Raw genomic sequence first — 55,806 nt, 5'->3', positions numbered from 1 at the left:
CTCCCTCCCCCGACCGCCGCCCCCGTAGCGCCCCGCCGGTGCTCATGACATCCCGCTGAGAATCGTCGCGGTGGGAGCCGGATCCCCCTCCGTCCCGGCTCCCACTCCCGCCTTCGGATGATGCCACGCGCCACTGACAACGCCCGAGGGAATTTCAGTCGCCGGACCCGGACGGGAGGCCCAACTCGGGGTAGGCGTCCAGGAGTCGGGGCGGGGCCGCCTGGCGCCAGGAGTCGGCGAGGATGTCACGGAGTTCGTCCTCGCTGTCCAGTGCGGAGAGGCGGGCCCGGACCCAGGCGAAGCCGGCCTCGTGGTCGGCGACCCAGAACTTCTCCGGCTCCGCCAGGACCAGTTCGTCGCGCTCCTCCTTGGGGCAGCGCACGGCGATGGAGGTCTCCTCCTCGGGCACGGTGACGAACATCTTTCCGGCGACCCGGAAGGTGGGCATGTTCCAGGCGATCTTCTCCGTCGTGTCCGGGAGGGAGAGGGCGATACGTCGTACGTCTTCGGCATCCGGCATGACTCGCAAGATAGCGGCTGCCACTGACAATCACCTGGTGGGAGTACCTGCCCCCAAGTCCGCCCCCGCGTCCACCCTTGTGTCCACCCCTGCGTCCGCCCCGGCTCCCGTTCCCGCTGCCCCTCCCCCGCCCACCCGCTTGTAGTAGAGCGTCGTCGGCCGCAGCACCCCGGCCGGGCTGGCCGCGTAGTCCGGGATCACGCCGGCCCGGGTCCAGCCGGCCGAGCGGTACAGGTGCTCGGCGGGGCTGTCGGTCTCCGTGTCGAGGTGGAGGAGGGTGATGCCGGCGGCGACGGCCGCGTCCTCGGCGACGGTCAGGAGCCGACGGCCGAGGCCCTCTCCCTTCGCCTCCCTGTGCACCATCAGCTTGACCAACTCGGCGCGATGGCGGCTGTTGGGCTTGCCGGGGAAGGCCAGGCTCACCGTGCCGACGACCCGGTCGCCGCGCAGCGCCACCCACACGGCGAGTTGCCCGGCGGCGACACCGTCGGCACGCTCCCGCCACCAGTCGACGGCGGCCGCCCGGCCGAGCGGCGCGAGGAACCCGATCGAGGCGCCGTCGTCCACGGTGTCGGCCAGCAGGTCGGCCAACTCATCGACGGCAGAGAGCAGTTGGGGCGCGTCCAGGCCCCGCACAATCACCTTCGCATCCACCTTCACGGCAACACCACCGCCAATACGTAACGCACGTCGTCAGGCCCTGCGCACCGGAACCGCGTCGGCCCCCACACCCGCAACCGCAGACAGTCCCCGGCGTCGAGGTGATGCTCGACGTCCTGGGCCGTGACGTCGAGGGCGCCTTCCAGGACCCAGATGTGCTGTTCCAGACCGGGCACGGGCGGCCGGTCGTAAGCGAGGTCGGCGCCCGCGCGGAGCCGCCCCTCGACGAGTTCGCCGCGCAGCCCGGTGTGCGGGGGCGACACGGATCGCCGAACGAAACCGGAGGCGCGGTCCTCCCACACCGGTTGCTCGGCGGCGCGGACCAGCAGGGCGGGTTCGGCCTCCACCTCGCTGAGGAGTTGGGACATCGTGCGGCCGTAGACACCGCAGAGGCGGTTGAGGAGGGAGGCGGTGGGGCTGATCTCGGCGCGTTCGGCACGGGAGAGGGTCGAACGGCTCACCCCGCTCCGCTCCGCCAACTCGCCCAGGGACCAGCCGTGTTGGGCGCGCAGCTCGGCGAGCCGGGCGCCGAGTCTGACGTCCACCGGGTCGAAGGTCGCGACCGCTTCCTCGGATCTCATATCCGGGACGGTATCCCGGATATGAGACGGCGAGGTTACGTCCGGGCCACTTCTTCCAGCGCGTCCAGCACCGGGCGGATCAGCGGGTGCTCCTCCGTGCCGCGTCGTACGGCGGCGAAGACCCGACGGGTCGGGGCCACCCCGTCGACGGGCCGGACGACGACTCCGGTCAGGTCCATGCCGCGGAGCGCCGAGCGGGGGACGAGGGCCACGCCCGCGTCGGCCGAGGCGAGGGCGACGACGGCGCGGAAGTCGTCGGAGGAGTGTTCGAGACGGGGCTGGAATCCGGCGTTCTCGCAGGCCAGGACGACGACCTCGTGGCAGGGGTTGCCGGGGTACGGTCCGATCCACGAGTCCTTGGCCAGCTCGGCGAGGGGGACCTCGTCGGCGTCCGCGAGGCGGTGGGCGACCGGGACGACCGCGTCGAACGGCTCGGCGTAGAGCGGGAGATGGGTCAGCCGCGGGTCGTCGGCGGGCGGCGCCCCGCGGTACTCGACGGCGACCGCGACATCCACCTGCCGGTCCAGCACCATCGGCAGACTGGCGTCGCCCTCGGCGTCCTGGACGCGGATGCGGATGCCGGGCGCGAGGCGTGCGAGACGGGTCACCGCGGGCGCTACGACCTGTGCGATACCGGTCGCGAACGCGGCGACGGTGACGGTCCCGGCCGCGCCGGAACTGTACGCGGCGAGCTCCGCCTCGGCCCGCTCCAGCTGGGCCAGGACCACGTTGGTGTGACTGAGCAGAATCTCCCCGGCCGGCGTCAGCCGCACCCCCTTGGCCCCGCGCTCGACCAGCCGGTGCCCGGTCTCCTGCTCCAGCGCCGCAAGCTGCTGCGACACCGCCGAGGGCGTCAGATACAACGCGGCGGCCGCCGCCGTCACGGTGCGGTGGTCGGCCACCGCACGGAGGATATGGAGCCGCCGCGCTTCGATCATGCGACCGATTATCGCAATATGTCCGAGGGGTCGGACGACCGTGGGGCGGTTGTGGGGCGAGGTACGGGTCTGGAGCCGGGTGCGGCAGTGGGGGCGGGATCGGAGTCCAGATCGGGAGCGGCGTCGGAGTCTGGGCCCCGTCGGGGGCGAGGTCCGGGGCCCGGTCCGGGTCAGGTTGGGGGCGAAGTCTGGGCTCGGTCCGCTTCGGGCGCGGGACCCGGGGGCCCAGTCCGAGTCCGAGTCGATCGGATCAGCCTTCCAGCTCAGCCCACCGACTCCACCCTCAACCCCAACCTCCGCCCTGCTGCCCTCCACCTCAGCCCGCAGGCCTCGCCCCCCCGCCTCTCACCCCTCCAACTCAGCCCGCGCAGCGACAAACGCCTCCACCGCCCGATTCACATCCCCCGTCGAATGCGCAGCCGACAACTGCACCCGAATCCGGGCAGCCCCCTGCGGCACCACCGGATACGAGAAACCGATCACATACACCCCCCGCTCCAACAGCAGCTCGGCCATCCGCCCCGCCACCGCCGCGTCGCCGATCATCACGGGCGCGATCGCATGGTCGCCGGGGAGAACATCGAACCCCTCCTCGGTCATCCTCCGGCGGAACAACGCCGTGTTCTCACGGAGTTGGACCCGCAGATCGTCCGCGGACTCCAGCAGGTCGAGCACCTTGAGCGACGCCGCGGCGATCACCGGAGCCAGCGTGTTCGAGAAGAGGTACGGCCGGGACCGCTGGCGCAGCAGCGCGACGATCTCCGCGCGGGCGGCGACATAACCGCCGGAGGCGCCGCCCAGGGCCTTGCCGAGCGTGCCGGTGATGATGTCGACGCGGTCCATGACGCCGTGGAGTTCGGGGGTGCCGCGGCCGCCGGGACCGACGAAACCGACGGCGTGGGAGTCGTCGACCATGACCATCGCGTCGTAGCGGTCGGCGAGGTCGCAGATGTCGCGGAGCGGGGCGACGTAACCGTCCATGGAGAAGACACCGTCGGTGACGATCAGCTTCCTGCGCGCACCCGACGCCTCCTTCAACTGCGCTTCCAGATCGGCCATGTCGCGGTTGGCATAGCGCAGGCGGCGGGCCTTGGAGAGGCGGATGCCGTCGATGATCGAGGCGTGGTTGAGCGCGTCGGAGATGACCGCGTCCTCCGGGCCCAACAGGGTTTCGAAGACACCGCCGTTGGCGTCGAAGCAGGAGGAGTAGAGGATCGTGTCCTCCTGGCCGAGGAACGCGGAGAGGCGTGCCTCCAGCTCCTTGTGGACCTCCTGCGTGCCGCAGATGAAGCGCACGGACGCCATGCCGTAGCCCCAGCGGTCGAGGGCCGCGTGGGCGGCGGCGACGACCTCGGGGTGGTCGGCGAGGCCCAGGTAGTTGTTGGCGCAGAAGTTGAGGACCTCGCCGGGACGCCCGCCCGCGGTGACGTTCACCGTCGCGGACTGCGGCGAGCCGATCACGCGCTCGGGCTTGTGGAGTCCGGCGGCGCGGATCTCGTCGAGGGTGGTGCGGAGGTCGTCGCGCACGGAGTCGAACATGGGGGAAGCTCCTAAAGTTCCTTCACCGAAAGGGAGTTACGCGGTCCAGCGGGAGTTACGCGGTCCAGTCCAGGATGACCTTGCCGCCCTTGCCGCTCGCCGCGTCCGCGAACGCCGCCTCGAAGTCACGGTGTCCGTACCGGCCGGTGATCACGGGCGCGAGGTCCAGACCGCCCTCCAGCAGGACCGACATCGCGTACCACGTCTCGAACATCTCACGGCCGTAGATGCCCTTGATGGTGAGCATCGAGGTGACGACGCGGGACCAGTCGACCGGGAACTCCTCGGCGGGCAGGCCCAGCATGGCGATCCGGCCGCCGTGCGTCATGTTGGCGATCATGTCGCGCATGGCCTCGGGGCGGCCGGACATCTCCAGGCCGATGTCGAAGCCCTCGCGCAGGCCCAACTCCCGCTGCCCGTCCGCGATCTGAGCGTCCGTCACGTTCAACGCGAGGCTCACGCCTATCTTGCGGGCCAGGGCGAGCCGCTCCTCGCTCACGTCCGTCACTACGACGTTCCGCGCACCGGCGTGCCGCGCAACTGCCGCCGCCATCAAGCCGATCGGGCCCGCACCGGTGATCAGTACGTCCTCCCCGACGAGCGGAAAGGACAGCGCGGTGTGCACGGCGTTGCCGAACGGGTCGAAGATCGCGGCGACATCGAGGTCGACGGGCACGCGGTGCACCCACACATTGGCGGCGGGCAGCACGACGTACTCCGCGAAGGCCCCGTCCCTGCCGACACCGAGCCCGACTGTCGCCCGGCACAGATGGCGGCGCCCGGCCTGGCAGTTGCGGCACTTGCCGCACACCAAGTGGCCCTCGCCGCTAACCAGTTCACCGACGGCGATGTCGGCGACGTCCCGACCCGTCTCCACGACCTCGCCCACGAACTCGTGGCCGAGCACCAGCGACGTACGGATCGTCTGCCGCGCCCACCCGTCCCAGTTCCGGATGTGCAGATCGGTGCCGCAGATCCCGGTCCGCAGGACCTTGATCAGCACGTCGCCGGTTCCGACGGCGGGCTCCGGAACGTCCGCGAGCCACAGCCCGGGCTCCGCCTTCTCCTTGACCAGCGCCTTCAACGCAACGGCTCCTGAGGGTGAGGTCCCGGGCGCGGGCACGCCGAACGAGCCCGTTCCGGGGGTGGGGTGGATTCTGTTAGCAATCTGCCCCACCGGAGCGCCCGGGTCCATCGAGGTTTTCTTAAGCCGTGCCGCAGCTTTCCTTCACAGCTGTCAGAGCCGCGACACCTGGTAGTGGGCGATGGACCATCCCTCCGCCACCCGCTTCACCAGCACCGCGAGCTTCACGTCGACCGGCGGCCGGTCCGCGAACGTGAACTCCGTGTCCAGATAACCGAGTACGAGGCCGTCGGCGTACCGCCGGGTCTCGACGATCTCGAACTCGGCCTTCATCCCCGGGGGTTGGGAGTCGTAGTAATCGGCGATCCCCTTCCGGCCGACGCTGTACGGGTGCAGCCCTTGGAAGATCGCGTCCTCGGTGAAGAGCCGGGCCACCTCCTCCGGTTCGTGGGCGTCCACGGCCGCTTTCCAGGGGTCCAGGACACCGCGCAGGACGAGTTCGTCGTCGTTCGTGCTGTTCATCTCCGTCGACCTTTCTCAGTGACCGGCGCTCATACCGCCGTCGACATGCAGGATCTCGCCGGTGACGAAGGGGGCGTTCTCCAAAAACACCACGGCGTCGACGATGTCGCTCACCTCGCCCATCCGGCCCACCGGGTGCAGTCCGGCGAGGCCCTCGTGGGTCTCCTCCGGGTGCATCGGCGTCTTGATGGTGCCCGGCGACACGGCGTTGGCGCGGATGCCGCGCGTGGCGTACTCGATGGCGAGGGACTTGGTCGCGGACTGCAGCCCGCCCTTGGTCAGCGAGGCCAGGGCGGAGGGGACGCGGGCGTCGGCGTTGTCGACCAGGCTCGTGGTGACGTTGACGATGTGGCCGCCGCCCTGGGCGAGCATGTGCCCGATGGCCAGCTGGGTGATCCGGAAGAACCCGGTCATGTTGATGCCGAGCACGGACGCGTAGTCGTCGGCCGTGTAGTCGGTGAACGGCTTGGCGACGAAGACGCCCGCGTTGTTGACCAGCGTGTCGACGCGGCCGAACCGCTCGACCGCGGCGGCGACGACCCGCTCGGCGGTCGCCGGGTCCGCGATGTCGCCCTGGACGGTCAGCACGTCCCTGTCGTCGGCCGGGGCGATGGTGCGCGAGGTGGCGACGACGGCGTAACCGAGCTTGCGGTACGCGTCGACGACGCCGGCTCCGATGCCCTGCGAGGCACCGGTGACGATCGCGACCTTCTGGGTCTGAGTGCTCATGACGACCTTCTCCGAAGTAGTGGCTGAGGTGCTTCCGGTCGACCGTTCCTTACTAGCCGACCGGTCGCCTATCCCAGAAGCTAGACGCCCCGGAGAGGTGAAAGCAAAGGTCAGACGGGGTTTACCCAGGACCGGAATCCTCGCTACTGGGAGGCCTGGCCTCCCACTCCACGTCAGCGGTGCGGGTCGCCCTCGGGCAGCCAGGCGTCGGGGGCGCGGAGCCCGAGGTCGCCGACGCCGTCACAGAGCGCGTCCACGGCCGCGAGCACCGACGTCCGGGTCTCGCCCTCGCGCCACACCAGCGACCAGGTCCAGTGGACGGTCGGCCCGACGATCTCGCGGCGCACCAGGTCGGACGGCAGTGAAGTGGTCTGTCCCTTGGGCGAGTTGACGACCGGACGACGGCTGCGGCGCACGTGGTCGAAGAACGCGGGGCCGGTGATCCCGCCGTCGGAGATGGGCACGACCTGTGCCCCGGTGTCATGCGCGAGCCGCTCGGCGTAGACGTTCCAGGACGACCAGGAATTGGTGTCGTCGTCGAGGAGCACGGTGGTGTCCCGAGCCCGCACGTCCCCGGTGTCGGTACCCGGGGACACCGCGTACAGCCGGTCCGCGCCGAGCAGCCGGGCCCGCAGCCCGTGCCGCTTCAGGTCCTCGTCCCGTACCCAGCACACGGCGAGGTCCAGGCTGCCGTCCGCGACCCGGGCGGCCTGCGTGTGCGAGGGTGCGACCCATGCGTCGACGTGCACCTGTGCCACCCCGGCGGTACGCGAAGTCAGGTCCGCGGGAAGCCAGTTGACGTAGCCGAGCCGGACCGCCTCCGAACCCGCGAGCCGCCCGGCCCGGCTCCTGAGGTCGTCGGCGCGCTCCAGCAGGGCGCGGGTGTGCGGGAGCAGCGCGGCGCCTGCCGGGGTGAGGGAGACCGAGCGGCGGTCGCGGTCGAAGAGCCGTACGCCCAGATCGCGTTCGAGGGCCTTGATCTGTTGGGAGAGGGACGGACCGGCGATCAGGAGGCGGTCGGCGGCCCGGCCGAAGTTCAGCTCCTCGGCGACGGCGACGAAGTACCTCAGTTGGCGCAGCTCCACGTCCGTCATGCTACGCGCGCTGGGAGGCCGAGCCTCTCAGCAGGGAGCGAGCCTGTCGTGGCGCCCGGGCCGGTCACGGGCCACGATGAAGGCACAGAGACCTGACCCCCTGCCGTGCGGGCCCGAACGGAGCGAGATCATGCTGCGAGAGTTCCTGGTCGAGATCACCACCACGATCCCCGAGGGCACCCCTCAGGAGGAGGTCGCCCGGCGCCGCGCCGCAGAGGCCGTCCGCGCCCGCGAACTGGCGGCGACCGGCCATCTGGCCCGGCTGTGGCGCCCGGTCGGCGAACTGCGCAGCGTCGGCGTCTGGCGCGCCGCCGACGAGGAGGAACTCCACGCGAAGGTGCTCGGCACCCTGCCCCTGCACGCGTGGATGACCTTCGCCGTCACCCCGCTCGAACCGCACCCGAACGACCCGGGCTACACGGAGTAACTCGCCCTACCCGTAAGGGACTTCACCACCATGAGCCGCAACGCCCCGGTCCCCGCACCCCGGGCGGAAGGCCCCCTGCTCTCCCCCTGGACGCACGTCACGCGGGTCGCCGCGGCCCTCGCGGCGGGCATGGGCGTCGGCCGCTTCGTCTACACCCCGATCCTCCCGCTGATGCACACCCAGGCGGGGCTCTCCACCGCCGCCGGCGCCCACCTGGCCACCGCCAACTACGTCGGCTACCTCCTCGGCGCCCTCGCCGGCACCCTGATCCCCGCCCTGGTCCGCTCCCGCGCGGTCCTGCGCGGCTCGTTCGTCCTGCTGATCGGCACACTGGCCGCGATGCCCACCACGCACAGCACCACGGCATGGATCGCGCTGCGGCTACTGGCAGGGGTGGCAAGCGCGCTGATCTTCGTGGTCGCGGTCAGCTCACTCCTCGGCCGTCTGCGCAACCACCCTGCAGACATGCCCGGTTGGGGCTTCGGCGGCGTAGGCGCGGGCATCGCGCTCTCCGGCCTACTGGTCCTCACCCTGCGCTCCGTCGCGGACTGGCAGGTCGCGTGGTGGTCCTCGGCCGCACTCGCCACAGCACTCGCGGCGGCCGCGTGGAATCTGCGGCCCGAGATCCCGCCCGCGCCCTCAACTAGCGCCCCTGACAGGGTGGTTGACCCCTGGTTCGGCGCGCTGTTCGTGAGCTACACCCTGGAGGGCGTCGGCTACATCGTCGCCGGTACCTTCCTGGTCGCCGCGATCGGACAGAGCTCCCCCGGCTGGATCGGCAGCGGCGCATGGGTACTCGTAGGCCTGGCCGCCGTACCGTCCTCCGCGCTGTGGGCACGGCTCGGGCGCCGTTGGTCGCGGCCCGGGCTGCTGTGCGGGGCGCTGATGATCCAGGCGGTCGGCATCGCGCTGCCCGCGCTGGTCGGCGGGGTGGCGGCGGCCCTGGTCTCGGCGCTGCTGTTCGGGGCGACCTTCATCGGCGTGAGCACGCTCGCCCTGGCAACCGGCGCGGAGCTGCAATTCCCGCGCTCCGTGGCCCTGTTGACCGCCGGCTACTCCGTCGGCCAGATCCTCGGCCCCCTCGCCGTAGCCCCGCTCCTGCACGACGGCTACCGCCCGGCCCTGCTCCTGGCCGCCGCGGTGGTCCTCGCCGCGGCCGTCGCGGCCGCCGTCCTGCGGACCGGCTTCCCGCACCGTCAAACGGTGGCGCCACGGCACTCCGCGCCCGCCCGGGACGTACGGACCGCCGGTCGCTGATCAGGCGGTACGGGCCCCGAGCAGCGCCAGGCAGTTGGCCCAAAGGGGGCTCAGACGCCCGGTGTTGTTGTAGAGCTTCGCGAACAGCACCTGGCCCTCCAACTGCGCGACGACCGAACGCGCCGCCTCCCGGGGGTCGTTGACGGTGACCTGCCCGCGCTCACGCGCCTCGTCGACGACCGCGGCGACCATCTCGACCTGGGCGTCGAAGATCTCCTGCAGCCGCGCGCGAACGGCCTCGGTCTGGTTGCTCATCTCCAGACTGAGGTTGCCGAACAGACAGCCCAGCACGGTGCCGCAGCCCTGCTGCACGGCGTGCTGCCCGGCCTCGGTCTCCTCGAACAACTGCCGTAGCCGGTCCAGCGGTTGAGCACCGCCGGTCTCCCCGCTCAGGATGCGCGTCCACTCCCGGCGCTGGTCCGCCCAGTGCTCGTCGACGACGGCCAGCGCGAGGGCCTCCTTCGACGCGTAGAAGTAGTAGAAGCTGCCCTTCGGCACCCCGGCCGCCTTGCAGATCTCGGCCACCCCCAGCGCCGAGTAACCGCGCGCCTCGAAGAGCGACCTCCCGGCGGCGAGGATCTTCTCTCCGGCATCACTGGTCCTGCCCATACGGCAACTATACGACCGGTCGGCTATCCCCCGCCGAGCAGTTCGAGCCGGGCCACCAGCTCCGCAGCCGTCGACTTGATCGTCTCCAGACCCGGCTTCCCCCACGGCCGCGGCTCCGTGTCGACGACACACACGGTGCCCAGCACCATCCCCGTGGAGTCGATGAGCGGCGCCCCCAGATAGGAACGGATCCCGAACTCGTCGACGACCGGATTGCCCGCGAACCGCGGGTAGTCGCAGACGTCCTCCAACACCAGCGCCTTACGTCTGACCACCACATGGGGGCAGAACCCATAATCACGCGCCAACTGCCGTCCCACCTCGGGCTTGGCGTGCTCCCCTCCCGTGACGGGCCGGGGCAGTCCGACACCGCCCGGAGTGTGCAGGCCGGCGAAGAACTGCCGGTTCTCGTCGATGAAGTTGACCATGGCGTACGGCGCCCCGGTCAGGTCGGCGAGATGGTCGGCGAAGGCGTCGAGTGCCGGGTCCGGGTGTGACCCCAGGCCCAACCCCCGCAGCCGACGCCGCCGTTGAGGGGCCTCCTTGTCCTCGGGCGTGAGCAGCAGACGACCGGCCGGACGCGGCGGGTCGTAGCTCATGGGCGAACTCCGTCCGTGTGGACGTATGACATAGAGGAACTCCGTGGCGGTGTGCGGGGATCACATGTGGGCACCATGGCTCGGCGCGTGTGCCGGGGCGTGGGCGATGAGATGGCGGACGAGGGTCAGCAGGGTCTGGACACCGGAACTGGAGATCCGCGCGTCGCAGCGGACGACCGGGATCCCGGGGTCGAGGTCTATGGCGGCACGCACCTCCTCGGGGTCGTAGCGGTAGGAGCCGTCGAACTCGTTGATCGCGACGATGAAGCCGAGGCCGCGCTGTTCGAAGAAGTCGACGGCCGCGAAGCACTCCTCCAGGCGGCGGGTGTCGGCGAGGATCACCGCGCCGAGGGCGCCTTCGGACAGCTCGTCCCACATGAACCAGAACCGCTCCTGTCCGGGCGTACCGAACAGATAGAGCACGTGTTCCGGGTCGAGGGTGATCCGGCCGAAGTCCATCGCCACGGTCGTCTCGACCTTGTTCTCGATGCCCTCGAGATCGTCGGTCGCGGCACTGACCGTGGTGAGCAGCTCCTCCGTGCTGAGCGGCGCGATCTCGCTCACCGCGCCGACGAAGGTCGTCTTGCCGACGCCGAAGCCGCCCGCCACCAGGATCTTCAGTGCGGTGGGGAAGGGGTCGTGGCCGCTCTCGTAGTCAGAGCTGTCGTCGTAGTCCATCGAGCACTGCCTCCAGAAGAGACCGGTCAGTGGGGTTGTGGTGGAACTCGGGTGGCTTGGTGGTCAGCGCCCCGCAGTCGACGAGGTCCGACAGCAGCACCTTGGTGACCGCGGCCGGCAGCTTCAGGTGGGCGGCGACCTCGGCGACCGAGACGGGCGCGCGGCACAGGTCGAGCGCCTGCGCGTGCTCGGGTCCGAGGTAGCCGAGGGGGGTGGCTCCGGTGGCCATCACCTGCGACAGGAGGTCGAGTGCGACGGAGGGCCGGGTACGGCCGTTGCTGACCGTGAAGGGGCGCACCAGACGTCCGGCCGCGTCGTCCAACCAAGGCCCGTCGCCGGCCGTCGCCACGCTCAAGGCCTCATCGCAGGGGATTCGACGGCGTGCTGCCGGGGGGCGGTCACGAGGTAGGGGCGCACGCTCTTGACCAGCATCGCCATCTCGTAGCCGAGGACGGCCGCGTCGGCCTCGCGGCCGGCGAGCACGGCGAGACAGGTGCCGGAGCCGGCCGTGGTGACGAAGAGGAGGGTCGAGTCGAGTTCGACGACGACCTGCCGGACGTCTCCGCCGTCACCGAAGCGGACGCCCGCGCTCCGGCCGAGGGAGTACAGCCCGGAGGCCAGGGCGGCCATGTGGTCGGCGCTGTCGGGGTCGAGCCCGTGAACCGACTTCACGAGCCCGTCGCAGGAGAGCAGGACCGCGCTGGTGGTGTGCGGTACGCGCTGCACGAGGCCGCTCATCAGCCAGTCGAGATCGGATACATGGCCGGTCGGCGCGTCGCTCGCCATGGTGGATCGACTCCTTGGGGTACGAAGGTCTGCGGGAGCGCTGGTGGGGGTGGTGCCAGTGGGGGTGGGGGCCTGCGTGGTCATCCGGCTGATGCGCTCCCGTCGTGCCGGGCGGTGAAGTCGTGGTCGTGGCCGAGCACATGCGCGTGCGCCTCGGCTATGGGGGCCGCGTCCATGTGGGGGGCGAGGGTGAAGTGGTCCGTGCCCGTCTCCGGTGTCGTGGGCTGAGTGGTGTAGCGATGCAGCGCGGTGTCCATGTAGCCGGAGCCCATGTGTGTTGCCGACATGTGCGGTTGCTCCTGCTCCACGGCGGACGGTTCCGGGGCGGACGGGTCCGCGTGGAGCGCGTTCATGTAGAGACCGCCCGTGTGGACCTCGCCGGTGTAGACCTGGCCTGTGGACACGAACTCCGGGCGGGCCGAGTCCACGTCCGAAGCCTCCACCTGCGGCCCCTCCCTATGCGGCGACTCCATGACCTGGCGCGCCTCCCTGTGTGGTGAAGCCACCTCGGTCGCCTCCACCGACTCGGCCGCCTCCATGTGCTGCCGCGCCTCCGCGAGACCGATCCCCCGCTGGAAGGCGGCCATCAGGCCCGGGTCGTGGCCCGCGGGGTCGTCGGAGTCCTGGCGCGGTGTCGGGCCGTCGCGGAGTTGGGGGGCGATGTGTTCCTGGGCGCGGCGCCGGGGCAGCTGGGGCGGCTTGCCCATGGTGCCGCGTACCGCTCCGCCGCGCGGGACGGTCGGTGCGGTCACGTTCTCGGCCACGGTCCCCCGGTCGTCGGCACGGATGCCGGGCACCGCCTCCGAGGGGTTGGCCCGTTCCGCGTGGGCGCCACGCACGGGCAACGGCACCGGTCCGCCGCCGTTCGGCCCCACGACGGCGGACGGTACGGAGTCCCGTCGCTGATGCCGCCCCGGTGACCCGGCCTCGCGCTGGTGCCGCCCCGGTGCGCCTTGACCGACGGCGTGTTGACCACCGCCCTCGGTCCCACCCGGCGCCCCACCCTGAGGAAGCTGCTGCGGCGGAACGAGCGGCTGCCCCCCGCCCAAGGTGTCCTGCGGCTGCCCTACGGCCCCGGGGGCGCCCGGCGCCGTACCCAACAGGGCCTGGGGCACCACGAGTACGGCCTGCACCCCGCCGTAGATGTTGGTCTGCAGGCGGACGTGGATGCCGTGGCGGCGGGCGAGCTGGGAGACCACGAACAGGCCGATGCGGCCGTCGGCCAGCAGGCTGGCGACGTTGACCTGGTCGGGGTCGGTCAGCAGGGCGTTCATCCGGCTCTGTTCGCCGGCGGGCATGCCGAGTCCGCGGTCCTCGACCTCGACGGCGAGGCCCGAGGTCACGAGGTTGACGCGGAGCAGCACTTGGGTGTGCGGGGCGGAGAACACCGTGGCGTTCTCGACGAGTTCGGCCAGCAGGTGGATCACGTCGGCGACGGCGTGGCCGCGCAGGGTGCCGTCGATCGGCGGCACGAGTTTGACGCGGGAGTACTGCTCGACCTCGGCGATGGCGGAGCGCAGCACCTCGGTCATGGAGACCGGGTTGCTCCACTGTCTGCGGGAGACGGCGCCGCCGAGGACGGCGAGGTTCTCGGCGTGGCGGCGGATGCGGGTGGCGAGGTGGTCGACGTGGAAGAGGCCCTTGAGCAGGTCGGGGTCCTCGATCTCGTTCTCCAGCTCGTCGAGGATGGAGATCTCCCGGTGCACCAGCGACTGCAGGCGCCGGGCGAGATTGACGAAGACCTCGACCTTCTGTTCGCTGCCCGCCTGGCTGGAGAGCTGGGCGGCCGCGACGACGGCGGTGACCGCGCCGTCGTGCGCGTGTGCCAGGTCGGCGGCAAGGAGGTCGAAGTCGTCGGCGTCCCCGGGGGGCTTGGCGCGCGGCTTGCGCGGGGGCGGGCCCTCGCCGCGGCGCAGCGCCTCGACCAGGTCGCGCAGATCGGCCTCGCCGCGCGCGCTGCTGCGGCGCAGGGCTCCGATGCGGTCGCTGACGGAACTCGCGGCACGGCCCGCGGCGACGGCGGCGATCAGGATGCCCGCGAACGTCACCGACGTCGCTCCGGCGAGGACGCCCCAGAGGGTGAGGCTGGTCCGCGCTCCGGTGGAACGGACGGTGAACAGGACGGCCGCGCTGGCGCTCAGCGCGACCGCGACGGGCGGCAGCACGGCGAGGCGCAGGAGTTGGGGGCGTATGTGCGTCTCGGGCAGTGCGGGCACGGGTCGGGCGGCCGGTCGCCCGTGCCGGCCGCCCTCACGGCGGTCTGCGCGGGCGGCCGGTGCACGGAGTTGAGACATCGGCGTCCTCGTACTGGTGCGTCGGACCGGTTGGTTCGCGCGGGGTGCGCGATTCGGGCATACGCCATCGCGGTGCCGGTCGAGAGAGCCGAACAATTCGGCCCCGCGTCGCCCGACGGACACTGACAGTAGTCGTCAACGCATCAGGTGCGGTGGGCAGTTGACAAACTCCCACAGGGAGCGTCCCGCTCTGGTATGAGGCCTCGCACGGCAGACCGATAACCCTCTCGACGGCATGCCGAAGAAGGACAAAGAATCGATCGCGCCTGATCGGAACCGGTCACGAACAGGCGTCAGGGGCCGGGGGGGTTCGCTACCCCCCCGGCCCCTGACATTCATCTCTCACCCACCCGCGGCCGAGCCGCAGGGGTGGTTTCCGGGAGCCCGGCCGCCCTCAGCCGCACCCCTGAACATCACGCAGTGTGTCGGTCAGCGCTCGTTCGCGAGGTCCAGTTCCGCCGGGGCGGTCGTCGGCCTCGGTTCCGTCTCCACCGGCTTCGGGGTCCGCCAGGGGTGCTCGATCGTCCCCCCGAAGGGCCGCCACCACCGGTCCGTCGTCAGCGCGCCGCCCGGTTCGAACGGCTCGCCCGGCGTCGGTGTGGCCACGGCCTGGCCGACCGCCTCACCCTCGTCCGCGGTCCACTCGCCGGGCTCGGCCCACGCGTGCAGCGCCAGATTGAACGTGCCCCAGTGGATCGGCAGCAGCACCCCGTGCGGCTGCCCGCCCTGGAGGTCGAGGTGGGCGCGCATGCCCTCCTCGGGTGTCATGTGGATGTCGGGCCAGAACTCGCTGTACGCGCCGATCTGGATCATCGTGGCGTCGAACGGGCCGTGCGCGGCGCCGATGTCCTTGAAGCCCTCGAAGTAGCCGGTGTCGCCGCTGTGGTAGATCCGGTGCTCCTCACCGGCGACCACCCAGGAGGCCCAGAGGGTGTGCTGGGTGTTGCGCAGGCCGCGGCCGCAGAAGTGCCGGGCCGGGGTGGCGGTCAGGGTGAGGCCGCCGACCCGGGTCTCCTCGTGCCAGTCCAGCTCGCGCAGCCGGTCGGCGGACACGCCCCAGTGCTCCAGATGCGCGCCGACGCCCAGCGGCACGGCGAACAGGGTGTCCGTGTCGGCCAGCGCCTTGATCGTCGGCATGTCCAGGTGGTCGTAGTGGTCGTGCGAGATCACCACGACGTCGACCGGACCGAGCGCGGCGATCGGCAGGGGCGCCGGGTGCAGCCGCTTGGGTCCGGCGAACGGGAACGGGGAGCAGCGCTCGCCCCAGACCGGGTCGAAGAGCACCCGGTGGCCGTCGATCTCCGCGAGCACGCTGGAGTGACCCATCCAGGTCAGCCGCAGGCCGGTCGCGGCGGGCCTGGACAGGTCCGCGAGGGTGGTGGCGTGCACGGGCAGGGTGCCGGTGGGGGCGCGGCGGGCGCGCTGCTCCTTGTCGAGGTAGGACTTCCCCATCCCGCGCACCGCGCCGGCGGACGGGCCGGAGTTCGTCATGCCCCCGGGGTTCTGGAAGACCCCGTCCTTGAAGTGGGGCGATCTGCGGATGCGCGCCAGGCGCTCGCCGCTCGGCTCCGCGCCGAAGGCATCAGGCTGCAGCGCGCGGAGCCCGGAGCTCAGCGTACGGAATCCGGTCACGATGCCTCCAGGTCGGGTCGGTCAGGCTTTCCATTATGGTCGACCCCTCTGACAACGCCGACGCATCGGCGTCACCGGGGCCGGTTTCCAAGGAAAGACCAAAGTTCCGCGCCGGAGGTCGACACCGCGGGACGGCCTCGCGCCTCCGTTGACAGGAGGCGGCAGCACTTCCGATACTGACTCGCTGTTCAGTACCCGCCGTTCAGTACCCGCCGTCCGGCACGGGCTCCCGTACGCGTCCTGTCCGTACTCGCCCTGTCGGCCGGCGCCCCGAGGAGCCCCTATGACCGCCCCCTTGATGTCGATCACCTGGACCGACCACGTCACCGGCCGCCAAGGCTTCCTGGTCGTCGACCGGCTGGTGCGCGGGGTGTCCAGCGGCGGACTGCGGATGCGGCCGGGCTGCACGCTCGACGAGGTGGCGGGGCTGGCCCGGGGCATGACCATGAAAGAGGCGCTCCACTACGACCCGGCGGGCCGGTACATCCCCCTGGGCGGCGCCAAGGGCGGCATCGACTGCGATCCCCAGGACCCGGCGTCGTACGGCGTCCTCGTGCGCTACCTGCGTGCCATGCGGCCGTACATCGAGAGCTTCTGGACGACGGGTGAGGATCTCGGGCTCACCCAGGACCTGGTCGACCGGGCCGCCGCGGAGGCGGGGCTCGTGTCGTCGATCCAGGCCGTCTATCCGCTGCTCGACGACGAGACGGAGGCGCGGCGGCGGCTCGCGGACGCCTTCGCGGTCGAGGTGGACGGCATCGGGCTCGACGAGCTGGTCGGCGGCTGCGGGGTCGCCGAGTCGGTGCTCGCGGCGCTGGACCGCGCGGGCGTGCCGTACGCGGGGACACGGGTCGCCGTACAGGGGCTGGGCACGATGGGCGGGGCCACGGCACGGTTCCTCACGCGCGCGGGGCTGTCGATCGTCGCCGTCGCCGACATCAAGGGCACGATCGCGAACCCGGCCGGGCTGGACATCGACGCGCTGCTCGCGGCCCGGGACGCCTACGGCACCGTGGACCGCGCCGTACTGCGCCCCGGCGACCTCGAACTCCCCGGCGAGGACTGGCTGTCCGTGGCGGCGGAGGTACTGGTCCCGGCGGCGGTGTCGTACGCGATCGACACCACGAACCAGCAAGGGATCACCGCCCGCTGGATCGTCGAGGCGGCGAACATGCCCGTACTGCCTGAGGCGGAGGAACTGCTCTCCGCGCGCGGGGTCACCGTTCTCCCGGACGTGGTCGTGAACTCCGGGACGAACGCCTGGTGGTGGTGGACCCTCTTCGGGGACATCGGCGCCGACGCGGACGAGGCCTTCGCCCACACCCGGCGTTCGATGCGCGCCCTGATCGACCTGATGCTGGCCCGCGCGGAGGCCGACGGCACGACACCGCGCGCCGCCGCGCACGCCATCGTCGCCGACCGGCTGCCGGTCATCGCGGAACGGTTCGGCTGGTACCGGTGAGGTACGGGTACCGGTGACGTACGGGACATCACCTCTACGGGCGACGGATTAGGGTGATCGCGTGGCGAGAGTGCGGTTGAGCGTGACGGAGCGGCGGGCCGAGTTGCTGCGGGCCGCCGTCGAGCAGATCGAGGCGCGGGGCGTGGCGGCGGTCAGGATCGCCGACGTGGCCTCGGCGCTCGGCGTGAGCAACGCGCTGGTGCTCTATCACTTCTCGACCAAGGAGAAACTGGTCGCCGCCGCCTTCACCTTCGCCGCCGAGGACGACCTCGCGCACCTCCACAAGCTCCTGGGCCGCCGTACGACCGCGCTGCGCAGGCTGCGGGCCGCGGTGCGCTGGTACGCGCCGACCGGGCAGGCCAAGGGCTGGCGGCTGTGGATCGAGGGCTGGGCGGCGGCCCTGCGCGAACCCGCCCTCCTGGACGTCACCCGCGATCTCGACCGGCGGTGGAAACAGGCGCTCGCGGAGGTCGTCGCCGAGGGAGTGACCGCGGGCGAGTTCCACTGCCCTGACCCGGCCACCACCGCCCTGCGCCTCACGGCCCTCCTGGACGGCCTCGCCGTACAGATGACGGCGTACGCGGGAGCGGTGTCGCGGGCGCGGGCCCTGGAGTGGGTCGACGAGGCGCTGGCACGGGAACTCGGCCTGGAGCGGGCGGCGTTGACCGCTCCCTGAGCCGTTCCCTCAAAAGCCGCCTCTTCGAGGAGACGCCTCCCGAAAGAGCCGCCTCTCCGAGGGGGCACCTCCGCACCCGGCACCCCGTTGCCCCGCCACCCCGTCAGGCCACCCGCTCGATCCGCATCTTGATGTCGTCCGGCGACAGCGCGCCCTTCGCCTCGACGTGGTCCCCGGAGGACTCGCCGCGCAGTCGGCGCCCGATCCACGGCACCAGGTACTCGCGCGCCCAGTGCACGTCGTCGCGCCGGACGTCGAGCGTGCCGCGCGGCGGCAGCGGGGGCCAGGGCTGGTCCGGGTCGGCCGGGACCTCGACACCGAGGACCTGGCCGGCGCGGAGCGCCACGCGCGTGTGCCCCTCGGGAGAGAGGTGGAGCCGGTCGCCGTCCCAGGCCCGCCGGTCCTGGACCGTCTTCAGGGACCACAGGTCGAGCACCGGGCAGCCGTACCGGTCGGCGATGGCCCGCACATGTCCGTTGTAGGTGGCGATCTTGCCGCGCAGATGCTTGAGCACGGGCACGCCGCGGGTGTCGAAGCCGGTCGTCACCATGACGGTGCCGACGGCCGCGGTGAGGTCGGCGACCGCGCGCTCGAAGCGCTCGGCGACCTCGTCGGGGTCGGTGCCCGGACGGATGATGTCGTTGCCGCCCGCGGCCAGGGAGACCAGGTCGGGCCCGATCTCCTTGGCCCGGGTGAGCTGGTCGGACACGATCTGGTCGAGCAGCTTCCCGCGCACGGCCAGGTTCGTGTACTCGAAGTCGCCCTCGGGCCGCCGGTCCGCGAGCAGTACCGCGAACCGGTCGGCCCAGCCGACCATCGCCCCGTCGGGCCCTGGGTCGCCGACGCCCTCGGTGAAGCTGTCCCCCAGCGCCACGTACGACCCGATCACTGATCTGTTGTCACTCTTCGAATCGTTAGCCACGGCAACCATAATTCACCCTGGGCTGTGACCTACGCGATCGTATTTAGGGGTTGACGGGCGGTGATATAAGCCACTTGTAAAGGGTTGTCCAAAGTCGGAATAACCCTCTGATCAGGTGTGTTGACCCCGGAACTGCTCTGCGCCGGGCTCCGGTGTCAGCCGACGGTGACGCCGTGCGAGCGGAGGTAGGCGACCGGGTCGACGTCCGAGCCGTAGTACGGCGTGGTCCGGATCTCGAAGTGCAGGTGCGGGCCGGTCACGTTGCCGGTCGCGCCGGAGAGGCCTATCTGCTGGCCCTCGGTCACGGTCTGGCCGGCCGAGACGGACAGCTGCGACATGTGGGCGTACTGCGAGTACTCGCCGTCCGCGTGCCGGATGACGACCTCGTTGCCGTACGCGCCGTCGTAGGCCGCCGAGACGACCGTGCCCGCGGCGACCGCCTTGACGGTGGTGCCGGTCGGGACGACGAAGTCGACGCCCGTGTGGTAGCCGCTGGACCACATGCTGCCGGCGACGTGGTAGCCGGTGCCGATGGTGCCGCCGGTCACGGGGAGGGTGTAACCGGAGGAAGTGCTGGTGCTGTCGTCGCTCTGCGAGGCCGACGCGCTCTTCGAGGAGGAGGACGACGAGGACGAAGTGCCGGACGACGTGGACGAGTTGGACGACTTGCTCGCGCCCGTCTCACTGGTCCCGCCCGTCGAGGCCTTCTCACCGAGGGAGAGCTTCAGGCCCGGGTGGATCAGCGACGGGTCGCTGCCGATGGCCTCGCGGTTGTCCTGGTAGAGCTTCTTCCAGCCGCCGGTGACGTCCTGCTCCTCGGCGATCTTCGCGAGCCAGTCGCCCGACCGCACCGAATACGTCTTGACGCCCGAGGACTTCGAGACGGTCTTCGCGGTCGCCTTCTCCGTGACCGTCTTCTCGGCCGCCGGAACGGACTGAACCGCCTTTTCCGGAGCGGAAGTCGTGGTCGCGGCATGGGCACCGGTGGCTCCCATGAGCGGAAGGGCGAGCGCGGCTCCGCCGGTTCCGGCCACGGCCATCGAACGAGAGAGTCGCTGGGACTTCGGGCGGCGGTGCTTACCCTTCGCGGGCATGACGAATTCCTCTCCGGCGCCTGCGAGGTGAGCTGTCGGGTGCGGGCTGGAGATGCCCGGCCGCGCGCTGGTCGCGGCTAAACCCCAAGCCCGTTCCGGAGACCGGAACAGGCGTCGTACCTGTGGGTCCCCCGCTCCTGCCGCGTACGGGTGGGTGTGTGCGGAGTCCGGTCGGCGGCAGGATTGGGCGTCCGTCCGGATTGGTGGCGAACGTAAGCGAGGAAGACGCAAAGGGACAAGCAGGAGGTTCCACGGATTTGCGTTCCTTGTGTTTCCCTGTGGGAATTCACAGTCACCCTCCGTGAATTCCCACAGGTCTCAGCCCCTCAATTCCCCTGCAAAAGCACGTCAATTACGTGAACATGACGAACGACGCACGGTCACGAATATGACGCTGCTCACGTGCACAACTCTCAGGTTCCTTTATTCCAGAGCGAGTTGGCACGAAGGCTGCAATTAGGACAGAGGGATCAGATGCGACGCAGGCGGATAACCGTCGCATCGAGGTCACCGCGCAGCCCGGTGCGCAGTCCGTGGTGCAACAGGACGGCACCCCGGTGGACTTCGCCCGTTTCGAGGCATTCGTACGACGCTGTCGGGTCGAGCCCGCGCAGCCGGAGCGTCGGCAGCGGCTCGCCGTAGTGCTGCGACTGGAGCAGGGCGAGGACGACGGTCTCGTCGCCGCGGACGTACTGCACGGCGCTCAGTCCGCCGCGCGGCGGGCGCAGCCGGTGGAGGTCGCCGTGCTGCACGAGCGGCCGGATCTCCTTGTAGAGGTCGACCCAGCGGCGGGCCTCGGCGAGTTCCTCCTCGGTCCACTCAGAGAGGTCGCCGCCGACTCCGAGGACCCCGGACATGGCGCTCACGAACCGGAAACGCAGGCTGCTGACCCGGTCGTTGAGCTGGGTGTTCGGGCTGTCGGTGACCCAGGCGGCCATCACGCGCGCGGGGTGGATCTGGCTGAAGCCGTGCTGGATGGCGAGCCGGTCGAGCGGGTCGGTGTTGTCCGAGGTCCACACCTGGTCCGTGCGGCTCATGATGCCGAGGTCGATCCGGCCGCCGCCGCCCGAGCAGGACTCGAAGGCCACCCCCGGGTGGGCCGCCCTCAGCCGGTCGAACAGGGCGTACAGCGCGCGCACATGGTCGACCCAGAGGCGCTGCGGATAGGGGTCACCCGGCCACCCGGCATCCGTGAAGCAGCGGTTGAAGTCCCACTTCACGTAGTCGATCGGGGCGCTGGAGAGCAGCCCGTCGAGCTGCTCCCAGAGGTACTCCTGGACGTCCTCGCGCGCGAGGTTCAGTACGAGCTGATTGCGGAACTCCGTCCGCTTTCGCCCCTCTTGGTACTGCACCCAGTCGGGGTGGGCGCGGTACAGGTCGCTGTCCGCGTTGACCATCTCGGGCTCGACCCAGATGCCGAACTGCATGCCCAGCGCGTGGACGCGGTCGGCGAGGGGCTTGAGCCCTGCGGGGAAGCGGTCCGGGTTCGGGGTCCAGTCTCCGAGTCCGGCACGGTCGCTCGTGCGCTTCCCGAACCAGCCGTCGTCGACCACGAAGAGCTCGACCCCGAGGGCCGCCGCGCGCTGCGCGAGCACCTCCTGCTGGTCCTCGGAGATGTCGAACTGGGTGGCCTCCCAGGAGTTGTAGAGCACCGGCCGGTCCTGGTCGGCGTCCGGGATGACGTACGTCCGCTGGTACGCGTGCCAGGTGCGGCTGGCGCCCCCGAAGCCGGCGTCGCTCCACAGGCCGGCGAAGACGGGGGTCGTGAAGGACTCCCCCGGCGCCAGGAGCAGCAGCCCGGAGTCGTCGTACCCGGCACCGCCGCCGATCTGCACGCGCGCGTCCGGGAGTTGGGCCACGGCGATCCGCCAGGACCCCGACCAGCCGAGGGCACAGCCGTAGACCTCGCCGCGCTCCTCGGTCGCGTCGGTGTCGAGGGCGACCCAGGGCAGGTGCTGGTGCCCGGTGTGGCCGCGCCGGCTGCCGATGACCTTCTCGCCGTAGGTGAGACCGGACCGCACCAGCCGCGACTCGGCGGCCCACCGCCCGTGCAGCTGCGACAGCTGCCACCCCTCCCGCTCGGGCAGCGTCCACACGGCGGAGTCGGCCCGCAGCAGTTCCAGGGCCTCATTCCCGTCGTTGTCGAGGCTCGTCCAGCGCTCTACGACGCCGCCGCGCGTCCGGTAGTGCAGCGTGATCGCGAGGCCGGCGTCCCGGAAGCGGAGGCGCAGTTCGTCGCTCTCGGTGTCGTACCGCTCGAAGGTCCACTCCGTGCCGCGGCGCTCGGGGGTGCGCACGGACAGGGCCGGGCGGGCGAAGCGGGGGCCGCCCTCGACGGGGTACTCCTCGCGGCCGTCGAGCGGGGACTCGAAGGAGGAGCCGACGGGCAGCGGGCGGGCGGCGAGCTCCTCGGCGTCGGCGAGCGCGATCGCGGGGCCCCAGTGCAGGTGGAGCAGCTCGTCGTCCTCGGTGAGATGGACGGCGTAACTGCTCGTGGGGCCCGACAGGACCCACGTACGGCCGTTCTCGGCGATCTCCAGCATCAGGCCCCTCACAGATTCGAACAAGTCCACTCAAGCAGCAACATCATCAATGGCCCGGGGCCTGCGAGGCAACGCCTGTGGACAACTGATGGCCTGTGGATTCGATGTCGTATCGTCGGAAGCGTGCCCGCCGGTGAGCCGCGCCGTCGGGCCGAGTGGGAGGAGTCCTCGTGACGCAGCAGATTCCGTCGACCGAGCCGGAGTTGTCCGGAGTGCGCAATTTCCGGGACGTGGGCGGACTTCCGACGGTGGACGGACGGCGGGTGCGGCAGGGGGTGCTGTTCCGCAGCGGCCATCTCGCGCACGCGACCGAGGAGGACGCCGCGTTCCTCGGCTCGCTGGGCCTGCACACGATCTTCGACTTCCGCAACGCGTCGGACCAGAAGCTGGAGGGTCCCGACGTCGAGCTGCCCGGTGTGCGCAACGTGAATCTGCCGCTGTCGGACCCGGCGGACGGCTCCGAGTTCTGGAAGATGGTCCGCGACGGCGAGATAGATCAACTGCGCGGGATCCTCGGCGGCGACAAGGGCGCGAACCGGATGATCGCCTCGTACCGCACGATCGTCAAGGAGCGCACCGCCGAGCACTCCCAGGTGCTGCACGCACTCGCGGAGGACAGCGTTCCCGCGCTGATGCACTGCGCGGCGGGCAAGGACCGCGCGGGCCTGTCGATAGCCGTGACGCTGCTCGCCGTGGGCGTGGAGCGCGAGGCGATCGTGACCGACTACCTGGAGTCGAACGCGAAGCACCGCCGCTACAAGGTGCGCCGCAGCGGCTCCGCCGCCTCGGCCTACTCCCCCGAGGTGATGGAGCTCCTCAGCCCCCTCTTCGACGCCCGCGCCGAGTATCTGACGGCGGCCTTCGAGACCGTCGAGGAGACCTGGGGCAGCGTCGACGCGTACCTGGAACAGGGACTGGGGATCACCCCGGAGATCCGGGAGCGGCTGCGCGAGCGCCTGCTCGACTGAAGCGGCTGAACTCGCCGCCGCGGCGGGCTACTTGGCGCCCACGGAGAACAGCAGGTAGATGAAGCCCGCGAAGACGTGGCCGACGGCGATGTAGATGATGAGCCGCACCCACAGGGCGCGGGGGAACTTGTCCTCGATGTTGTTGCCGCTCATGGCGTCTCTCCGGTGATCGGGCCCAGGCACAGGGTGGCCGTGGGGCTCTGCAGCAGGGTGTGGACGAACAGGACCTCGACGCCGTCCTCGTCGGCGGCGGCGAGGCGGTGCGGGGTCAGCGAGTCGAAGTGCGCGCTGTCGCCCGGCGCGAGGATGTGCGCGGTGTCGCCGAGGCGCAGCCGCAGCCGGCCCGTGAGGACGTACAGCCACTCCTCGCCGGGGTGCACGCGCACGATGTCACCCTGGGAGCCGTGCGGGATGCGCACGCGCAGCGACTGCATCCCGCGGCCGGGGGCGCCCGCCTGCCAGTAGGTCCAGCCGCCCGCCCGGGTCGGTTCCATGTCGGCGGCGCGGACCACGGCCTCCCGGTCGGTGACCGTCTCGCCGAGCAGATCCGAGACTGTCGTACCGTAGATGCGGGCCAGCGCGAGCAGCATCGGCAGCGAGGGCTGGCGCTGCCCGGTCTCCAGACGGGAGAGATGGGCGGGCGAGAGCCCGGCCGAGCGGGCGGCCGCCTCCAGGGTGAGGGAGGCGCGGCGGCGCAGGGCCCGGAGCTGTGGTGCGACGGTGGCCGGCAGGTCTTCGACCGGCCCGGCCGACGGTTCCGGCTCGGTCTCGGGAGAGCTCATGCTCTCCATTCAGCCGCAGGCTTGCCCCCGAGGCAAATCCCTTGCCTCAGAGGCAAAAATCCGCAGCACCCACCCACGGCGCCCGGCAGAGACCCCTACCGGTTGGCCACCGCTACCGGTTCGCCACCGCCTGCTTCACCAGCGTCTTGCTGAAGTCCCACATCAGCCCGCCACCACTGTGCGCGTCGTCCATCACGGCGGTGAACGCGTCCACGAACCGGTCCACCTCCCGCTCGCCGATGATCAGCGGCGGGATCAGCTTGATGACCTCCAGGTGGTCGCCGGAGACCTGGGTGAGGATCCGGTGCCGCTGCAACAACGGCACGACCACCATCTGCGCGAACAGCCCCTTGCGCGCGGCCTGCAGCATCGCCCAACGGCTGCGCAGCTTCAACGACTTGGGCCTGCCGAACTCGATGCCGATCATCAGCCCCCGGCCGCGGACGTCGGCGAGCAGCTCGTACTTGTCGACCAGCGCGGCGAGCCTGGACCTCAACTGGTCCCCGGTGGCACGGGCGTTGGCGACGATCTGCTCGTTCTCCATGACCGACAGCACGGCGAGCCCGGCCGCCATGGCCTGGGCGTTGGCCCCGAAGCTCGCCGAGTGGACCAGCACGCGGTCCATGGACGAGTAGACCTTCTTGAAGATCCAGTCCTTGCCGATGGTGGCACCGACCGGCACATAGCCGCCGGACAACGCCTTGGCCACGCACACCAAGTCCGGTTCCACGCCCTCCTCGTGCTGGTAGGCGTAGAAGTCACCGGTCCGGCCGAGGCCGGTCTGCACCTCGTCGGCGATGAGCAACGCCTTGTGCTGGTGCAGGAGTTCCTGCGCGGCGCGCAGATAGCCGGGCGGGGCCTCGTGGACGCCCTTGCCCTGGATCGGCTCGACGACGAGGGCGGCGACGTCGCCCTTCTTCAACTCCCGTGCCAGGGCGTCGAGATCGCCGAGCGGCACGGCCGTGTCCGGCAGCAGCGGGGCGAAGCCGTCCCGGAAGCCGTCCTCGCCGTTGACCGAGAGCGAGCCGGTGGTCAGGCCGTGGAAGGCGTGGTCGCAGTACAGGACGCGGGGTTTCCCGGTGGCGTAGCGGGCGAACTTGAGCGCGGTCTCGACCGCCTCCGTACCGCTGTTACCGAAGAACACCCGGTCCAAGTGCGGGCTGTGGGTGAGGAGTTGCTCGGCGAGCAGACCGGGCAGCGGCTGGCAGTCGAAGCGGGTGAGGTCGGCGAGCTGGGCGTCGAGGACGTCGTGCACCGCCTTGCGGACGACGGGGTGGTGGCGCCCCAGGCCCATCACCCCGAACCCGGCGAGCATGTCCAGGTAGTCGTTGCCGTCCGCGTCCCAGAAGTAGGCGCCCTCGCCCCGCTCGTAGACCTTGTCGAAGCCGATGGTGTGCAGCATGCGCGGGAGCTGGTGGTTGAGGTACTTGGCGTGCAGCTCGTAGCGCTCGGCTCCGCGCTCGGCCAGCAGCGCGGTGAGGTCGAACTCCTTGGTCATTCGGGTTTCTCCTTGGCTGTGCCGGCGTTCGTGTCCTTGACCGCCAGGCTTGCGCTGATCCGTCCGGCGACCTCGACGGGTGTGAGGCCGATGTCAGCGAGCACCTCCCCGCGTTTGGCGTGCGCGAGGAACTGCTCCGGGATGCCGAACCGCCGTACGGGGACGTCGACTTCGGCGTCCCCGAGCGCCAGCGCCACGGCGGCGCCGACGCCGGAGGCACGGCTGTTGTCCTCTACGACGGCCACCAACCGGTGCTCCGCGGCGAGGCCCGGAAGCGCCGGGTCGACGGGTTTGACCCAACGGGGGTCCACGACCGTGCAGTTGATGCCCCGCGCTTCGAGGAGTTCGGCGGCCTGGAGGCAGACCGGCGCCATCACGCCCACCGCGACGAGCAGCACCTCGGGGGTCTCGGCGCCCCGGTGCAGGACGTCGAGGCCGCCCACGCGGTCGATCGCCGGGATCTCCGGTCCGACCGACTCCTTCGGGAAGCGGACGAGGGTCGGCGCGTCGTCGACGGCGACCGCTTCCCGTAGCTGCGCCCGGAGTTGGTCGGCGTCACGCGGCGCTGCGATGCGCAGCCCCGGCACCACCTGGAGGATGGACATGTCCCACATGCCGTTGTGTGACGCTCCGTCAACTCCCGTCACCCCGGCGCGGTCCAGGACGAACGTCACCCCGCAGCGGTGCAGTGCCACGTCCATCAGGAGCTGGTCGAAGGCGCGGTTGAGGAAGGTGGCGTAGACGGCGACGACGGGATGGAGCCCGCCGGTCGCGAGGCCCGCCGCCGACACCGCCGCGTGCTGTTCTGCGATGCCGACGTCCCAGACCCGGTCGGGGAACTTCGCGGCGAACTTGCCGAGGCCGACGGGGTCCAGCATGGCGGCCGTGATGGCCACGACGTCGTCGCGTTCCTCCCCGATGCGCAGGATCTCGTCGCCGAACACGCTGGTCCAGGAAGGGCCGTTGGAGGGGGCGAGGGGTGCGCAGGTGAGCGGGTCCATCACGCCGACGGTGTGGAAGTGGTCCTCCTCGTGGGCGAGGGCGGGTTCGTAGCCGCGGCCCTTCTCCGTGAGGCAGTGGACGAGGACCGGGCCGTGGAAGCGTTTCGCGCGGCGCAGCGCGGACTCGACGGCGCCGATGTCGTGTCCGTCGATCGGGCCGACGTACTTGAGACCCAAGTCCTCGAACATGCCCTGCGGGGCGAACGCGTCCTTGAAGCCCTTCTTCGCGCCGTGCAGCGACTCGTAGATGGTGTTGCCGACGACCGGGGTGCGCAGCAGGACGCTCTTGCCCCAGGCGAGGACCTGCTCGTAGCTGTCGGTCGTGCGCAGGGTGGCCAGGTGGTTGGCGAGGCCGCCGATGGTGGGCGAGTAGGACCGCTCGTTGTCGTTGACGACGATGATCAGCGGCCGGTCCTTGGCGGCGGCGATGTTGTTCAGCGCCTCCCACGCCATGCCGCCGGTGAGCGCGCCGTCGCCGATGACCGCGACGACATGGCCCTTCTCGCCCTGTACCTGGCGGGCCTTGGCGAGGCCGTCGGCCCAGCCGAGCGCGGTGGAGGCGTGGCTGTTCTCGATGACGTCGTGCTCGGACTCCTCGCGCGAGGGGTAGCCGGACAGGCCGCCCTTGCCGCGCAGCTTCGAGAAGTCCTGACGGCCCGTCAGGATCTTGTGTACGTAGCTCTGGTGACCCGTGTCCCAGAGGATGCGGTCGGTCGGGGACTCGAAGACCCGGTGCAGCGCGATGGTCAGTTCCACCACGCCCAGATTGGGCCCGAGGTGTCCGCCGGTCCTGGCCACCGCGTGGACCAGGAACTCCCTTATCTCTTCGGACAGTTCGCCGAGTTCCGCCTCGGACAGCGACTTCAGGTCGCGTGGTTGCCGGATGCTCTCCAGGATCGTCACGTCGGGCCCCCTTCGGTCCGTGCTGTTTCAGCTCACGGTGACGGCCGGCTCCCCCGCCGCGACGCCGTCCTGCTCCATCTGTTCGGCGATCTTCATCGCCTCCTCGATGAGGGTCTCCACGATCTTCGACTCGGGCACGGTCTTGATGACCTCACCCTTGACGAAGATCTGCCCCTTGCCGTTGCCGGAGGCGACCCCGAGGTCCGCCTCCCGCGCCTCACCGGGGCCGTTCACGACGCAGCCCATGACCGCGACGCGCAACGGCACCTCCATGCCCTCAAGCCCGGCCGTGACCTCGTCGGCGAGCTTGTAGACGTCCACCTGGGCGCGCCCGCAGGACGGGCACGACACGATCTCCAGCCGGCGGGGCTTGAGGTTCAGCGACTCCAGGATCTGGAGGCCGACCTTGACCTCCTCCACCGGCGGGGCGGACAGCGACACCCGGATCGTGTCGCCGATGCCCTCGCTGAGCAGCGCCCCGAAGGCGACCGCCGACTTGATCGTGCCCTGGAAGGCGGGCCCGGCCTCGGTGACCCCGAGGTGCAGCGGATAGTCGCTCTGCGCGGCCAGCAGCCGGTAGGCGTTGACCATCACCACGGGGTCGTTGTGCTTGACGGAGATCTTGATGTCGCGGAAGCCGTGCTCCTCGAAGAGGGACGCCTCCCACAGCGCCGACTCGACGAGCGCCTCGGGCGTCGCCTTGCCGTACTTCTGGAGCAACCGCCGGTCCAGGGAACCGGCGTTGACCCCGATCCGGATCGGCGTGCCGTGGTCCGTCGCGGCCCGCGCGATCTCCTTGACCTTGTCGTCGAACTGCTTGATGTTGCCGGGATTGACGCGAACTGCCGCACACCCGGCCTCGATTGCGGCGAAGACGTACTTGGGCTGGAAGTGGATGTCCGCGATCACCGGGATCTGCGACTTGCGCGCGATCGTCGCCAACGCATCCGCGTCGTCCTGCGTGGGGCAGGCGACGCGGACGATCTGGCAGCCGGACGCGGTGAGTTCGGCGATCTGCTGGAGGGTGGCGCCGATGTCCGACGTACGCGTCGTCGTCATCGACTGGACCGAGACGGGGGCCCCGCCCCCGACCGCCACCGATCCGACCTGGATCTGCCGCGACACACGTCGCGCGGCGATCGGCCGGACCGGCATCTCGGGGACGCCCAGGGACACTGCGGTCATGGCGTCAGTCGCGGTTTCCGGCGACGGTCTCGCGCATGGCCCGCAGGGACTCCTTGAGGGAGCCCATGGTGGCGAGGACGGCGGTGGGCTCGTAGCCGCAGTGCGCCATGCAGTTGGCGCAGCGCGGGTCCTTGCCGCGGCCGTACTTGTCCCAGTCGGTGTCCTCGATCAGCTCGCGGTACGTGGGCACGTACCCGTCGCTCATCAGGTAGCAGGGGCGCTGCCAGCCGAAGAGCGAGTAGTTCGGGATCGCCCAGGCCGTGCACGGGAAGTCGACCTTGCCCTCCAGGAAGTCCAGGAAGAGCGGCGAGTGGTTCAGCCGCCACTTGCGCCGGTTGCCGCCCGCGAAGGCCTTCTTGAACAGCTCGTGGGTCTGCGCGACGCCCAGGAAGTGCTCCTGGTCGGGCGCCTTCTCGTAGGCGTAGGCGGGCGAGATCATCATCTCGTCGACCTTGATGTCGTCGTTGAGGAAGTTCAGGACCTCGATGATGGTCTGCGGGGTGTCCGTGTTGAAGAACGTCGAGTTCGTGGTGACCCGGAAGCCGCGCTTCTTGGCCTCCTTCATCGCCTCCACCGCCTCGTCGAACACACCCTCCTTCGCGACGGACTCGTCGTGCCGCTCGCGCAGCCCGTCGATGTGCACCGCGAACGCGAAGTACGGCGAGGGCGTGAACTTGTCGAGCTTCTTGCGGAGCAGCATCGCGTTGGTGCAGAGGAAGACGTATTTCTTCTTCGCCACCAACTGCCGCACGATCTCGTCGATCTGAGGGTGCATCAGGGGCTCGCCGCCCGCGATGGACACCATCGGCGCACCGGACTCGAGCACCGCTCCGACGGCCTGGGCCACCGGCATGCGCTGCTTGAGCACGCCCGCCGGGTGCTGGATCTTGCCGCAGCCCTCGCACTTCAGGTTGCATGCGAAGAGAGGTTCCAGCTCCACGATCAGGGGGAACTTGTCCCTCTTGCGGAGCTTCTGTTCAGCCAAGTATGTAGCGACCTTGATTGTCTGGCGCAGCGGCATGGCCATCTGGCTCACCTCCGAGGGAGCAGCAAAGAACGGTGCCATTCGAAAAAAGCGGGAAGAACGGATCGAAGAACGCGGAAAGCCGATATTCCACCGCGCACCGTGCCGATCCGGACGAGTTCATGTTCAGGAGCGTCCACGACCACCCGTACGGCCGCAACCGGGCGCGCGCCCGTACGCACGGCGCTCAGCAGCGTGGCCGCCGATTCCATGTCGACCGCGATCGCGCCGGTCGCGAGCAGATCCGACCGTTCCTGACCGCGGACGATGTGATCGGAACCGGTCAGGGGGCCGGTGTGGACGGTGCGGCCGGGCAGGGCCCGCACCAGTTCCTTGACGAGCAGCTCGGTACCGACGCACGGAACGGTTCCGCGCGCCTCCCTGGTCTCCTCGGCGACCACGAGGTCGCCGGGGTGCATACCGGGGGCGAGTCCGGCGCAGAAGCCGGTGGCCAGTACGGCGGCCCCGGCCAGCGCCGGCTCGGCGAGACGCCGGGTGACGGCCTCCTCGGCCGCCTGGGGCCCCATCCCGGTCCTGAGGAAGGTGACCGGTCCGTCGGCGCCGGAGCGGTCGCCCGCGCGCAGGGCGAGGCGCTCGATGCCGAGCGCGCAGGCGATCAGCAGCGGCGGTCCGGCGGACTGTCTGCCCATCAGCCCCCCTTGGCCGGGGAGAACGGGGTCTGGGAGAACGGTTCTCCGTGCACGTAGCGCCCGAGCGCGGTGAGCGGGAAGACCTGCCGGTAGAGGTGGTAGTTGATGGAGAAGTCCCACGGGAAGCCCGTGCCGGTGAAGTAGGGCTCGTCCCAGGACCCGTCCTCCCGCTGGGTCGCCGCGAGCCACTCGATGCCGCGTTCTACGGCCTTGGAGTCGCGCTCCCCCGCCGCGAGCAGGGCCATCAGCGCCCAGGCCGTCTGCGAGGCGGTGGAGGCGCCCCGGCCGCTCCATTCCTTGGCGTACTTGTAGGAGCGCAGGTCCTCGCCCCAGCCGCCGTCGTCGTTCTGCACGGTCTCCAGCCAGGTGACCGCGCGCCGGATCGCGGGGTGCGAGCCGGGGATCCCGGCGGCGGCGAGGGCGGGCACCACCGACCCTGTGCCGTATACGTAGTTGACGCCCCAGCGGCCGAACCACGAGCCGTCCGCCTCCTGTTCGGCGAGCAGCCACTCGATGCCGCGCCGGGTGCGCGGGTCGTGGGCGAGGCCCTCGACGGCGAGCATCTCGACGACGTGCGCGGTGACGTCCGCCGACGGCGGGTCGATCACCTCGCCGAAGTCGCAGAACGGCAGCCGGTTGGGGAAGGGGCTGGTGTTGTCGACGTCGAAGGCGCCCCAACCGCCGTTCTTCGACTGCATTCCGAGGTTCCAGCGGACCGCGCGTCCGGCGGCCCGGTCGAGCCGTTCCGGGTCGTGATGTCTGACCCGGCGCAGCGCGAGCACGACCTCGGCGGTGTCGTCGATGTCGGGGTAGTTGTCGTTGTGGAACTCGAACGCCCAGCCGCCGGGCGGCAGTTGGGGGCGCTTGACCGCCCAGTCGCCGGGGCGGACGATCTCCTCCCCGAGCATCCAGTCGGCGGCCTTGACCAGTTGGGGGTGGTCGGCCGGCACGCCCGCGTCGGCGAGCGCGATGGTCGCGAGGCAGGTGTCCCACACCGGGGACTGGCAGGCCTCGATCATCCGGGCCCCGTCCTCGCGCCAGACCGCGAACCGGTCCAGCGACTCAAGTCCCGCGCGCATCACGGGGTGTTCGAGGTCGTAGCCCAGCAGGTGCAGGGCGATCACCGAGTACACGGCCGGCGGCTGGATGCCGCCCCAGCAGCCGTCGTTCTCCTGCCGCTCGATGATCCAGCGCGCCGCAGATTTCATCGCGGACCCGCGCAGCTTGCGCGGAGCCACCTTGCGGTAGAGGTGCAGCGCCTTGTCGAGCCGTTGGAAGGCGCCGTCCCAACTCGCCACCCGGGCAAGGGGCTTGACCGGGTTCGGGTTGTCCGCGTCGGTGTGCAGCTCGTCGAGCGGGAAGGGCGCGGGCCGTACCGGCCGCTTCGCGGAGACGACGGTGAGCGGCACGATGGTCTGCCGGGCCCAGCATCCGAAGTCGTAGATGTTGAGCGGTACCCAGGTCGGGAAGTACAGGAGTTCCGGCGGGAGTTCGGGCAGGTCGTCCCACTTCCACCAGCCGAACAGCGCGAGCCAGATCCGGGTGAAGACGCGGGCCGCGGCGATCCCGCCCCGCTCGCGGACCCACGCGGACGCCTTCGCCATGTGCGGGGCGTCCGGCGCGTCCCCGGCCAGGCGGAGCGCGACGTACGCCTCGATGGTGGTGGAGAGTTCACCGGGTCCGCCGTAGAAGCTGGCCCAGGTGCCGTCCTCGCGCTGCTCGCCGCGGATGAAGAGTGCGGCGGCCTGGGTCGTCGACTCGTCGCGGATGCCCAGGAACTGACGGAGCAGCAGATCCTCGGCGTCCATCGTGACGTTCGTCTCGAGGTCGCCCTTCCACCAGCCCTGGGCGTCCTGCTGCGAGAGGAGGAAGTCGGTGGCGCGTTGTACGGCGTGTGCGGCGGCGTCGTGCACCCCGGCCGCCACGGGGGTGTTGATGTCGGTTTCGCTGGCCGCGGCAACACGGGGAGGCATGGCCCCGGTGCTTCCGTCGGTCGTCGCTGTCATGGCTTCCCCTTCGTGCAGTGGCATGTCTCTGCTGTGGGTCCGCCGTCGGCCGGTACTCGTTCGTTCGCAGCACCGGCCGGCGACTACGCGAGGGCTATTCGACCGATAGTGATCATCTCTTTCGTACGACGACGAAGTCGGCGAGCGCCGTGAACTGCGCCCGAACCCGGTCGGGCATGTCGATGGCGTCGAGGACCTCGATGGCGATGGTGTGCTGACGGCGTGCCTCTTCGGCGGTCCACTCGCGGCCGCCGGCCTCCTCGATGAGCGCGGCGCGGGCCGCGAACTCCTCCTCGGAGAAGTTCTCGAAGTCGCTGCTCTTGGCGTCGGCGGCGAGGATCTCGCCGAGCCGCTCGGAGGCGGGTCCGCCCGCCGCGAGCGCCGCCACCACGGGCAGGGACTTCTTGCGCTGGCGCAGATCGCTCCAGGTCTGCTTCCCGGTGGACTCCGGGTCGCCCCAGATGCCGAGGAGGTCGTCGACGGCCTGGAAGGCCAGGCCGAGGTGGTGGCCGTACTTCTCCAGGACGTCGGCGGTGCGGTCGTCCGCACCGCCGAGCACGGCCCCGATGGAGGAGGCGCAGGCGAGCAGGGCTCCGGTCTTGTTGCCCTCCATCTCCAGGCACTCCTCCACGCTGACGCGGTCGCGGTGCTCGTAGGAGATGTCCTGCGCCTGGCCGTCGATGAGGGCGCGGGTCGCGGTGGTCAGACGGCGGGTGGCGCGGCCGGCCTCGACGGTGCCGAGCTCCAGCAGCACCTCGTTGGCCAGCGCGAACAGGGCGTCGCCGACGAGGATGGCCTGGGAGGGGCCGTGCACCTTCCAGACGGTGTCGCGGTGGCGGCGCTGCTCGTCGCCGTCCATCAGGTCGTCGTGCAGCAGCGAGAAGTTGTGGACCAGTTCGACGGCGACGGCGCCCGGGATGCCGGTCTCGGGCGAGGCGCCGGTGACCTCGGCGGAGAGCACGGCGAGCGCGGGGCGTACGGCCTTGCCGCCGTCGCCGTCCGCCGGGTTGCCCTCGGCGTCGATCCAGCCGAAGTGGTAGGCGGAAACGGTGTCCATGGGGGGAGCCAGACGGTCCACGGCCGCCCGCAGTACCGGTGTGGCAAGGGTCCGGCCGCGCTCCAGGAGCGCGGACACGTCCACCGCGTCGGCAGCCGTCTCGGCCGGGGGCACAGTGGGCACAGTCTCTCCTCTTGTCGCGCTACCGAAGGTGCGGGGGTCGCCTGCCGCCTGCTGATCGAGCATCACGCCGCCTCCTCGACTTCGAAGAGGTGACGGGGGCGGGGCCGGCCCAGGGCGGCGAGTGCGGCGTCCGCCGCGCTCACCCCACTGCGGACCGCACTCTCCATGGTCGCGGGCCACCCTGTGGCGGTCCACGCTCCGGCCAGGTACAGGCCGGGGGCCTTGGTGCGGGCGCCGGGCCGCAGCCGTCCGACGCCGGGGGCGGGAGCGAACGTCGCCGTACGCTCCCTGGTCACGAAGAAGTCCTTCACCTCGGCGCCGCGCGCACCGGGCAGCAGCCGCTCCAGCTCGGGCAGGTAGCGCTCGCGCAGCTCGGCCACGGGCGCGTCGATCTCGTCGTGCACGGCGGACTGGGACAGCGCCAGATACTGGCCGTCCTTCAGCCCGGACGCGTCGGTCCGGTCGAACACCCACTGCACCGGGGTGCCCAGCGCCGCGAAGAACGGCCGGGCGAGCACCTTGCGGTCGTAGACGACATGGACGTTCAGGATCGGCGCGGTGTCGATCGCGAGCAGTCGCCCGGGGTCGTCCAGGGCGCCGTCGGGCAGCAGATCGTGGGCCTCGCGCTGCGGTACGGCGAGCACGACGGTGTCGGCCTGAAGAGTCTCGCCGGGGCAGTGAACGCTCCACCGGCCGTTCTCGTCTGTAGAGATGGAGGTGACGCGTGTACGGACTTCGGTGCGCACGCCCGCGGAGTCGAGCGCCTTGCGCGCGAGCCGGTCGTGCAGTTCGCCCAGCGGGACGTGTGCCCAGCCGATGTCGGCCGCGCCCGGGTCGGAGAGCAGACCGGTCTTGAACACCATCGCGGCCAGGGCGAGCGAGGAGTCGCCCGCGACCGCGTTGAGGGTGGCGACCCCGACCAGGTCCCACAGTGCCTCGACGGCACGCGCCGACTGACCGTGCGCGGTCAGCCAGCTGCCGAAGTTCTGCGCGTCCAGGGCCGGATCGGCGAGGTCGAGTCCCTTGAGCGCGAGCGCGGCACGTCCTACTTTGGCGCGCTCCGCGAACGAGAGATGCGGGTACGTCGCGAGGCTGCGCCCCAGATGCAGCGGCACGGGCAGCGCGTCGCGCCGCAGCCTGCCGAGGCGGCGCCCCTCAGGGCGGTTCACGTCGAGTACGGGCACGTCGAGACGATCCTGCAGGGGAGCCAGCGCCGCGCCCTCGATGCGGTCGAGGAACCAGCGGTAGGCGGTGCAGCAGCGCAGGTACACATGCTGGCCGTTGTCCACGGTGAGGTCGCCGCGCTGGAAGGAGAAGGCGAGTCCACCCAGGCGCGGGCGGCCTTCGAGCAGGGTGACGCGGACGCCGGCGTCGGCGAGCGCGAGCGCGGAGGTGATGCCGGCGAGTCCGCCGCCGATCACGACGGCATGCCGTCCGGCCGGTCCCGTCGCCGACTCGGCGGGCAGCCCTTCGGGCCCCGTCCCGTCGCTCATCGTGCACTCCCCCCTGCGCGCCCACCGAGGCACTCGAACCAGCCACGGCGGACCGTTGCAGTCAGGGACGCCGCTTCGCACCGGAGGGTTGCCTGCCGTTTTTCTCCGGTGGCGTCACCTTGGCCCACTTTGTCCATCAGGTGCGCCTCCTGAGGGTCCGCCGCGTGACGTGCCGGGTGTCGAGTCCGGACAGGCCGCGCACCGCGACGTAGGCCTTCTCGCGGCCGGGCAGGGAGACGCGGCCGCGCAGGACGGCCTCCGGCTCGCGCTCGATGCGGTCCAGGAGGCGGCGGTAGATGCCGGCCATCGCGGCGACACAGGCGCCGCTGCGGCGGTCGAGCATGGGGAGCAGCCGGTAGCCCTCGGCGAAGAGGGTGCGGGCCCGGCGCACCTCGAAGTGCACGAGACCCGCGAAGTCGGAGCCCTCGGGCGGCGTCGGTCCGTTGAACCCGGCCGAGCAGCCGAACTTCGCGAGGTCGTCGGCGGGGAGGTAGGTCCGGCCGTTCTCGGCGTCCTCGCGGACGTCCCTGAGGATGTTGGTGAGCTGGAGCGCGAGCCCCAGCGTGTCGGCGTACTCCGAGGCGCGTTCGACGCCGCGCGCGCCCGGCTCGGTGCCGAAGACGCCGAGCGAGAGCCGGCCGATCGCGCCCGCGACACACCGGCAGTAGACCTTCAGGTCGTCCCAGGTCTCGTAGGTCTCGCCGCGGACGTCCAGCAGGACGCCGTCGATGAGCTCGTCCAGGCCGTCGAGCGGGACCGGGAAGGCCTCGGCCGTGTGCGCGAGGGCGACCGCGACCGGGTCGGTGTCGTCCTCCTCGACCTTGCCCTCGCGGACCCGGGTGAGCAGCGCCCGGGTGTCCTCGAGACGGGCCGACTTCACGTCGGTCGGCAGTGCGCCGTCGCCGATGTCGTCGACGCGCCGGGAGAACGCGTAGAGCGCCGACATCGCGCGGCGCTTGGGCGTCGGCAGCAGTCTGATGCCGTACGCGAAGTTACGTGCCTGCTGACCGGTGACGGCCTCGCAGTAGCTGTAGGCGGCGAGTACCGGTGCGGACATGTGCGGTGCAGACTCCACGCTGCGGATCACCCCTCTCCTCGCAGAGTCACGCCCACCTCACGCAGCAACTGGATCTTGCCGGGCTTGGGCGGGCCGGGAAGTACGTCGTATTCAGCGGCGACGATCGCTCGGATCGCCGCCCTTCCCCCCGCCACGAACCCCGCGAGCAGCAGCTTCAGTCTGCCGTGGACGCTACCCACCAGGGGGGCGCCTTCATTCAGGAGATCGCGGGCGCGTTCTGCTTCGTATGCAACCAGTGCGCGCACCGATGCGCCCGCGGAGGGCGTGGCGAGATCCGCTTCCTGGACGTGAAAGCGCTTCATGTCCTGGGCGGGCAGGTAGATGCGGTCGTTGCCGAGGTCCTCGGCCACGTCCTGCAGGTGTTCGACGATCTGAAGTGCGGTGCAGATCGCGTCGGAGAGCCGGACCCGCTCGGGGGTCTCGGTGCCGGTGACGCCGAGGACCAGGCGGCCGACCGGGTTCGCGGACAGTTCGCAGTAGGCGAGGAGATCGTCGTAGGTCTCGTAGCGCGTGACGAGCTGGTCCTGGCGGTTCGCGGCGATCAGGCCGAGGAAGGGCTCGGGGGTCAGCGCGCACCGGCGGACGGTCGGCTGGAGGCGGCGCAGCAGGGGGTGGCCGGGGGTGCCGTCGAAGACGCGGTGCAGATCGGCCTCGAAGGCGTCGAGGAGGAGCAGGCGGTCCTCGGCGTCCGCGGGTGACACGCCGAGCAGGCGGGCGTCGGCGCCGCCGGGGGCCAGATCGCCGTCACCGATGTCGTCGACGAGGCGGGCGAATCCGTACACCGCCATGAGATCGGTGCGCCAGGCTCTGGGCAGGAAGAAAGGCGCCACGGGGAAGTTCTCACCCGCGGCCTTGTCGAGTGTGCCGCGCTCCGGATCACCGGTGCCGGCGGAGCCGGTTCCCGTCACCGCTCACTGCCAGGGGCGGGGACGGCGCATGCTTCGGTGAGCTGGGGAGTTTCCGTAGCCATTGCCGTCACATCTCCCGTTCTACACTGCCGACCCAATACACACTATTTCGGACACGCCGCCCAGTCGTCCGCACGGTTAGACGCAGGCTTACCCGCAGAAGGGTGTCGCGCATTATCGCCCCACTTGCCGCTATTCGGCACCGGTACAGCTTACGTTGTACAACGCAGCGAGCTTCCTCGGGGTGTCCTGCACATCACAACAACACACCGATTGGCGTCAAGATTCCTTGGGCCGGGCCGAGTTGACGTTTCCTTTGCAGACGCGGAGCCCCGCCGGAACAGTTCCGGCGGGGCTCTGGGAAGCGTTCTGGGCTTTTGCGCCCGCTATGCGCGGGGACTACTTGCCCGTGAACTTCTCGTACTCCTTGAGAACCTCGTCGGTCGGACCGTCCATCCGCAGTTCGCCGCGTTCCAGCCACAGCACCCGGTCGCAGGTGTCGCGGATCGACTTGTTGTTGTGACTGACGAGAAACACCGTGCCCGCGGACTTGCGCAGCTCGCGGATGCGCTCCTCGGAGCGGACCTGGAACTTGCGGTCGCCGGTGGCCAGCGCCTCGTCGATCATCAGGACGTCGTGGTCCTTCGCCGCCGCGATGGAGAAACGCAGCCGGGCCGCCATACCGGAGGAGTACGTGCGCATCGGGAGGGTGATGAAGTCGCCCTTCTCGTTGATGCCGGAGAAGTCGACGATCTCCTGGTAGCGCTCCCGGACCTGCTCGCGGGACATGCCCATGGCGAGCCCGCCCAGGATGACGTTGCGCTCGCCGGTGAGGTCGTTCATCAGAGCCGCGTTCACACCCAGCAGCGAAGGCTGGCCGTTCGTGTAGACCCGGCCCTTCTCGGCCGGGAGCAGGCCCGCGATGGCGCGCAGCAGGGTCGACTTGCCGGAGCCGTTCGAGCCGATGAGGCCGACGGCCTCGCCGCGGTAGGCGACGAAGGAGACGCCCTTGACGGCGTGCACCTTGCGCACCCCGCGCTCCTCGCCGCGCTTGACTATGCGGCTGAGGGCGGAGGTGGCGCTGCCCTTGCCGGTCTTGGCACCGTGCACGCGGTAGACGATGTGCAGCTCGTCCGCGATGACGGTGGGGACCAGATCCCGGGGGGTCTGCTCGACGTTCTGCTCAGCCACGGCCGTACCTCTCCTCCGCCTGCCAGAAGTACACGAAGCCGCCGGCGAACAGGACCACGGCCCAGAAGGCGGCGATGGCCCAGACGTGCGGCGGCAGGTTCGACGAGCCGTAGCCGTCGATGAGCGCGAAGCGCATCAGGTCCATGTAGATGGCCGCCGGGTTCACCTGCAGGATGCGGACGAACACCTCGGAGCGGCCCTCCATCATCGTGCTGATGGAGAACATGACGCCCGACGCGTACATCCAGGTGCGCAGCATGAACGGCATCAGCTGCGCGAGGTCCGGGGTCTTGGCGCCCATCCGCGCCACGATCAGCGCGAGCCCGGTGTTGAAGAGGAACTGCAGCACCAGGACCGGGACGATCAGCAGCCAGGACAGACTCGGGTAGCTGCCGAAGCCCACGACGATGATGAACAGCACGACCATCGAGAACAGCAGCTGCTGGAGCTGCTGGAGAGCGAAGGAGATCGGCAGCGAGGCGCGCGGGAAGTGCAGCGCGCGCACCAGGCCGAGGTTGCCGGAGATCGCGCGGACGCCCGCCATGATCGAGCTCTGCGTGAAGGTGAACACGAAGACGCCCGTGACCAGGAACGGGATGTACACGTCCCGGGACATGCCCCGGCTGGCCTTCAGGATGACGCCGAAGATGAAGAAGTACACGGCCGCGTTCAGCAGCGGTGTGGCCACCTGCCAGAGCTGGCCGAGCTTCGCCTGGCTGTACTGGGCCGTCAGCTTCGCCTGGGAGAAGGCGAGGATGAAGTGCCGGCGTCCCCAGAGCTGGCGGACGTACTCGGCGAGTCCGGGGCGGGCACCGCTCACCGTCAGCCCGTACTTGGCGGACAGCTGCGCCGCCGTGAGGCCTTCGTCGGGCGACGGACGCGGGCTCACCGCGACTCCGCCGTCATGCGTTGTCTCACTCAAGGGTGGATGCCTTCATTTTCGGATTCGTCTTACGACTGTCTTGCGTTCGTCTTACAGAATTGTGCTACAGGAACTGACACGTATCCGCCGCCGGATACGTTTCGAGGGGTCGGCCGCGCGTCCCGCGCGCGGTGACGCGCGCCCCGAGCTTGTCAGATGACCGGAGGACGGCCCAGCCGGGTCAGGCGCCACACCGTACGCCACCGCATGGGCCGGCGCGGACCGCACGGAGTGGTCCAGCCCTCCTTGAACCCGCCGAACCAGGCCTGCAGCGCCGGGCGCGAGGGGCGGCGCAGGAGGGTGAGCAGCAGCCATACCCCGAGGTAGACGGGGACGAGGGGGGTGGGGAGGTTGCGGCGGGCCAGCCAGACGCGGTTGCGGGCGACCATGCGGTGGTAGACCGCGTGCCGCGAAGGGGCGGTGGTCGGGTGGTACAGGACCATGTCGGACCGGTAGTCGATCATCCAGCCCGCATCGAGGGCCCGCCAGGCGAGGTCCGTCTCCTCATGGGCGTAGAAGAACTCGTCCGGGAGTCCGCCGACCTCGGCGAAGACCTTCGTGCGGACGGCGTTGGCGCCGCCGAGGAAGGTGGTGACCCGGGAGGAGCGCATCGGGTCGGAGGCGCGCAGGCGCGGGACGTGGCGGCGCTGGGTGACACCCGTCTCCGGGTCGGCGATGCGGAAGCTGATGATGCCGAGGCGGGGGTCGGCGGCGAAGGCCTGCCGGCACAGCTCGGCGGTGTCGTGCTGGGCGAGGAGCCCGTCGTCGTCGAGGAACATCACTATGTCGACCTCGCGACCGGCGGGCCCGAAGGCCTCCAGGCCGATGTTGCGGCCGCCGGGGATGCCGAGGTTCTCGGGCAGTTCTATGGTCCGGACGCCCGCGGGGACGTCCGGGACGGGCGAGCCGTTGCCGACGACCACCGCCTCGACCCGGTCGCCGTCCTGCTTGGCGACCGAGTCGAGCAGTGCCCGCAGTTCGTCGGGGCGGTTGCCCATGGTGATGATCACCGCGCCGACCTTCATGCCGCTCACTTCAGCCTGCTCGACGCGAGGATCGACACCAGGTGCAGCAGGGTCTGCAGCAGCGCGATGCCGGCCAGTACGGCGACGCCGAGCCGCGAGAAGTACAGGTCGCCGCGGATCTGGTCGACGATCGCGAGGACCAGGATCAGCAGGGTCGCCTCGATGCCGAGGATGAGCCGGTGGAACTTGAAGGCGGCGGCGGCCCGGCGGGCCAGCGCCATCCCGGAGGACCGCATCTCGGCCGCGGCCTCCTGGACCGGTGCCTTGCCGGTCTGGTGCCGGGCGACGCCGACCAGGTCGGTCTCGGCCTTGATGAGGATCGCGCCGAGCGCGGCCAGCGTCCCGAGGAAGGCCCACAGCCAGTCGATACGGCCGCTGCCGAACAGGTCGGCCGCGCGCAGCCCGAAGCCCACCAGCACGGCGGCGTCGGTCAGATAGGCGCCGACCCGGTCGAGGTAGACCCCGGCGAGCGAGTACTGCTTGCGCCAGCGGGCGATCTCGCCGTCGACGCAGTCCAGCAGCAGATACATCTGGACGCACACCACGCCGAGCACGGCGCCCGTGATCCCCGGCACCAGCAGCGCCGGGGCGGCGAGCACGCCGAAGACGGTCATCAGGTACGTGAGCTGGTTGGGCGAGACCCTGGTGTTCACCAGGTAGCGGTCGACCCGCAGAGACACCTCACGCATGTAGAGGCGTCCCATCCAGTGCTCACCGCTGCGCCGGTCCTTCACCCCAGCGGGGTGGACGACGGGACGGAGTTCAGCTACCGATGGCCTTGACATAGTCGGCGTAGATGTCCTTGATCTGGTCGGTTTTCAGGTCGAGGTGTTCGAGGATGGTGTAGCGGCCGGGGCGGGTCTCGGGGGCGAACTCCACGGCGCGGACGAACTCGTCCACCGTGAACCCGATCTCCTCCGGCAGCACCGGCAGTCCGTGCCGGCGCAGCACCTCGGCCATGTAGGCCGATTCCTCGTGGGCCCCGCGGAGGTACATGGCGAAGGCCGCGCCCAGTCCGCACTGCTCGCCGTGGGCGGCAGCGCGTTTGGGGAAGAGCAGGTCGAAGGCGTGGTTGATCTCGTGGCAGGCACCGGAGGACGGGCGTGAGTCGCCCGACACCGACATGGCGATACCGCTGAGGACGAGCGCCTCTGCCAGCACCTGGAGGAAGGCGTTGTCGCCGACCCCGCCCGGGTGGCGCAGCACGGCCTCGCCCGCCTGGCGTGCCATGGCCGCGGCGAGCCCGTCGATCTTCTCGCCCTTGACGCGGTTCGCGAGCTCCCAGTCCGCGATCGCGGAGATGTTGGAGATCGCGTCCCCGATGCCCGCCCGCACGAAGCGGACCGGTGCCTCACGGATCACGTCGAGGTCGATGACGACGGCGATCGGGTTCGGCACACCGTAGGAGCCGCGGCCCGCGTCGTTGTCGAGGGTCGCGACCGGCGAGCACAGGCCGTCGTGCGCGAGGTTCGTCGGTACGGCGACCAGCGGCAGGCCGATGCGCGCCGCGGCGAACTTGGCGCAGTCGATGATCTTGCCGCCGCCGAGGCCCACGACCGCGTCGTAGTGACCGGCCTTCATGTCGCCGGCCAGCCGGATCGCGTCATCCAGGGTGCCGCCGCCGACCTCGTACCAGGTGGCGCCGGGCAGGCTCGGTTCCAGGCGCGCGCGCAGCCGGGCGCCGGAGCCGCCACTGACGGCGACCGCGAGCCGGCCGGAGTGCGAGACGCGCTGGTCGGCGAGGACACCGGCCAGGTCGTCGAGGGCACCCGGGCGGATGTCCACGACGACGGGCGAGGGAATCAGCCGGGTCAGTACAGGCACGCGATCTCCCGACCCTTGGCCAAGTCGTCGTGGTTGTCGATCTCGACCCACTTGACGTCGCCGATCGGGGCCACGTCGATCCGGAAGCCGCGGTTCACGAGCTCCTGGTAGCCGTGCTCGTAGAACTGCTGCGGGTCGGTCTCCCACACGGTCTTGAGCGCGTCGGCGAGTTCGGCGGTGGCGTCGCCCTCGATGAGGGTGACGCCGATGTACTCACCGGTCGCCTCGGCGGGATCCATCAGCTTGGTGATCTTCGTCATGCCCTTGGCGGGGTCGACGACGACCTTCATCTCCTCGTCCGCAAGGGACTTGACGGTGTCCAGCGCGAGGATGATCTTCTTGCCGTCGCCGCGGGCGGCCAGCAGCGTGCGCTCGACGGAGACCGGGTGGACGGTGTCGCCGTTGGCGAGGATCACGCCGTCCTTGAGCGCGTCACGTCCGCACCAGAGGGAGTAGGCGTTGTTCCACTCCTCGGCCTTGTCGTTGTCGATGAGGGTGAGCTTGAGGCCGTACTTCGCCTCGAGGGCCGCCTTGCGCTCGTAGACGGCCTCCTTGCGGTAGCCGACGATGATCGCGACCTCGGTCAGACCGATCTCGGCGAAGTTGCCGAGGGTGAGGTCCAGGACCGTCGGTTCGCCCTCTATACCCGCGGGCCCCACCGGCACCAGAGCCTTGGGAAGGCTGTGGGTGTAGGGGCGCAGACGCCGTCCGGCGCCGGCCGCCAGCACGAGGCCGATCATGCGGGTTCTCCTTCATCGTGTACGGCGGGCGCCCCTGCGGACACCCAGAAGCGGATGCTCTCGACGAGCACCAGCAGGGCCACGGCCACGGCCAGGACCGTGAGCGCGACCGTGAACTGCGACGCGGTGAGCGCGGCGGCGAGAACGGTGACGAGCAGCGTCCGCCCTTCGTGCCCCCCGATGGCGCGCACCAGCCAGGCCGGAGACGCCCCGGCATTGCCGCGGATGCGGTACACCGTGTCGTAGTGATGGTAGGCGACGGCGGCCACCAGGCCGAAAGCCGCCGGCAGTGCTCCGTTTACCTCCGCTTCAGCCGCGAGGATGAGGACGGTGCAGTATTCGGCCGCCCGAAAGAACGGGGGGACCAGCCAGTCGAGGGAGCCCTTGAGGGGGCGGGCGACGGCTGCCGCGGAGAAAAGGACGTAGAGCACGGCACACACGACGTTCTGCCAGCCGGCACCCCACAGAAGCGCCGAACCCGTCACCAGGACGGCACCGAGGGCGGCGACGACGACCGCCACGCGCGCGTATGTCTTCCCCGGGCGCACCAGCAGGTGGGCCAGCGGCCCGCTGTCCGCCAGGTCCGCCAGCGCCTGTGCCGCCCGGTCCGTCCGGGTCGCCCTGCGGGTCAACGAGCGCAGCACCCGGCCCGCCGTCGTGTACGTCGCCGCGAAGGCGCAGCCGACGAGGAGGACGTAGAAGGTGATGCGGGGGGTCGTCGCGGCCGTGAGGACGGCGATCATCGCCCATCGTTCGCCGATGGGCAGCACTATCATCCGGCGCAGCCAGACCGTCCAGCCGACGCTGTCGAGCTTGTCGGAGAGGGCGGCGGTGGGGCTGGTGTTGGCCGTGGCGTCGTGGTTGGCCTCGGTGAAGGAGAAGTCCACGACGTGCCGACAGGTCTGCAGGATCATCGCGCCGAGTGCCAGCGCCCATACGTCGTCGCCGCTCCGGGCCGCTCCGAGCGCGAGGCCCGCGTAGTAGGCGTACTCCTTGGCGCGGTCGAAGGTGGCGTCGAGCCAGGCGCCGAGCGTGGAGTACTTCAGGGCGTAGCGGGCGATCTGTCCGTCGACGCAGTCGAGGACGAAGGAGCACAGGAGCAGTACGCCGGCCACGACGTAGCCGGCCCGGGTCCCGGTGGCCGCGCTGCCGGCCGCGATGAGCGCGGTGAGCAGGGACGCGGTGGTGACCTGGTTCGGGGTGAGGCCGTGGCGGGCGCACCAGCGCGCGATGTAGCGGGAGTACGGGCTGATGAAGTGGGTGGTGAAGAAGCCGTCGCGGGACTTCACGGCCGACTTCAGGCGTACGGCCTCGTCGTCGACGGCGGCCACCGCCTGGCGTGCCTCGTTGCGGGCCTGCGGGTCGGCGGGGACCGTGGCGACGAGGCTGCCCAGCTCGGGGCGGTGCACGGCGCAGCCGTCGGCGTCGAGGGCGGTGACGACGCGGTCGGCGAGGTTGTCGAGGAGGGTCGTGCCGCCGCCGGCCGAGTGCTCGCGGGCGACCGCGCGGGTCAGGGCCTGGCGTCCGGCCGGCTGGGCGGTGACGGCCCCCGGTACCGCGGCGAGCGGGAAGCGGGGGTCGGTGAGGCCCAGGCGCAGCGCGTGCGGGTGGCCGACGAAGCGGGCGTCCACCACGGCGACCCGCTGGTCACCGGGGACCGCCGCGAGGAGCGTCTCCGCCTCGGTGGTGTCGGCGGCGGTCCGGACGTCGAAGCCGAGCGACCGCAGATCGCCCTCGATCGACGATCCGGGGACCGGCTGACCGGTGAGGATGGCGGTCGGCAACCGAACTCACTCCCTGGGTCCGACGCTCGGGCGCCGGTCATGTGCATGGTGGTGGCGCCCTTCGGGTGGCACCCGGGCGGCATGTCGGCAGAGGCTATCGGATGCTCTCAAGCCCGTGTTCACCGGCCGTTCATGGCCCGATCAACACGGTCTGCCAGCGCCTCCGCCGAGATCATCATCGGGGATTCGGGGCCCGGCCGACAAACCGCACCTGTCAGACCGGGCATCGCGGGACATTGCGGAGGCCCTCTCCGTATCCACATAGGGTGAATGCCCATGACCTGGCTGATCACCGGCGGAGCCGGATACATCGGGGCCCATGTGGCACGGGCGATGGCGGACGCCGGAGAGCGTGTCGTCGCCCTGGACAACCTCTCCGCGGGAAACCCCGCACGCCTCCCTACGGACGTCCCGCTCGTCCACGGCTCGTCCCTGGACGGCGACCTCCTGAAGCGGGTCTTCGCCGGGCACGAGGTGACCGGGGTCGTGCATCTCGCCGCACGCAAGCAGGTCGCCGAGTCCGTGGCACGGCCGACGTACTACTACCGGGAGAACGTCGGCGGCCTGGCGACCCTCCTGGACGCGGTCGCCGAGGCCGGTATCGAGCGGTTCGTGTTCTCGTCCTCGGCGGCGGTCTACGGCGACCCGGGCGTCGACCTGATCACCGAGGACGCCCCGTGCGCGCCGGTGAACCCGTACGGCGAGACCAAGCTCACCGGTGAGTGGCTGGTCCGGGCGGCGGGCGCGGCGCACGGCATCGGCACGGTGTGCCTGCGCTACTTCAACGTGGCGGGCGCGGCCGCGCCGGAGCTGGCCGACACCGGGGTTTTCAACATCGTCCCCATGGTCTTCGACCGGCTCACCCGCGACGAGGCGCCGCGGATCTTCGGCGACGACTACCCGACCCCGGACGGCACCTGTATCCGCGACTACATCCACGTGGTCGATCTCGCCGAGGCCCATCTGGCGGCGGCCCGGCAACTGGCCGGCGGGGGCGCGAGCGGTGACCTGACGGTCAACATCGGCCGCGGGCAAGGGGTTTCGGTCCGCGAGCTGGTCACGGTGATCGGCGAGGTCACCGGGGACCGGCGGCCGGCCGTCGTCGAGGGGCGGCGCCCCGGTGACGCGCCGCGCGCGGTCGCCTCCGCCGAGCTGGCCGCCGTAGAGCTGGGGTGGTCGGCTCGGCGTGGGGTGCGGGAGATGGTGGAGTCGGCGTGGCAAGGGTGGCGGCTGCACCACGGCATGTGAACTTAGGCTGCCCTGACCTGCGGTTTGTTTGTGCAGGTCAGGGCATATGACAACGGTGTTCAGTGCCGCGTTGCCCGATACCCCCCACCCGTAGTTCACTGTGATCCGGAGCAGTAATCAGGAGGGCGGCTTCCCATGGGGGCAGGGCACGACCACGGGCATTCTCACGGTGTTCCCGTCACCGGTACGGCGGCGGCCGCGTACCAGGGGAGGCTGCGGATCGCGCTGGGGATCACGATCACCGTGATGGTGGTCGAGGTCGTCGGCGGGCTGCTCGCGGACTCCCTCGCGCTCATCGCGGACGCGGCCCACATGGCGACGGACGCACTGGGCCTCGGCATGGCGCTGCTCGCCATCCACTTCGCGAACCGGCCGGCCGTCGGCAACCGCACCTTCGGTTACGCCCGCGCGGAGATCCTCGCCGCGCTCGCCAACTGCCTGCTGCTGCTCGGCGTCGGCGGTTACGTCCTGTACGAGGCGGTCCAGCGGTTCGTCACGCCCGCCGACACCGAGGGCGGGCTGACCATCGTGTTCGGTCTGATCGGCCTGGTCGCGAACATGATCTCCCTCACGCTGCTGGTGCGCGGCCAGAAGGACAGCCTGAACGTGCGGGGCGCGTTCCTGGAGGTCGCCGCGGACGCGCTGGGCTCCCTCGCGGTGATCATCTCGGCCGTGGTGATCCTGACCACGGGCTGGCAGGCCGCCGACCCGATCGCCTCGCTCGCCATCGGCCTGATGATCGTGCCGCGCACCCTGAAGCTGCTGCGCGAGACCCTGGACGTGCTGCTGGAGTCGGCCCCCAAGGACGTCGACATGCAGGACGTGCGCGCCCACATCCTGGCCCTGGACGGGGTCGAGGACGTCCACGATCTGCACGCGTGGACGATCACCTCGGGCATGCCGGTGCTCTCCGCGCACGTGGTCGTCCGCTCGGACGTGCTGAACGCCATCGGCAACGAGAAGATGCTCCACGAACTCCAGGGCTGCCTCGGCGACCACTTCGACGTGGAGCACTGCACCTTCCAGCTGGAGCCCCGCGGACACGCGGAGCACGAGGCGAAGCTGTGCCACTGACGTTCCCATGAGGCCCGCATGAAGCCCGTGCGAGGCCTGCATGAAGCCCGCGTGAGGCCCGTACAGCCTCCACACTGACCGAAATCGACCGGTTTCGCGGGCGTGCGGCCCGCTGCCGCGCGCCCGTGTCCTCACTTCCGCGCCCCACCCCCCGACGGTTCCGTCGTCGCCGCGCCGGGCACGATGAACTGCCGGGAGTGCCGGATTCGTACGGCAGACTTGGCCTTGAGGACCGATGTGAAGGATGGGTATGCCGACCACACCTGCCACCGCGACGCACAACTCGTCGAACGGCACCGCTGACGCGATCTTGCTCGAACTGGTCGACGAGAGCGGCGTGACGATCGGCACCGCCGAGAAGCTCACCGCCCATCAGCCGCCGGGGCAGCTGCACCGCGCCTTCTCCGTCTTCCTCTTCGACGAGCAGGGCCGACTGCTGCTCCAGCAGCGGGCGCTCGGCAAGTACCACTCCCCCGGTGTGTGGTCCAACACCTGCTGCGGTCACCCCTACCCCGGCGAGGCGCCCTTCGCGGCGGCGGCCCGGCGGACGTTCGAGGAGCTGGGGGTGTCCCCGTCGCTGCTCGCGGAGGCGGGCACGGTGCGCTACAACCACCCGGACCCGGACTCGGGCCTGGTGGAGCAGGAGTACAATCACCTCTTCGTCGGCCTGGTGCAGTCGCCGCTGCGGCCGGACCCGGAGGAGGTCGGCACGACCGCGTTCGTGACCCCCGCCGAACTGGACGAACGGCACGCGAAGGACACCTTCTCGTCCTGGTTCATGACGGTGCTGGACGCGGCCCGCCCGGCGGTCCGGGAGCTGACGGGCCCGTCCGCGGGCTGGTGACCTCCTCGGCTACGGCACCTACGCGGGCTTGAGCGGCAGGGCGGCCCAGATCACCTTGCCGCCGCTCGCCGTGTGCTCGACGTCGCAGACGCCGCCCGCCTCCCGGGTCACCTCGCGCACCAGGAGCAGTCCCCGGCCGCCGGTCTCGTCGTGGTCGGCGACCAGGGCGGTCGGGCGGTAGGGGTGGTTGTCCTCGACGGACACCCGCACCCACTCGGCGCCGACGGCGACCTCCACGGCGAGGGTCGGCGACAGCAGCACCGCGTGCCGGACCACGTTGGTGACCAGCTCGGAGACGATCAGCAACAGCCCCTGCAGCAGCTCGTCCGAGAGGGGCACGCCCTGCCGGAAGAGCAGGTCCCGTACGGCGTGTCGTGCCTGCGGGACGGAGGCGTCGACGGCGGAGGCGGTGAAACGCCAGACTCCCTCGTACGGCAGCGGATCCGGCGGGGCGGGAGCGGGATCCGGGGCGGGATCCGGGGGATCGTCTCTGCCGCCTTCTGGGCGCGGGTCCGACCCACGCCCGTGGTTCTCCATCGTCCGGTCGCCACCCTTGCGCTCGATTGTCACCACCCGACGAGTGTTGGCGTGGACCCGCGCCACCCCGGATGACTGAACAGAAGTCAGCAGGTATCGGACGCTTTCTGATCGTTTCTGCGTGGCCCGATCGCCTGTGGGACCGCCCCTGTTCCTCTCGTGCCGACTTCGCGAACTCTTCGGGTTGTACGTAGCATCCGGCGCATGGAGCCCCGCCTGCTGCACGACGTCACCGACTCGGTCGCCACGGTCGTCGTCCACCACCCCGGCAAGCGCAACGCGATGACCGCCGAGATGTGGCGCTCGCTGCCGCCGCTGCTCGACACGCTCGCCGCCGATCCGGGCGTACGGGCGCTCGTGCTGACCGGTGAGGGCGGGACGTTCTGTGCCGGGGCGGACATCTCGACGCTGAGGGAGTCGGCGCGTGAGGCGCAGGGGCTGGCGGTGCTCGCGGAGGAGGCGCTCGCGGCCTTCCCGAAGCCGACGCTCGCGACGATCCGGGGTCATTGTGTGGGCGGCGGGGCGCAGTTGGCGGCGGCCTGTGATCTGCGGTTCGCGGAGGAGGGCGCGCTGTTCGGGGTGACTCCGGCGAAGCTCGGGATCGTGTATCCGGCGTCCGCGACACGGCGGTTGGTGTCGCTGGTGGGGCCGGGTACCGCCAAGTACCTGCTGTTCTCCGGCGAGTTGATCGACGCGGAACGGGCGCTGCGCACCGGGTTCGTCGACGAGTTGCTCCCCGGGGGCGAACTCGCCAAGCGGGTCGCGGAGTTCACCCGGGTGCTGGTGTCCCGCTCGCAGTTGACTCAGGCGTCGGCGAAGGAGTTCGCCAACGGGCGTACGGACAGGGACGGTTACTGGGCCGAGCAGATGCGCGGCAGCGGCGACACCGCGGAGGGAGTCGCGGCGTTCCTGGAGCGCCGGGTGCCGCGCTTCACCTGGACCGCGTCCGGGACTACGTCGTGATGAACCGGCTGTTCGCCCGGAACCTCTCCACGAGATGCGCGGGAGCCTTCTGCGGGGACCCCGCGTCATAGGGCGGCTGCGGGTCGTACTCGGTCAACAGCTGTACGGCCTGGGCGTGTTCGTCACCGGCGATCCGGCCGAGCAGGGTGAGCCCCATGTCGATGCCGGAGGAGACCCCGGCCGCGGTGACGTACTTCCCGTCGGTCACGACCCGCTCCCCCGTCGGCTCGACACCGAACCGCTTCAGCTGCTCCAGCGCCAGCCAGTGGGAGGTCGCCCGGCGCCCCTCCAACAGCCCGGCGGCGGCCAGCAATAGGGAGCCCGTGCACACCGAGGTCGTCCAGGTGCTGGTGGCGTCGGCGGTGCGCAGCCAGTCCAGGAGAGTCGCGTTGTCCATCTGCGGGGTCTGACCTGGGCCGCCCGGGACGACCACGATGTCGGGGGTCGGCACGTCGGCGAGGGTGCGGTCGGCGACGAGTGCCAGGTTGCCGCTCTCGTTGCGGACCGGGCCGGCCGCTTCGGCGACGAAGACGGTTTCGGCGCCGGGTAGGCGGCCGAGGGTTTCGTAGGGGCCGATGGCGTCGAGGGCGGTGAAGCGGTCGAAGACGACGATGGCGATCTGCATCGGGGCCTTTCGTGTTCGGTGCTCGGTGGGGTGGGTTTTGTGGGGCAGGTGGTTCGTTCGCTGCGGGGCGGTGGGGGCTTGGCGCGCAGTTCCCCGCGCCCCTGAAGGGCGCTGTCCGCATGCCGCGTTCAGCGAGTGGGTGTTGCCCGTGTGCTCTGTGTCGGGTGGAAGCGGCGGCGGTACTCCGTCGGGGCCGTGCCGAGGGTTTTGAGGAAGGCTCGGCGCATGGACTCGGGGGTGCCGTAGCCGCTGGCTCGAGAGATCTGCTCGATGCCGTCGGCGGTGTCCTCCAGGAGGCGGCGGGCGTGTTCGAGGCGGACGCGGTCGACGTAGCGGCCGGGGGTCATGCCGGTCTCGGACTGGAAGGCGCGGGCGAAGTGGCGGGGCGAGAGGCGGGCGCGGGCGGCGAGGGACTCGACGCTCAGGTCGTCGTCGGGGTGTTCGGTGATCCACTGCTGGACCTCACGGAGAGGCTCCCGCTGGGCCGTCTGGGCGGCGAGCTGGGCGCTGAACTGGGCCTGGTTCCCCGGCCGGCGCAGGAACACGACCAGGTGGCGGGCGATGGTCAGCGCCGTGTCCCGGCCCAGGTCCTCCTCGACCAGGGCGAGGGCGAGATCGATGCCCGAGGTGACGCCGGCTGAGGTGGAGACGGGTCCGTCGCGGACGTAGATCGGGTCGGGGTCGACCTCGACGGCGGGGTGGTCGCGGGCGAGTTTCGCGCAGTACGCCCAGTGCGTCGTGACTCTGCGACCGTCCAGGAGGCCCGCCTCGGCGAGCAGGATCGCCCCGGTGCACACGGAGACCAGTCGCTCCGCGCGCGGCCCGTGTGTGCGCAGCCAGGCGGTCAGGCGCGGGTCCGGGGCGCGCGTGCCCCGGCCGCCGGGGACGAGGAGCGTGTGCGGGGCGGGCGCGTGGGCGAGGGACGAGTCCGGTACGACGGTCAGGCCGCTGGAGGTGCGTACCGGGGCGCCGTCCAGGGAGGCCGTACGGATGCGGTAGGTCCCGGGGGATTGGGTCTCGGCGCCCGCGAAGACCTCCACCGGACCGGTGACATCGAGGCTCTGCACGTCGTCGAAGAGGACCACCAGGACGGTTCGCATGCCGTCGATTCTTCGCGTACCCCGCGATGGCCGCAATGACGGGTACCCCACCTTTCCTGCCATCCGGTGCCCACCCCTGGAGCCCGTACCGACCAGTCGGTAACGTGACCGTCATGACTACTGCCGCCGTCGATCCCCGTGCCGGGCGCCGCTGCCACAACGCGCTCAACTCCCTGCACGCCACGCTCTACTTCTCGCCCGACCTGGGGAAGGAGTTCGGCGCCCTCGGAGTCACGCACCCCGGGGCCGTCAACTTCGCCGTGCGGGCGGCGGCGATGGGGGCCGTCGGTCCCGGCACGGTGACGGCGACCTTCTACAACTACAAGTACGACCTCGTGGCCCAGCATGTGCCCGCCGTCTGGGAAACCGCCTCCCCGGAGCAGTGCCTCGACGCACGCGCGCGTGCCGTCGACGCGACCCTGCGGCGCCTGCTCGGCGAGGACGCGATCGCGTCGGAGGAGATGGCGGAGGCCGCGCGACTGGCGCTGCGGGCGAGTGAAGCGTGCTCGCGTCCCGCCCGGCCCCTGTACGCCGCCCACGCCGATCTGCCGGTCCCCGAAGAACCGCACCTCGCCTACTTCCACGCGGCCACCCTGCTGCGCGAGCACCGCGGCGACGGTCACCTGGCCGCCCTGATGTCCGCCGGGCTCGACGGTCTGGAGGCCGTGGTCACCCACACCGCGACCGGCAAGGGCATGGCCCCGAAGTGGGTGTTCGGCACACGCGGGTGGAACCAGGAGGAGTGGGACGCCGCTTCGGGACGGCTCCGGGAGCGCGGGTTGCTCGACGGGGACGGTGAGTTGACGGAGGCTGGCATCGCGCTGCGCGCCTGGATCGAGGCGGAGACCGACCGGCTGGACCGGGCACCGTACGAGCACCTGGGCGCCGAAGGGGTCGTACGTCTGACCGAACTGGCGACCGGGTTCGCGCGGCGCGCGCTCGCCGCCGGGGCGTTTCCCCGGGATCTGCTCGGCAAGAGCTAGGCGCCGGACCCGCAGGACGGCGCCCTGATCCCCGGTTGTCGGTGTCACCTGCCACAATTGCCGCGCAACCTCAGTGGAGAAGGCGGTACGGGCGTGACGACACCCCTCGTAGGGTCCATCGAAGGCAGGATCGCCGAGGAGCTCGGCGTACGGGAGCGGCAGGTGAGGGCTGCCGTCGAGCTGCTCGACGGCGGTTCGACGGTGCCCTTCATCGCCCGCTACCGCAAGGAAGCGACCGAGATGCTCGACGACGCGCAGCTGCGCACGCTCGAGGAACGGCTGCGCTATCTGCGGGAGCTCGAGGAGCGGCGGACCGCGATCCTCGAATCGGTGCGCGAACAGGGCAAGCTCACCGAGGAGTTGGAGGCGCAGATCCGGGCGGCGGAGACGAAAGCGCGCCTTGAGGACATCTACCTTCCCTACAAGCCCAAGCGGCGGACGAAAGCCCAGATCGCGCGCGAGGCGGGCCTGGAGCCGCTCGCGGAGGGGCTGTTGGGCGATCCGAGCGTGGAACCGCTGGCCGCGGCCGCCGCGTTCGTCGACGCCGACAAGGGTGTCGCCGATCCGCAGGCCGCCCTCGACGGCGCGCGGGCGATCCTCACCGAGCGGTTCTCGGAGGACGCCGACCTGATCGGCGAGCTGCGTGAGCGGATGTGGGGGCGCGGGCGCCTCGCCGCGAAGGTGCGCGACGGCAAGGAGGAGGCGGGCGCCAAGTTCGCCGACTACTTCGACTTCTCGGAGCCGTTCACCGCGCTGCCCTCGCACCGCATCCTCGCGATGCTGCGCGGCGAGAAGGAGGACGTCCTCGATCTCGTCCTGGAGCCCGAGGAGGACACCGAGGGGCCTTCCTCCTACGAGGGGATGGTCGCCCACCGCTTCCAGGTCTTCGACCGGGGCCGTCCCGGTGACAAATGGCTTCAGGACACGGTCCGTTGGGCCTGGCGCACCCGCATCCTCGTGCACCTCGGCATCGACCTGCGGCTGCGGCTGCGCACGGCCGCCGAGGACGAGGCGGTCAACGTCTTCGCCTCGAACCTGCGGGACCTGCTGCTCGCCGCACCGGCCGGTACGCGCGCGACGCTGGGCCTGGACCCCGGTTTCCGTACGGGCGTGAAGGTGGCCGTCGTCGACGCGACCGGCAAGGTCGTGGCCACGGACGTGATCTACCCGCACGTCCCGGCCAACAAGTGGGACGACGCCCTCGCCAAGCTGGCCCGCCTCTCCGCACAGCACTCGGTCGAACTGATCGCGATCGGCAACGGCACGGCGTCCCGCGAGACCGACAAGCTCGCCGGTGAACTCATCACCAAGCAACCGGAGTTGAACCTCACCAAGGTGATGGTCTCCGAGGCCGGCGCGTCCGTGTACTCGGCGTCCGCGTTCGCCTCGCAGGAACTGCCCGACATGGACGTGTCGTTGCGCGGCGCCGTCTCCATCGCGCGCCGACTCCAGGACCCGCTCGCCGAGTTGGTGAAGATCGACCCCAAGTCGATCGGGGTCGGCCAGTACCAGCACGACCTGTCCGAGGTGAAGCTGTCGCGTTCGCTGGACGCGGTGGTCGAGGACTGTGTGAACGGCGTCGGCGTGGACGTCAACACGGCCTCCGCGCCGCTGCTTTCACGCGTCTCCGGCATCACCTCCGGCCTCGCCGAGAACATCGTGTCGCACCGCGATGCCAACGGCCCGTTCAAGTCCCGCACCCAGCTGAAGAACGTGGCGCGGCTCGGCCCGAAGGCGTACGAGCAGTGCGCGGGCTTCCTGCGCATCCGGGGTGGGGACGACCCGCTCGACTCCTCCAGCGTGCACCCCGAGGCGTATCCGGTGGTGCGGCGGATGGTGAAGACGGCGGGCAGCGAGGTCGCTTCGCTGATCGGCAACACGTCGGTGCTGCGGTCGTTGAAGCCGACCGAGTTTGTGGACGAGACGTTCGGTCTGCCCACCGTGACCGACATCCTGAAGGAGCTGGAGAAGCCGGGGCGTGACCCTCGGCCCGCGTTCAAGACGGCCACGTTCAAGGACGGCGTCGAGAAGATCTCCGACCTCGCGCCCGGGATGGTTCTGGAGGGGGTCGTCACGAACGTCGCGGCGTTCGGGGCGTTCATCGATGTCGGGGTCCACCAGGACGGGCTCGCCCACGTTTCCGCCCTGTCGAAGACGTTCGTCAAGGACCCGCGGGATGTGGTGAAGCCGGGGGACATCGTCAAGGTGAAGGTGCTTGACGTCGACATCCCTCGGAAGCGGATCTCGTTGACGTTGCGGCTGGACGACGAGGCGGCGGCCTCCGGCGGGGAGCGGCGGCAGCAGGGTGGGGGTGGCGAGCGGCGGCAGCAAGGCGGTGGGCGCCCGCCGCAGCAGCGGCAGCAGCGGCAGGGGGGTCAAGGCGGCGGGTCTCGGCAGGCGGCTCCGGCGCCGGGGAACAGTGCGATGGCCGATGCTCTGCGCAAGGCGGGGTTGTTGGACCCGGGTAAGAAGAAGCGCTGACGGCTTCGCCGGTCAGGTTGTGGGGAGCTGCGGGCCGGTGGGGGCTGGTCGCGCAGTTCCCCGCGCCCCTGGGTGGGTAGCGTTCGGCGGTGAAAATGGGTGGACGTCGATCGTCTCGCCGACAGACTGGGGGCATGAACCCACCGGACTTCAAAGCCGATCTGCGTGTCTTTCTGCAGGACTCTCGTGACGCGCTGGTGTGGAAGCTGGAAGGGCTGTCGGAGTACGGCATCCGGCGGCCGATGACGTCGACCGGCACCAATCTGCTGGGGCTGGTCAAGCATCTGGCCGGGGCCGAGGCGTTCTACTTCGGGACGGTGTTCGGGCGGCCGGTCGACGGGCCGGAGTTGTGGATCGCGGGGGACGCCGAGCCGAACGCGGATCTGTGGGCGACGCCGGACGAGACACGCGAGCAGATCGTCGGGGACTACCGGCGGATCTGCGCCCACTCGGACGCGACGATCGAGGCACTCCCCCTGGACGCGATCGGCCGCATTCCCGGAGAAAGGGGCACCGAACTCACCCTGCACCGCACCCTCGTCCACATGACCTACGAGACATCCCGCCACGCGGGCCACGCCGACGTCGTACGGGAACTCATCGACGGGACGGTGGGGCAGCGCGTCGGCGGCACCAACATGGCGCCGGGCGACGCGAGTTGGTGGGCGGAGCACCGGAACCGGGTGGAGCAGGCCGCCATCCTTAAGGGGCGCGGGGAACTGCGCGACCAGCCCCCACCGACCCACAGTGAACAAACAACCTGAACTTCACCGTTGCTCAGCGCTGCTCCGTCACCTTCCCGTCCGCCACCTCCAGCCGCCGAGTCACCTGAACCGCGTCCAGCATCCGGCGATCATGGGTCACCAACAGCAGCGTGCCCTCGTACGCATCGAGCGCCGACTCCAGTTGCTCGATGGCAGGCAGGTCCAGGTGGTTCGTCGGCTCGTCCAGGACCAGGAGATTCACCCCGCGCCCCTGGAGCAACGCTAGAGCGGAACGGGTCCGCTCCCCCGGGGACAGGGTCCCGGCCGGCCGCATCACGTGATGTGCCTTGAGCCCGAACTTGGCCAGCAGCGTACGGACTTCAGCGGGCTCGGTGTCCGGCACGGCCGCACAGAACGCGTCGAGCAGGGACTCCGTACC

General features: G+C 70.6%; 55 protein-coding genes and 1 riboswitch (1 of these 56 only partly in view). Of the genes, 12 read left to right on the top strand and 43 right to left on the bottom strand.

The annotated features are described in order from the left end of the window. Positions 1 to 154 precede the first annotated feature (154 nt). The 9 genes from OO69_RS18535 to OO69_RS18495 form a co-directional block, all read right to left on the bottom strand. Positions 155 to 520: an MmcQ/YjbR family DNA-binding protein gene (locus OO69_RS18535; protein ID WP_033281774.1), complete on the bottom strand. Its 366-nt coding sequence runs from the start codon at positions 518 to 520 to the stop codon at positions 155 to 157. 30 nt (positions 521 to 550) lie between these two features. Beyond that, a complete protein-coding gene (locus OO69_RS18530; protein ID WP_051801095.1) occupies positions 551 to 1,162 on the bottom strand; it encodes a GNAT family N-acetyltransferase in 612 nt (203 codons plus the stop codon). 14 nt (positions 1,163 to 1,176) lie between these two features. After that, positions 1,177 to 1,761: a helix-turn-helix domain-containing protein gene (locus OO69_RS18525; protein ID WP_033281773.1), complete on the bottom strand. Its 585-nt coding sequence runs from the start codon at positions 1,759 to 1,761 to the stop codon at positions 1,177 to 1,179. Positions 1,762 to 1,796: 35 nt separating this feature from the next. Beyond that, complete coding sequence (locus tag OO69_RS18520) at positions 1,797 to 2,699, bottom strand: LysR family transcriptional regulator (protein WP_033281772.1); 903 nt, start codon at positions 2,697 to 2,699, stop codon at positions 1,797 to 1,799. A gap of 345 nt (positions 2,700 to 3,044) precedes the next feature. Then, entirely contained in the window at positions 3,045 to 4,238 is a 1,194-nt protein-coding gene (locus OO69_RS18515; protein WP_033281771.1) for a glycine C-acetyltransferase, read from the bottom strand. 55 nt (positions 4,239 to 4,293) lie between these two features. Next, complete coding sequence (gene tdh, locus OO69_RS18510) at positions 4,294 to 5,322, bottom strand: L-threonine 3-dehydrogenase (RefSeq protein ID WP_033281770.1); 1,029 nt, start codon at positions 5,320 to 5,322, stop codon at positions 4,294 to 4,296. Between the two features lie 153 nt (positions 5,323 to 5,475). Then, positions 5,476 to 5,844, bottom strand: coding sequence for a YybH family protein (locus OO69_RS18505; protein ID WP_033281769.1), 369 nt, complete (start codon positions 5,842 to 5,844; stop codon positions 5,476 to 5,478). 15 nt (positions 5,845 to 5,859) lie between these two features. After that, on the bottom strand, positions 5,860 to 6,573 hold the full coding sequence (locus tag OO69_RS18500) for an SDR family NAD(P)-dependent oxidoreductase (RefSeq protein WP_033281768.1): 714 nt from the start codon (positions 6,571 to 6,573) through the stop codon (positions 5,860 to 5,862). Positions 6,574 to 6,746: 173 nt separating this feature from the next. Continuing rightward, positions 6,747 to 7,667 (bottom strand): LysR family transcriptional regulator, encoded by a 921-nt coding sequence (locus tag OO69_RS18495; RefSeq protein WP_033281767.1) that lies wholly within the window; start codon positions 7,665 to 7,667, stop codon positions 6,747 to 6,749. 133 nt (positions 7,668 to 7,800) lie between these two features. On the opposite strand from OO69_RS18495, the gene OO69_RS18490 reads away from it, so the two are divergent. Together OO69_RS18490 and OO69_RS18485 are read left to right on the top strand one after the other, a co-directional pair. Further along, entirely contained in the window at positions 7,801 to 8,094 is a 294-nt protein-coding gene (locus tag OO69_RS18490; protein ID WP_033281808.1) for a muconolactone Delta-isomerase family protein, read from the top strand. 30 nt (positions 8,095 to 8,124) lie between these two features. Further along, entirely contained in the window at positions 8,125 to 9,351 is a 1,227-nt protein-coding gene (locus tag OO69_RS18485) for a YbfB/YjiJ family MFS transporter (protein WP_199810976.1), read from the top strand. Here OO69_RS18485 and OO69_RS18480 read toward each other — a convergent pair whose 3' ends face one another. The 7 genes from OO69_RS18480 to OO69_RS18450 all read right to left on the bottom strand — a co-directional run bounded on the left by OO69_RS18480 (position 9,352) and on the right by OO69_RS18450 (position 15,949). Next, entirely contained in the window at positions 9,352 to 9,960 is a 609-nt protein-coding gene (locus tag OO69_RS18480; RefSeq protein WP_033281766.1) for a TetR/AcrR family transcriptional regulator, read from the bottom strand. Between the two features lie 23 nt (positions 9,961 to 9,983). Beyond that, entirely contained in the window at positions 9,984 to 10,559 is a 576-nt protein-coding gene (locus OO69_RS18475) for a GAF domain-containing protein (RefSeq protein WP_033281765.1), read from the bottom strand. A gap of 60 nt (positions 10,560 to 10,619) precedes the next feature. Next, complete coding sequence (locus OO69_RS18470; RefSeq protein WP_033281764.1) at positions 10,620 to 11,237, bottom strand: GTP-binding protein; 618 nt, start codon at positions 11,235 to 11,237, stop codon at positions 10,620 to 10,622. Next, positions 11,215 to 11,586: a DUF742 domain-containing protein gene (locus OO69_RS18465; RefSeq protein ID WP_033281763.1), complete on the bottom strand. Its 372-nt coding sequence runs from the start codon at positions 11,584 to 11,586 to the stop codon at positions 11,215 to 11,217. The genes OO69_RS18470 and OO69_RS18465 overlap by 23 nt, the downstream gene beginning before the upstream one ends. 2 nt (positions 11,587 to 11,588) lie before the next feature. Then, entirely contained in the window at positions 11,589 to 12,023 is a 435-nt protein-coding gene (locus tag OO69_RS18460; protein WP_019069670.1) for a roadblock/LC7 domain-containing protein, read from the bottom strand. Positions 12,024 to 12,103: 80 nt separating this feature from the next. Then, the gene (locus tag OO69_RS18455) at positions 12,104 to 14,317 is read right to left on the bottom strand and encodes an ATP-binding protein (RefSeq protein WP_106971062.1); all 2,214 of its coding nucleotides are present in this window, start codon (positions 14,315 to 14,317) and stop codon (positions 12,104 to 12,106) included. Positions 14,318 to 14,746: 429 nt separating this feature from the next. After that, a complete protein-coding gene (locus OO69_RS18450) occupies positions 14,747 to 15,949 on the bottom strand; it encodes an MBL fold metallo-hydrolase (protein ID WP_033281762.1) in 1,203 nt (400 codons plus the stop codon). Positions 15,950 to 16,232: 283 nt separating this feature from the next. On the opposite strand from OO69_RS18450, the gene OO69_RS18445 reads away from it, so the two are divergent. Both OO69_RS18445 and OO69_RS18440 read left to right on the top strand, forming a co-directional pair. Continuing rightward, a complete protein-coding gene (locus OO69_RS18445; protein ID WP_033281761.1) occupies positions 16,233 to 17,411 on the top strand; it encodes a glutamate dehydrogenase in 1,179 nt (392 codons plus the stop codon). Positions 17,412 to 17,472: 61 nt separating this feature from the next. Then, a complete protein-coding gene (locus OO69_RS18440) occupies positions 17,473 to 18,087 on the top strand; it encodes a TetR/AcrR family transcriptional regulator (protein ID WP_078652468.1) in 615 nt (204 codons plus the stop codon). A gap of 103 nt (positions 18,088 to 18,190) precedes the next feature. Here the strand turns inward: OO69_RS18440 and OO69_RS18435 are convergent, their stop codons facing one another. The 3 genes from OO69_RS18435 to OO69_RS18425 form a co-directional block, all read right to left on the bottom strand. After that, positions 18,191 to 18,976, bottom strand: coding sequence for an SGNH/GDSL hydrolase family protein (locus tag OO69_RS18435; protein ID WP_033281759.1), 786 nt, complete (start codon positions 18,974 to 18,976; stop codon positions 18,191 to 18,193). 188 nt (positions 18,977 to 19,164) lie between these two features. Beyond that, complete coding sequence (locus tag OO69_RS18430) at positions 19,165 to 20,103, bottom strand: M23 family metallopeptidase (RefSeq protein WP_033281758.1); 939 nt, start codon at positions 20,101 to 20,103, stop codon at positions 19,165 to 19,167. Between the two features lie 4 nt (positions 20,104 to 20,107). Beyond that, positions 20,108 to 20,270, bottom strand: a riboswitch (cyclic di-AMP (ydaO/yuaA leader). 303 nt (positions 20,271 to 20,573) lie between these two features. Then, positions 20,574 to 22,646 carry an alpha-galactosidase gene (locus OO69_RS18425; protein WP_033281757.1) on the bottom strand — a complete coding sequence of 691 codons (2,073 nt, stop codon included), beginning with the start codon at positions 22,644 to 22,646 and terminating at the stop codon, positions 20,574 to 20,576. 170 nt (positions 22,647 to 22,816) lie between these two features. On the opposite strand from OO69_RS18425, the gene OO69_RS18420 reads away from it, so the two are divergent. Continuing rightward, on the top strand, positions 22,817 to 23,614 hold the full coding sequence (locus OO69_RS18420; protein ID WP_033281756.1) for a tyrosine-protein phosphatase: 798 nt from the start codon (positions 22,817 to 22,819) through the stop codon (positions 23,612 to 23,614). A 27-nt stretch (positions 23,615 to 23,641) separates the two neighbouring features. On the opposite strand, the gene OO69_RS18415 is transcribed toward OO69_RS18420, so the two are convergent. The 20 genes from OO69_RS18415 to OO69_RS18325 form a co-directional block, all read right to left on the bottom strand. Beyond that, positions 23,642 to 23,767: a DUF6126 family protein gene (locus tag OO69_RS18415; protein ID WP_033281755.1), complete on the bottom strand. Its 126-nt coding sequence runs from the start codon at positions 23,765 to 23,767 to the stop codon at positions 23,642 to 23,644. Then, positions 23,764 to 24,396 (bottom strand): helix-turn-helix domain-containing protein, encoded by a 633-nt coding sequence (locus OO69_RS18410; protein WP_033281754.1) that lies wholly within the window; start codon positions 24,394 to 24,396, stop codon positions 23,764 to 23,766. Before OO69_RS18410 ends, OO69_RS18415 begins: the two co-directional genes overlap by 4 nt. 112 nt (positions 24,397 to 24,508) lie before the next feature. Continuing rightward, entirely contained in the window at positions 24,509 to 25,894 is a 1,386-nt protein-coding gene (locus OO69_RS18405; RefSeq protein WP_033281753.1) for an aspartate aminotransferase family protein, read from the bottom strand. Continuing rightward, positions 25,891 to 27,798 (bottom strand): 1-deoxy-D-xylulose-5-phosphate synthase, encoded by a 1,908-nt coding sequence (gene dxs, locus OO69_RS18400; protein WP_033281752.1) that lies wholly within the window; start codon positions 27,796 to 27,798, stop codon positions 25,891 to 25,893. The genes OO69_RS18405 and dxs overlap by 4 nt, the downstream gene beginning before the upstream one ends. A 27-nt stretch (positions 27,799 to 27,825) precedes the next feature. Then, entirely contained in the window at positions 27,826 to 28,983 is a 1,158-nt protein-coding gene (gene ispG, locus OO69_RS18395) for a flavodoxin-dependent (E)-4-hydroxy-3-methylbut-2-enyl-diphosphate synthase (protein WP_033281751.1), read from the bottom strand. A 4-nt stretch (positions 28,984 to 28,987) separates the two neighbouring features. Beyond that, positions 28,988 to 30,010, bottom strand: a complete 1,023-nt coding sequence (gene hpnH, locus OO69_RS18390; RefSeq protein WP_033281750.1) for an adenosyl-hopene transferase HpnH — start codon at positions 30,008 to 30,010, stop codon at positions 28,988 to 28,990. A 5-nt stretch (positions 30,011 to 30,015) separates the two neighbouring features. After that, the gene (locus OO69_RS18385; protein WP_033281749.1) at positions 30,016 to 30,657 is read right to left on the bottom strand and encodes a 1-hydroxy-2-methyl-2-butenyl 4-diphosphate reductase; all 642 of its coding nucleotides are present in this window, start codon (positions 30,655 to 30,657) and stop codon (positions 30,016 to 30,018) included. Continuing rightward, positions 30,657 to 32,663 carry a squalene--hopene cyclase gene (gene shc / locus OO69_RS18380; protein WP_033281748.1) on the bottom strand — a complete coding sequence of 669 codons (2,007 nt, stop codon included), beginning with the start codon at positions 32,661 to 32,663 and terminating at the stop codon, positions 30,657 to 30,659. Before shc ends, OO69_RS18385 begins: the two co-directional genes overlap by 1 nt. A 112-nt stretch (positions 32,664 to 32,775) precedes the next feature. Next, on the bottom strand, positions 32,776 to 33,843 hold the full coding sequence (locus OO69_RS18375) for a polyprenyl synthetase family protein (protein WP_033281747.1): 1,068 nt from the start codon (positions 33,841 to 33,843) through the stop codon (positions 32,776 to 32,778). A gap of 62 nt (positions 33,844 to 33,905) precedes the next feature. Beyond that, complete coding sequence (gene hpnE / locus OO69_RS18370; protein WP_051801091.1) at positions 33,906 to 35,336, bottom strand: hydroxysqualene dehydroxylase HpnE; 1,431 nt, start codon at positions 35,334 to 35,336, stop codon at positions 33,906 to 33,908. Continuing rightward, positions 35,333 to 35,473: a DUF6380 family protein gene (locus OO69_RS53870; RefSeq protein ID WP_405846277.1), complete on the bottom strand. Its 141-nt coding sequence runs from the start codon at positions 35,471 to 35,473 to the stop codon at positions 35,333 to 35,335. Before OO69_RS53870 ends, hpnE begins: the two co-directional genes overlap by 4 nt. After that, positions 35,473 to 36,423: a presqualene diphosphate synthase HpnD gene (gene hpnD, locus OO69_RS18365; protein ID WP_033281746.1), complete on the bottom strand. Its 951-nt coding sequence runs from the start codon at positions 36,421 to 36,423 to the stop codon at positions 35,473 to 35,475. Before hpnD ends, OO69_RS53870 begins: the two co-directional genes overlap by 1 nt. Beyond that, complete coding sequence (gene hpnC / locus OO69_RS18360) at positions 36,420 to 37,322, bottom strand: squalene synthase HpnC (RefSeq protein ID WP_033281745.1); 903 nt, start codon at positions 37,320 to 37,322, stop codon at positions 36,420 to 36,422. Before hpnC ends, hpnD begins: the two co-directional genes overlap by 4 nt. 399 nt (positions 37,323 to 37,721) lie before the next feature. Then, the gene (locus OO69_RS18355; RefSeq protein WP_199810975.1) at positions 37,722 to 38,513 is read right to left on the bottom strand and encodes an ABC transporter ATP-binding protein; all 792 of its coding nucleotides are present in this window, start codon (positions 38,511 to 38,513) and stop codon (positions 37,722 to 37,724) included. Continuing rightward, complete coding sequence (locus tag OO69_RS18350) at positions 38,506 to 39,435, bottom strand: ABC transporter permease (protein ID WP_033281744.1); 930 nt, start codon at positions 39,433 to 39,435, stop codon at positions 38,506 to 38,508. Before OO69_RS18350 ends, OO69_RS18355 begins: the two co-directional genes overlap by 8 nt. 152 nt (positions 39,436 to 39,587) lie before the next feature. After that, positions 39,588 to 40,460: a glycosyltransferase family 2 protein gene (locus tag OO69_RS18345; RefSeq protein ID WP_033281743.1), complete on the bottom strand. Its 873-nt coding sequence runs from the start codon at positions 40,458 to 40,460 to the stop codon at positions 39,588 to 39,590. A gap of 5 nt (positions 40,461 to 40,465) precedes the next feature. Beyond that, on the bottom strand, positions 40,466 to 41,245 hold the full coding sequence (locus tag OO69_RS18340; protein WP_078652469.1) for a CDP-alcohol phosphatidyltransferase family protein: 780 nt from the start codon (positions 41,243 to 41,245) through the stop codon (positions 40,466 to 40,468). Continuing rightward, the gene (locus tag OO69_RS18335; RefSeq protein WP_033281741.1) at positions 41,223 to 42,284 is read right to left on the bottom strand and encodes an iron-containing alcohol dehydrogenase family protein; all 1,062 of its coding nucleotides are present in this window, start codon (positions 42,282 to 42,284) and stop codon (positions 41,223 to 41,225) included. The genes OO69_RS18340 and OO69_RS18335 overlap by 23 nt, the downstream gene beginning before the upstream one ends. Continuing rightward, on the bottom strand, positions 42,272 to 43,024 hold the full coding sequence (locus OO69_RS18330) for a sugar phosphate nucleotidyltransferase (protein WP_033281740.1): 753 nt from the start codon (positions 43,022 to 43,024) through the stop codon (positions 42,272 to 42,274). The genes OO69_RS18335 and OO69_RS18330 overlap by 13 nt, the downstream gene beginning before the upstream one ends. Beyond that, the gene (locus tag OO69_RS18325; protein ID WP_033281739.1) at positions 43,021 to 44,808 is read right to left on the bottom strand and encodes a DUF5941 domain-containing protein; all 1,788 of its coding nucleotides are present in this window, start codon (positions 44,806 to 44,808) and stop codon (positions 43,021 to 43,023) included. Before OO69_RS18325 ends, OO69_RS18330 begins: the two co-directional genes overlap by 4 nt. A gap of 276 nt (positions 44,809 to 45,084) precedes the next feature. Here OO69_RS18325 and galE point away from each other — a divergent pair, with 276 nt between their 5' ends. The 3 genes from galE (at position 45,085) to idi (ending at position 47,974) form a co-directional block, all read left to right on the top strand. Then, a complete protein-coding gene (gene galE, locus OO69_RS18320; RefSeq protein WP_033281738.1) occupies positions 45,085 to 46,056 on the top strand; it encodes a UDP-glucose 4-epimerase GalE in 972 nt (323 codons plus the stop codon). 135 nt (positions 46,057 to 46,191) lie between these two features. Continuing rightward, positions 46,192 to 47,130, top strand: coding sequence for a cation diffusion facilitator family transporter (locus tag OO69_RS18315; protein WP_033281737.1), 939 nt, complete (start codon positions 46,192 to 46,194; stop codon positions 47,128 to 47,130). A 250-nt stretch (positions 47,131 to 47,380) separates the two neighbouring features. After that, positions 47,381 to 47,974 (top strand): isopentenyl-diphosphate Delta-isomerase, encoded by a 594-nt coding sequence (gene idi, locus OO69_RS18310; RefSeq protein ID WP_033281736.1) that lies wholly within the window; start codon positions 47,381 to 47,383, stop codon positions 47,972 to 47,974. Positions 47,975 to 47,992: 18 nt separating this feature from the next. On the opposite strand, the gene OO69_RS18305 is transcribed toward idi, so the two are convergent. After that, positions 47,993 to 48,511, bottom strand: coding sequence for an ATP-binding protein (locus OO69_RS18305; RefSeq protein WP_051801093.1), 519 nt, complete (start codon positions 48,509 to 48,511; stop codon positions 47,993 to 47,995). 204 nt (positions 48,512 to 48,715) lie between these two features. Here OO69_RS18305 and OO69_RS18300 point away from each other — a divergent pair, with 204 nt between their 5' ends. Beyond that, on the top strand, positions 48,716 to 49,474 hold the full coding sequence (locus OO69_RS18300) for an enoyl-CoA hydratase/isomerase family protein (protein ID WP_033281734.1): 759 nt from the start codon (positions 48,716 to 48,718) through the stop codon (positions 49,472 to 49,474). On the opposite strand, the gene OO69_RS18295 is transcribed toward OO69_RS18300, so the two are convergent. Continuing rightward, positions 49,464 to 50,099, bottom strand: a complete 636-nt coding sequence (locus OO69_RS18295) for a DJ-1/PfpI family protein (protein WP_033281733.1) — start codon at positions 50,097 to 50,099, stop codon at positions 49,464 to 49,466. The genes OO69_RS18300 and OO69_RS18295 overlap by 11 nt on opposite strands. A 128-nt stretch (positions 50,100 to 50,227) precedes the next feature. Next, positions 50,228 to 51,199, bottom strand: a complete 972-nt coding sequence (locus OO69_RS18290) for a GlxA family transcriptional regulator (protein ID WP_033281732.1) — start codon at positions 51,197 to 51,199, stop codon at positions 50,228 to 50,230. 113 nt (positions 51,200 to 51,312) lie between these two features. On the opposite strand from OO69_RS18290, the gene OO69_RS18285 reads away from it, so the two are divergent. The 3 genes from OO69_RS18285 (at position 51,313) to OO69_RS18275 (ending at position 55,427) form a co-directional block, all read left to right on the top strand. Then, entirely contained in the window at positions 51,313 to 52,182 is an 870-nt protein-coding gene (locus OO69_RS18285) for an SCO6745 family protein (protein WP_033281803.1), read from the top strand. A 93-nt stretch (positions 52,183 to 52,275) separates the two neighbouring features. After that, complete coding sequence (locus OO69_RS18280) at positions 52,276 to 54,663, top strand: Tex family protein (RefSeq protein ID WP_033281731.1); 2,388 nt, start codon at positions 52,276 to 52,278, stop codon at positions 54,661 to 54,663. Between the two features lie 134 nt (positions 54,664 to 54,797). Continuing rightward, a complete protein-coding gene (locus OO69_RS18275) occupies positions 54,798 to 55,427 on the top strand; it encodes a DinB family protein (RefSeq protein WP_051801090.1) in 630 nt (209 codons plus the stop codon). A 13-nt stretch (positions 55,428 to 55,440) separates the two neighbouring features. Here the strand turns inward: OO69_RS18275 and OO69_RS18270 are convergent, their stop codons facing one another. After that, positions 55,441 to 55,806: the final stretch of an ABC-F family ATP-binding cassette domain-containing protein gene (locus OO69_RS18270; protein ID WP_033281730.1), read on the bottom strand. It continues 1,278 nt past the right edge of the window; 366 of the gene's 1,644 nt are visible here — the last part of the coding sequence; the start codon falls outside the window, past its right edge — the gene reads right to left on this strand; it ends in the stop codon at positions 55,441 to 55,443.

This window comes from Streptomyces sp. NRRL F-525 (genome assembly GCF_000716605.1).
GTDB lineage: Bacteria > Actinomycetota > Actinomycetes > Streptomycetales > Streptomycetaceae > Streptomyces.
The sequence above is the reverse complement of the archived record's forward strand: the minus strand, read 5'-3'. Positions and strand labels throughout refer to the sequence as shown.

Bases quoted from the DNA above. Each gene is read 5' to 3' on its own strand.
- OO69_RS18410 (WP_033281754.1), bottom strand. From the start codon at position 24,396: ATGAGCTCTCCCGAGACCGAGCCGGAACCGTCGGCCGGGCCGGTCGAA.
- OO69_RS18470 (WP_033281764.1), bottom strand. From the start codon at position 11,237: ATGGACTACGACGACAGCTCTGACTACGAGAGCGGCCACGACCCCTTC.
- OO69_RS18425 (WP_033281757.1), bottom strand. From the start codon at position 22,646: ATGCTGGAGATCGCCGAGAACGGCCGTACGTGGGTCCTGTCGGGCCCC.
- OO69_RS18340 (WP_078652469.1), bottom strand. From the start codon at position 41,245: ATGTCAAGGCCATCGGTAGCTGAACTCCGTCCCGTCGTCCACCCCGCT.
- OO69_RS18300 (WP_033281734.1), top strand. From the start codon at position 48,716: ATGGAGCCCCGCCTGCTGCACGACGTCACCGACTCGGTCGCCACGGTC.
- galE (WP_033281738.1), top strand. From the start codon at position 45,085: ATGACCTGGCTGATCACCGGCGGAGCCGGATACATCGGGGCCCATGTG.
- OO69_RS18275 (WP_051801090.1), top strand. From the start codon at position 54,798: ATGAACCCACCGGACTTCAAAGCCGATCTGCGTGTCTTTCTGCAGGAC.
- OO69_RS18455 (WP_106971062.1), bottom strand. From the start codon at position 14,317: ATGTCTCAACTCCGTGCACCGGCCGCCCGCGCAGACCGCCGTGAGGGC.
- hpnE (WP_051801091.1), bottom strand. From the start codon at position 35,336: ATGAGCGACGGGACGGGGCCCGAAGGGCTGCCCGCCGAGTCGGCGACG.
- OO69_RS18285 (WP_033281803.1), top strand. From the start codon at position 51,313: ATGACTACTGCCGCCGTCGATCCCCGTGCCGGGCGCCGCTGCCACAAC.
- OO69_RS18525 (WP_033281773.1), bottom strand. From the start codon at position 1,761: ATGAGATCCGAGGAAGCGGTCGCGACCTTCGACCCGGTGGACGTCAGA.
- OO69_RS18430 (WP_033281758.1), bottom strand. From the start codon at position 20,103: ATGCCCGCGAAGGGTAAGCACCGCCGCCCGAAGTCCCAGCGACTCTCT.
- OO69_RS18345 (WP_033281743.1), bottom strand. From the start codon at position 40,460: ATGAAGGTCGGCGCGGTGATCATCACCATGGGCAACCGCCCCGACGAA.
- OO69_RS18330 (WP_033281740.1), bottom strand. From the start codon at position 43,024: ATGATCGGCCTCGTGCTGGCGGCCGGCGCCGGACGGCGTCTGCGCCCC.
- shc (WP_033281748.1), bottom strand. From the start codon at position 32,663: ATGACAGCGACGACCGACGGAAGCACCGGGGCCATGCCTCCCCGTGTT.
- OO69_RS18475 (WP_033281765.1), bottom strand. From the start codon at position 10,559: ATGAGCTACGACCCGCCGCGTCCGGCCGGTCGTCTGCTGCTCACGCCC.
- OO69_RS18415 (WP_033281755.1), bottom strand. From the start codon at position 23,767: ATGAGCGGCAACAACATCGAGGACAAGTTCCCCCGCGCCCTGTGGGTG.
- OO69_RS18500 (WP_033281768.1), bottom strand. From the start codon at position 6,573: ATGAGCACTCAGACCCAGAAGGTCGCGATCGTCACCGGTGCCTCGCAG.
- OO69_RS18385 (WP_033281749.1), bottom strand. From the start codon at position 30,657: ATGGGCAGACAGTCCGCCGGACCGCCGCTGCTGATCGCCTGCGCGCTC.
- OO69_RS18485 (WP_199810976.1), top strand. From the start codon at position 8,125: ATGAGCCGCAACGCCCCGGTCCCCGCACCCCGGGCGGAAGGCCCCCTG.
- hpnH (WP_033281750.1), bottom strand. From the start codon at position 30,010: ATGGCCATGCCGCTGCGCCAGACAATCAAGGTCGCTACATACTTGGCT.
- OO69_RS18445 (WP_033281761.1), top strand. From the start codon at position 16,233: ATGACCGCCCCCTTGATGTCGATCACCTGGACCGACCACGTCACCGGC.
- OO69_RS18480 (WP_033281766.1), bottom strand. From the start codon at position 9,960: ATGGGCAGGACCAGTGATGCCGGAGAGAAGATCCTCGCCGCCGGGAGG.
- idi (WP_033281736.1), top strand. From the start codon at position 47,381: ATGCCGACCACACCTGCCACCGCGACGCACAACTCGTCGAACGGCACC.
- OO69_RS18515 (WP_033281771.1), bottom strand. From the start codon at position 4,238: ATGTTCGACTCCGTGCGCGACGACCTCCGCACCACCCTCGACGAGATC.
- OO69_RS18290 (WP_033281732.1), bottom strand. From the start codon at position 51,199: ATGCGAACCGTCCTGGTGGTCCTCTTCGACGACGTGCAGAGCCTCGAT.
- OO69_RS18405 (WP_033281753.1), bottom strand. From the start codon at position 25,894: ATGACCAAGGAGTTCGACCTCACCGCGCTGCTGGCCGAGCGCGGAGCC.
- OO69_RS18495 (WP_033281767.1), bottom strand. From the start codon at position 7,667: ATGACGGACGTGGAGCTGCGCCAACTGAGGTACTTCGTCGCCGTCGCC.
- ispG (WP_033281751.1), bottom strand. From the start codon at position 28,983: ATGACCGCAGTGTCCCTGGGCGTCCCCGAGATGCCGGTCCGGCCGATC.
- OO69_RS18535 (WP_033281774.1), bottom strand. From the start codon at position 520: ATGCCGGATGCCGAAGACGTACGACGTATCGCCCTCTCCCTCCCGGAC.
- OO69_RS18505 (WP_033281769.1), bottom strand. From the start codon at position 5,844: ATGAACAGCACGAACGACGACGAACTCGTCCTGCGCGGTGTCCTGGAC.
- OO69_RS18460 (WP_019069670.1), bottom strand. From the start codon at position 12,023: ATGGCGAGCGACGCGCCGACCGGCCATGTATCCGATCTCGACTGGCTG.
- OO69_RS18295 (WP_033281733.1), bottom strand. From the start codon at position 50,099: ATGCAGATCGCCATCGTCGTCTTCGACCGCTTCACCGCCCTCGACGCC.
- OO69_RS18520 (WP_033281772.1), bottom strand. From the start codon at position 2,699: ATGATCGAAGCGCGGCGGCTCCATATCCTCCGTGCGGTGGCCGACCAC.
- OO69_RS18305 (WP_051801093.1), bottom strand. From the start codon at position 48,511: ATGGAGAACCACGGGCGTGGGTCGGACCCGCGCCCAGAAGGCGGCAGA.
- OO69_RS18315 (WP_033281737.1), top strand. From the start codon at position 46,192: ATGGGGGCAGGGCACGACCACGGGCATTCTCACGGTGTTCCCGTCACC.
- OO69_RS53870 (WP_405846277.1), bottom strand. From the start codon at position 35,473: ATGGACAAAGTGGGCCAAGGTGACGCCACCGGAGAAAAACGGCAGGCA.